Source organism: Streptomyces sp. NPDC046909, from assembly GCF_040644695.1.
Lineage (GTDB): Bacteria > Actinomycetota > Actinomycetes > Streptomycetales > Streptomycetaceae > Streptomyces.
The window spans coordinates 114,936-172,606 of record NZ_JBEYXC010000020.1; the positions used below are offsets into that span (position 1 = coordinate 114,936).

The window sequence follows — 57,671 nt, forward strand, 5'->3', positions numbered from 1 at the left end:
CTTCGGCTTCGGCGGCCTTCGGCTCCGCTTCCACGACGGTCTCGGTCGGTTCGTTCTCCTCGGCAGCACTCACCGGGGCCTCCACGCTCTCGGGCGCCCCGCTGGGCGCGGACACCCGACGCGTGGCACGACGGCGGACCCGGCGCGGGGCCTCTTCCTCGGCAACAGCCTCTTCGACGACGGTCGGCTCAGGCTCGGCCACCGCCTGAGCGGCGGTGTCCTGACCGGCCTCGGCAGCGGGGGCACCGGCGGGCGCGGAGGCACGCCGGGTGGCACGACGCCGGGTACGGGCGGCGGGCGCGGCCTCAGGAGCCTCAGCGGTCTCGGCGACCTCAGGGGTCTCGGCGGTCTCCGTCACCTCGGCGGCAGCCGCCGGTACGACGGTCTCGGCGGCCTCAGTGGCAGCGGGAGCGCCGACGGGCGCGGACGCACGCCGGGTGGCACGACGCCGCGTACGAGCAGCGGGGGCGGCCTCGGGCTCGGGAGCCTCAGCGGCCTGGGCGACCTCAGGGGCCTCGGCGGTCTCCGTCACCTCGGCCGCAGCCGTCTCGGCGACGACCTCGGCGGCAGCGGGGGCACCGGCGGGCGCGGACGCACGCCGGGTGGCACGACGCCGCGTACGACCGGCGGGCGCGGCCTCAGGCGCCTCGACGACCTCTTCGGCTTCGGCGACCGTCGGCTCTTCGAGCGGCTCTTCGACGAGGTCCTCGGCCGGTATGGCCGGCGTCACCTCGTCCGGCGTCTCGGTCGCGGCGGCGACCGGCGAACCCGCCGGCCGGGATGCGGCACGGCGCCGCCGGCGAGGCGGCAGGGTGTCGCTGGGTGTGTTGAGTTCGGAACCCTCGGTGGGTTCGGTCGGCTCGAGCATGCGGGCGTTTCTCCCGTCAGGCTCCCGGGCGCCGCGCCTGGTCCGGCGATGCCGGTGACGTCCGCGGCTCGCGCGATGCGCGGTGCCGCCGTCCGGGGCGCGGGCGCCGCACGGGAGCTCTCTGTGTCCTGTCTCGCCGGTTCCGTACACCCTGTTGGGTACGGCCTGGCGAAAGTCTTCTGGTCGGTGCGCTGCCCGACCCAGGTGGCTCCCGAGTACGAGGGCGGCGCTACGACGTCCGTCCTTTCGCGGGACCTTCCCTACGCCGGCGCCTTCGCGGCGGCAGCGGCCGTGGGGGCCTCAGCTGCCTCGCGGTCGGGCGCGAGCGGGTCGGTCACCGTGCCGGTCTCTTCATCGAACAGCCCCTGCGCCAGCCTGGTCACCGCTGCGGGGACCGGCGGCGCCAGGTCGGCCACGGCGCGGAGACCGGACAGGACGTCGTCGGGTCGAACGGCAGGCGTCACGTGCCGAACAACCAGCCGCAGTATCGCACAGGCCTGGTCGGTCGGCCTATCAGCCTGTGGACTGTGCGTATCGAGTTGTACGACCGCGGAGCGGGCGTCAAAGGTCCGGATGCCGTTCTTGGTCTTCCGCTGGACCTCGACGACGTCGGCGGCATTGAAGGCGGCGACGGCCGTCTCGGCCTCCTCCACCCCCACTCCGTCGAGTCGCAGCTCCCAGACGGAAGCCGTGAGCCGGTCGGCGAGCCCGGAGGTCCGGGCCTCGACCGCGTCGACGATGTCGAGCCCGGCGGGCATCGACTCGTCGAGCAGCATCCTCAGCTTCTCGGGATCACGCGCCGCGGTGAGCGCGATCTCCAGGTACTCCGCCTCACTGCCCGTGCCGGTGGGTGCGGCATTGGCGTACGACACCTTCGGATGCGGCGTGAACCCCGCCGAGTACGCCATCGGCACCTCGGCACGGCGCAGCGCACGCTCGAAGGCGCGCTGGAAGTCACGGTGGCTGGTGAACCGGAGGCGGCCGCGCTTGGTGTAGCGCAGTCGGATGCGCTGCACCGCGGGTGCGGGCGGCGGGCCTTCGGGCTGTCGCTTGCCCAGTGTCGTTCAGTCCTTCGTGAGTGCGGTCGTACTGCTACCAAGAGTACGTGTCTCACGGCCCGACGGTTCCCGCCGGTCCACGGCAACCCTCTCCCGGGGCTCCCCGAACACCATCCGCCGGAAGTCGGCCCGCGCCTGCCGCACGGACTCCCGCGCCGAGGCGAGCGCCTGCCGTGCGGCCCGCCCCACCCCCCGCGCGACCTCGGCGACGGGCCGCAGCACAAGATCCCGTACAACGTGTCCCACCGGCGTGAACAGGGACCGATACACCCAGCGCACCGGCTCCACGAAGATCCACCGGAAGAGCGCCCCGAGGAACCGCCCCACGGCCAGCGAGACATGCCCGGCGATCCGCCAGGCATACCCGAGCGCGTCCCACACCTCCCGCCCGACGACGGCGAGCACCCGCCCGACGGGAACGAGCACCCACCGCCACAGCCCAAGGGCGGGCAGCACGAACAGCACGCGCGCGACCCAGTAGAGACAGAGCCCGATCCCCCGCACCACCCAGAGGAGCCCACGCCCGAGGGGCGCGAGAACCCACTCGTACACCCACACCACAGGCACGACGACACCCCACCGCAGCAGCCACATCACCCCATGCCCGATGGGCGTGAGCACGCGCGCGTAGACCCAGACGAGCGCATGCCCGACAGGAGTCAGCAGATACCGATACACCCACACCGCAGGCAAGACAACGAGGTACTTCCCCAGCCACCCCACCCCCTTGCCGAACGGCACCACCACATACCGCCACAGCCCCACAAACGGCCACACGAACACCGCCCGCCCGACCCACACCAGAGCCCGCCCGAGCGGCCGCAACAAGGTGTCGTTCAAAAACCGCCCCACCACGACGAGCGCGTCCCACACCACCCGCACAGGCACCACAAGCACCAGCACAACAATCCGCACAGGCACACGAATCGCCACAGCGAGACACCCCTCAGGGCTCCCCTGCGACGACCGCACCGCCGACGGCTTCTCCAGGTCCATACCGACGTAGACGCCCCCACCACGACCATCGGATCCCGCCCCCGGATATCGACTTGGCGTCTCTTCGGTTCCGGCGCGGCAGGACACGACAGAGTCCCCGCCCCGGAACTCCGGAACGGGGACTCATCGACTCAACTCACCTCAGTGCACGTGCCCGCCGGCCCCCGCGGGCTGCTTCACCGTCAGCGGCAGCAGCTTCTTGCCCGTCGGGCCGACCTGAATTTCGGTCTGCATGGCCGGGCACACGCCACAGTCAAAGCAAGGCGTCCACCGGCAGTCGTCGACCTCCGTCTCGTCGAGGGCGTCCTGCCAGTCCTCCCAGAGCCAGTCCTTGTCGAGGCCGGAGTCCAGGTGGTCCCAGGGAAGGACCTCCTCGTAGGAGCGCTCGCGGGTGGTGTACCAGTCGACGTCGACGCCGAAGTCGGCGAGGGCCTTGTCGGCGCAGCTCATCCAGCGGTCGTAGGAGAAGTGCTCGCGCCAGCCGTCGAAGCGGCCGCCGTCCTCGTAGACGGCGCGGATGACCGCGCCCACCCGCCGGTCGCCCCTCGACAGCAGGCCTTCGACGATGCCCGGCTTGCCGTCGTGGTAGCGGAAGCCGATCGAGCGGCCGTACTTCTTGTCGCCGCGGATCTTGTCGCGGAGCTTCTCCAGGCGGGCGTCCGTCTCCTCGGCGGAGAGCTGCGGGGCCCACTGGAAGGGGGTGTGGGGCTTCGGGACGAAGCCGCCGATGGAGACCGTGCAGCGGATGTCGTTCTGGCCGGAGACCTTGCGGCCCTCGGCGATCACGTTCATCGCCATGTCGGCGATCTGGAGGACGTCCTCGTCGGTCTCGGTGGGCAGGCCGCACATGAAGTACAGCTTCACCTGGCGCCAGCCGTTGCCGTACGCGGTCGAGACGGTGCGGATCAGGTCCTCCTCCGACACCATCTTGTTGATGACCTTGCGCATGCGCTCCGAGCCGCCCTCCGGCGCGAAGGTCAGACCCGACCTGCGGCCGTTGCGGGTCAGCTCGTTCGCCAGGTCCACGTTGAAGGCGTCCACGCGGGTGGAGGGGAGGGACAGGCCGATCTTGTCCTCCTCGTACCGGTCCGCGAGGCCCTTCGCGATGTCGCCGATCTCCGTGTGGTCCGCGGACGACAGGGACAGGAGGCCTACCTCCTCGAAGCCCGTCGCCTTCAGGCCCTTCTCGACCATCTCGCCGATGCCCGTGATCGAGCGCTCGCGCACCGGGCGGGTGATCATGCCGGCCTGGCAGAAGCGGCAGCCGCGCGTGCAGCCGCGGAAGATCTCCACGGACATGCGCTCATGGACCGTCTCGGCGAGCGGGACGAGGGGCTGCTTGGGGTACGGCCACTCGTCCAGGTCCATGACCGTGTGCTTGGACACACGCCACGGGACGCCCGACTTGTTGGGGACCACGCGGCCGATCCGGCCGTCCGGCAGGTACTCCACGTCGTAGAACGCCGGGATGTACACCGAGCCGGTCTTCGCGAGGCGGAAGAGGACCTCCTCGCGGCCGCCGGGCCGGCCCTCAGCCTTCCAGTCACGGATGATCTTCGTCATGTCGAGGACGGCCTGCTCGCCGTCGCCGATGATCGCCGCGTCGATGAAGTCAGCGATCGGCTCGGGGTTGAAGGCCGCGTGGCCGCCCGCCAGGACGATCGGGTCGTCCAGGCCGCGGTCCTTCGACTCCAGCGGGATGCCCGCCAGGTCCAGGGCGGTGAGCATGTTCGTGTAGCCCAGCTCCGTCGAGAACGACAGGCCGAAGACATCGAAGGCCTTCACCGGGCGGTGGCTGTCCACCGTGAACTGCGGGACGCCGTGCTCCCGCATCAGCGCCTCCAGGTCCGGCCACACGCTGTACGTGCGCTCGGCGAGGACGCCCTCCTGCTCGTTGAGGACCTCGTAGAGGATCATGACGCCCTGGTTGGGCAGCCCGACCTCGTAGGCGTCGGGGTACATCAGCGCCCAGCGGACGTCGGAGGACTCCCACGGCTTGACCGTGGAGTTGAGCTCTCCGCCGACGTACTGGATCGGCTTCTGCACATGCGGGAGCAGAGCTTCGAGCTGCGGGAACACGGACTCGGCGACCGCAGCGACTTCGGCAGGCATCTCGCGAACCTTCGGGTGGGCTGGACAGACAGGGGTGACCATCTAGCGTAACGCGATCGCGGACCACCCCCGTCCCGCCGATCACACCCCCATCGACTTCTTGATCGACGGCCAGGTCACCGGCAGATCCAGCTCGACCAGCTCGGCCCGCCGCTCCTCACGCCCGTACAGCACCCCGTACGTGAACGTGCTCTCCCCCGCCGCATGCGCCTGACCTGCGAGTTCCCGAAGCGCCTCGCGGGTCATCACGCTGTCCTGGTGATCGCCGAGCAGACCTTGCAGCGTCTTCATGGACCGGACGAGATCGATCGCGGGCTCCCCCAGCGCCTTGGACGCCGCCTCCGCCGCGTACCGCGTCCGCTTGCACTTCTTGCGCGCCTCGTGGATCGCGAGGTCCCGGTCGGACCCCGGCGACAGCTCCACCGCCTGCTCCGCCAGCTCCGTCAGTTTCCCGAAGTCCTTCCGTACGGCCTTGGGGATCACCTTCGACGGCCTCCCACCGGCCGCCTTCAACAACGGCGGCTCGGCCACCAGGGCGTCCAGAGCGGCCAGCAGCTCCAGGTACCGCCTTCCGTCCAGTACGGCGATGAGGCGGCGGCGCGATCCGCCGCTCCGGGCGTGCGACCAGGTGCGCAGCCGGGTGCGCACGGGGCCCGCGAGGAGGGGGCGCGGCAGCTCGTCGAGGGCGGCGGTCAGACGTTCCGTCAGGACCTCCTGGTCGCGGTCCACGCCCAGCTCGCCCGCGAGCCACTTCAGTTCCTCGCCGATCGGGTCGGTGACGGCACGGTCCAGGAGCTTCCCGTACGACTTGAAGGCGCTGCGCATCCGCCGGGTGGCGACCCGCATGCGGTGCACGGAGTCGTACACGTCCCGCCGGACGGCCGGGTCGAGTTCGACGATCGCGTCCCGCTGGGCGCGGAGATAGGCGAGGACGTGTTCCCCCGCGGTCTCCGGCGCCCTTCCGCGCGGCTTGCGCCGGTCTTTCAGGCCGCCCGTCTCCGCCAGCGCCCACTCCAGTTTCGACGCCGACAGGGACGGCCGTACGCCCGCCTTGCGCAACCGTTTCTCCACCTTGTCCAGGAAGACGGGGTCGCCCCCGTCGGCGAGTTCGACCTCGATCTCGGTCCACTGGACGGTGCCGGCGGTGCCCCCGGCGAGCCGTTCGGCGTGCACGGCGTCGACGCTGGCCTCGGCGAGGAGGGCGCCCTCGGCGTCGACGAGGTGGCGTACGTCCCGGTCGGAGCGCAGCCGGACCACGGGGACCAGCTCGGCGTCACGGACGCGTGAGCGCACGAGGCCGGCCAGGACGCGCGGGACGGTGTCGGAGAGGGGCGCCTGGATCTCGTCCCGCACCCCGGGCGCGACGGGGAACTTCAGATGCCAGCCGGCGTCGGAGCCGCCGGTGCGGCGGCGCAGGGTGATCGAGGCCCTGGCCAGGCGCTCGTCGGGGGTGTCGTAGTAGGTGGCGTCCAGGTGTGCGACACCTTTGTCGATGACAGCCGCGACCCCGGCGACGCCGGTCAGGTCGGGCAACCCGCTCTCGTCGGACCTGTACTTCCGCTCGATCTCGCGCTTTGTGTCCGCCATGAACTGAATCTAGACGCAGTCGGGGCGGGACGGCAGAGGGCACCGACCGTGAATCCTGGGCAAACCCCCGGAGATCAGGAGGTGAGCAGCGCCCGCATCTCCTCGCTGTCCGGGAACGGCGCGTCCTTCGCCGTCCGGGAGAGGAGATGGATGTGGGCGTCCTCGAACTGGTGGTACGACATCGGCTCGGGCCCCTGCCCGACGATCACGACGTTGTGCTCAAGGCGCCAGCTCACATACCGGGTCTCGTACTTGGGCTGCCGGATGTCGTGGTCCGGCAGGCCGAGCCGGTCGGTGAAGCGCTGGACGACACCGGCGTGGTGCGCGTCGAACTCCGGCCGCCAGGCGCCCTCCTGGCTGGTCCAGCCGGGGACGGCACCCCAGATGTCCTCGTCGAGCAGGCCTCCGTCGACCGAGTAGAGGTAGGCGAAGGGCAGATAGAGCGTGCCGTCGCCGTCGGCGGTGACGAAGTGGCCCTGCGGTGTCACATGGGTGGCCTCGGGGACATCGGGCGTCTCCTCGTACGCCGGCCCCCGCACCGCCTCCGACCAGTCCGGCCAGCCGGCCTCGCGCATCCCCGCCTCGACGGCGTCCGCGTCGGTCAGGTCCAGCTCGGCCAAGGCAAGGATCCGGCTCACCAGTTCCTCGCCGACCGGGCACACGGCGACATACTCGTCCGACATTCCACCCCCCCTGTGGTGACGCTAGGCCGACATCGGCCGCTGCACTCTGATCGACTGCAACAGCCCGACCGCCACCCACACGGCGAACATCGACGACCCTCCGTACGACACGAACGGCAGCGGCAGACCGGTGACGGGCATGATCCCGAGGGTCATGCCGATGTTCTCGAAGGCCTGGAAGGCGAACCAGGCCACGATCCCGGCGGCCACGATCGTGCCGTACAGCTCGGTCGTCTCACGGGCGATCCGGCAGGCCCGCCACAGCACGACCCCGAGCAGCACGATGATCAGGCCCGCGCCGACGAAGCCCAGCTCCTCCCCCGCCACCGTGAAGACGAAGTCGGTCTGCTGTTCCGGCACGAATTGGCCGGTGGTCTGCGAGCCGTGGAACAGGCCCGCGCCGGTCAGTCCGCCCGAACCGATCGCGATCCGGGCCTGGTTGGTGTTGTAGCCGACGCCGGCCGGGTCGAGGCTCGGGTTGGCGAAGGCGGCGAAGCGGGCGATCTGGTAGTCGTCCAGGACGCCGAGCTGCCAGACCGCGATCGCGCCCATCGCCCCCGCGCCGAGCAGGCCGAACACCCAGCGGTTGGAGGCGCCGGAGGCGAGCAGCACCCCCAGCACGATGATGACCATGACCATGACCGACCCGAGGTCGGGCATCAGCATGACGACCAGCATCGGCACGGCGGCCAGACCCAGCGCCTGGAGCACGGTCCGGTGGTCCGGGTACGGCTTGTCGCCGGCGTCCACCCTCGCCGCGAGCAGCATCGCCATGCCCAGGATGATCGTGATCTTCACGAACTCCGAGGGCTGGAGGGAGAAGCCGCCGCCGAGCACGATCCAGGAGTGCGCGCCGTTGACGGTGGAGCCGAGCGGGGTGAGCACCATCAGGATCAGGAACACCGAGGCGCCGTAGAGGATCGGCACGGCGGTGCGCAGCGCGCGGTGGCCGATCCAGACGACGCCGATCATCAGGGCGAACCCGATGCCGGTGTTCATGAGGTGGCGGAGCAGGAAGTAGTACTGGTCGCCCTGGTTGATCTCGGTGCGGTTGCGGGTGGCCGAGAAGACCAGCAGCGAGCCGAGCCCCGACAGGGCGAGGGCCGCGAACAGTATCGGCCAGTCCAGTCGGCGGGCGAGCGAGTCGCGGGCGAACAGCCGTGTCCAGCCCGCCCGTTCGGGCCCGTAGCCGGAGACGGAGAAGCTGTTGCCGGTCATGTGCACATCCTCCGGCTTCCCCTTCGGCGCCGCCGCCTGCGGGTGTTGCGGTTGCCTGTCGCCGGCTTCTCGACGGTGGCCGCCAGCTGGGTCTCGTCCGGCTCGGGGGCGCCTTCCTGGCTGACCCGCTGCTCCTTGGCCGGGTCCTTGCCGACCTTCGGGGACTTGATGGTGCCGTCCGTCCGGACCTTCGGCAGGCTCTTCTGCGGAGTGGGCAGCAGGGCGTTCTTCTTGTCGATCGTGCCGTCGTCGGAGACGCCGTACAGCGCGTCGTAGATGTTGCGCACGGCCGGACCCGAGGCGCCGGAGCCCGTACCACCCTGGGAGATCGTCATGACGACCGCGTAGTCCTTGGTGTACGTGGCGAACCAGGACGTCGTCTGCTTGCCGTAGACCTCCGCCGTACCCGTCTTGGCGTGCATCGGGATCTTGTCCTGCGGCCAGCCGACGTCGGCGAACCGCCAGGCGGCGGTACCGCGGGTGGCGACGCCCGCGAGGGCCTCGTCCATCTCGGCCAGCGTCTTCTTGCTTATGGGCAGCTTGCCGTGCGACTTGGGCTCGATCTCGTCGACGCTCTGGCCGTCGGCGCTGACGATGGCCTTGCCGACGGAGGGGTTGTAGAGGGTGCCGCCGTTGGAGATCGCCGCGTAGATGGTGGCCATCTGGATGGGGGTGACGAGGGTGTCGCCCTGTCCGATGGAGTAGTTGACGGAGTCACCGGCGCGCATCAGGTTGCCTTCGAGGCAGTTCTCGTAGGCGATCTGCTCGGCGTAGGTGCCGCCCTTCTTGCCGTACTTGCACCAGGCGTCCTTGTTGGCCTTCCAGTACGCCTGCTTCCACTGGCGGTCGGGGATGCGGCCGGTGACCTCGTTGGGCAGGTCGATGCCGGTGGTGGCGCCGAGGCCGAACTGGTGGGCGGTCTTGTAGAACCAGTTGTTGGCGTCCTTCTTCGGCTTGAGGCCGCCGTCCTTCTTCCACTCCTCGTGGGAGAGGCGGTAGAAGACGGTGTCGCAGGAGACCTCCAGGGCGCGGCCGAGGCTGATCGGGCCGTATCCCTTGGACTCGAAGTTCTTGAAGACCTGGCCGCCGATCGAGTACGAGCTGGAACACTCGTAGGGGCCGTCGAAGGAGTACCCGGCGTTCACGGCGGCCGCGGTCGGGACCACCTTGAAGATGGAGCCGGGCGCCGACTGGCCCTGAATGGCGCGGTTGAGCAGCGGGTAGTTGGACTCCTTGCCCGTCAGCTTCTTGTAGTCCTTGGCCGAGATGCCGCCGACCCAGGTGTTGGGGTCGTAGGTCGGGTTGGAGGCCATGGCGACGATGCGGCCGGTCTTGGCCTCCATGACGACGACGGCGCCGGAGTCGGCCTTGTAGTTCTCGCCGGTGTTGTCGTCGAACTGCTTGCGGGCTTCCTTCATCGCCTCGTTCAGTTCGTACTCGGCGACGCGCTGGACGCGGGAGTCGATGCTGGTGACGAGGTTGGAGCCGGGCTGGGCCTCGTCGGCCTCGGCCTGGCCGATGACGCGGCCGAGGTTGTCGACCTCGTAGCGGGTGACGCCTGCCTTGCCGCGCAGTTCCTTGTCGTACTCGCGCTCAAGCCCTGAACGGCCGACCTGGTCGGAGCGCAGATAGGGCGAGTCGGTGTCCTGGGCCTTGGTGATCTCCTCGTCGGTGACCGGGGAGAGATAGCCGAGGACCTGGGCGGTGTTGGCCTTGCCGGGGCTCGGGTAGCGGCGCACGGCCTCGGGCTCGGCGGTGATGCCGGGGAAGTCCTCGGCGCGCTCGCGGATCTGGAGGGCCTGCTTGGCGGTGGCCTCGTCGGTGATGGGGATCGGCTGGTAGGGCGAGCCGTTCCAGCAGGGCTGGGGCGTCTCGGCGTCGCACAGCCGGACCTTCTGCATGACCTCCTCGGGCTTCATGCCGAGGACCTTGGCCAGCTTGGTCAGGACGGCCTTGCCGTCGTCCTTCATCTTCAGCAGGTCGGTGCGGGAGGCGGAGACCACGAGCCGTGTCTCGTTGTCCGCGATCGGCACGCCCCGCGCGTCCAGGATCGAGCCGCGCACCGCGGGTTCGACGACCTGCTGGACGTGGTTGCCCGACGCCTCCTTGGCGTACTCGTCGCCCTCGCGGATCTGGAGGTACCACAGGCGCCCGCCGAGGGTGCCGAGGAGGGACAGGACGAGGATCTGGATCACGATGAGCCTGATCTGGACCCGTGGAGTCCGACCGGTCTCGGGGATGTTGGTCACTGCGGCTGCCGCCCCCTCTCAGTGCGCCGTGCGATGTGCGCGTACGAATGATGAACGGCTGACCTGTGAGGCGACGTTCCGGCCCGGCAAACACGTTCGAGTGAACTCGCGCGCCCCGACAGCACCTTGACCCGGCCTCACAGCCACGTGCCCCGCCCTCACAGCCGCTTGACCCCCTTGATGCGACCGACGCGCGCGGTCCGGGTCCGTGCCTTGGTCTTCAGGGAGCCGAGTCCGCCCCGCTGGCCGCCGATCTTCAGCCCGGTCCCGGACGACAGCCATCCGGAGGAGATGTCGGTGGCCTTCTTGGCGGAGGTGTTGGTCTCCGCGAGGGGGTCGTTCTCGGCGCGGCGGGCGAGCGCCATGATGCCGGGGACGACGAAGGGCGCGAGCAGCAGGTCGTACAGCGCGGCCGTGAACAGCAGGCTGCCGAGGCCGACATGGCGGGCGGCGGTGTCGCCGACGAGGGCGCCGACACCGGCGTACAGCAGGGTCGTGCCGACGGCTGCGGCGACCACGACGAGCATCGGGCCGGTGGCGGACTTGAGTCTGCCGTTCTCGGGTTTGGCGAGCCCGGCGAGGTAGCCGATGACGCACAGGACCAGCGCGTAGCGGCCGGCGGCGTGGTCGGCGGGCGGGGCGAGGTCGGCGAGGAGTCCGGCGCCGAAGCCGACGAGGGCGCCGCCGACATGGCCGTACACCATGGCGAGGCCCAGGACGGTCAGCAGCAGGATGTCGGGGACGGCGCCCGGCAGATGAAGCCGGGACAGGACGCTGACCTGGAGGACCAGGGCGACGACGACGAGGGAGGTGGAGAGCAGGATCCGGTTGACGCGCAAGGGGAATCAGCTCCTACTGCTCTTGCTCGATCTGGCCGTCGACAGGGGCGTTCGCGGACGGGGTGACCGTGACGGTCACCGTCGGCGTGGGGGTCGGCTTCGGCTTGGCGGGGAGCACCGTGTCGCGCGGGTCCTTCTTCGGGGCCTCGACGACGACGCCGACGATGTCGAGCTTGGTGAAGCTGACGTACGGCGTGACGTAGAGGGTGCGGGTGAGGTCGCCGCCGGAGGGGTCGACGCGGGAGACCACGCCGACCGGGACGCCCGGCACGAAGGGCTTGTCGGCCTGCGAGCCGAAGGTGACGAGGCGGTCGCCCTTCTTGACGTCGGCCTTGCCGTTGAGGAGTTCGACGCGCAGCGGGCGGTCGCCCTGCCCGGAGGCGAAGCCGAGCTCGTCGCTGGCCTCCATGCGGGTGCCGACGGTGAAGTCGGGGTCGTTGGCGAGGAGTACGGTCGCGGTGTTCGGGCCGACCGTCGTGACGCGGCCGACGAGTCCGTCGCCGTTGAGGACGGTCATGTCGCGCTGGATGCCGTCGTTGGAGCCGACGTCGATGGTGATGGTCCAGGAGAAGCCCTGGGCCGCTCCTATGGCGATGACCTCGGCGCCCTTGATGCCGTACTGGCCCTCGCCCGCGACCTTCAGCATGGAGTTCAGCTGCTTGAGGCGGCTGGCGTTGCGGTCGTCGCTGCCGAGCTTCGCCTTGAGGGCCGCGTTCTCCTTCTCCAGGGCGGCGAGCCGGTCGTGCCGCTCACCCGAGTCACGGATCGCGGAGACCGCGTTGCCGACCGGGTTCACCGCCGCCGAGACGCCGTCCTCGATCGGGCCGAAGACCGTGGCCGCGACCTGACGGGCACCGTCGACCGGTGAGTCCTCCCCGCCGCGGATGTCCACCGTGATCAGTGCGAACGCGATGGCGATCAGCAGCACCAGGAGCAGCCGGCTCTCTCGTGTGTCCCTCACGTGCGGCGGCCGTGCCTTCCTCAATAGGAATGTGCAGTGTTCAGGAATGTGCGGGTGTTCAGATGCGAAGCGCGCGGAAGCTGTATGCGCGAGCTTATGCCTCTATATCAACGATCCGCCGCACGAGAGGAGATCATCTCGTACGGCGGAATCGAAGAGTTACGTCATCTGCGCGGCTGGGCGTCCAGCACCTGCTGGAGCGCCTCGAACTCCTCCACGCACTTGCCGGAGCCGAGCGCCACGCTGTCCAGCGGGTCCTCGGCGATGTGGATCGGCATGCCGGTCTCACGCCGCAGCCGCTCGTCGAGGCCACGCAGCAGGGCGCCGCCGCCGGTCAGAACGATTCCGCGGTCCATGATGTCGCCGGACAGCTCGGGCGGGCACTTGTCGAGGGTCGTCTTGACCGCGTCCACGATCGCGTTGACGGGTTCCTCGATCGCCTTGCGGACTTCGGCGGCCGAGATGACGACGGTCTTGGGCAGCCCGGAGACGAGGTCCCGGCCGCGGATTTCGGTGTGCTCGTCAGCGTCGAGGTCGTACGCCGAACCGATCGTGATCTTGATCTGCTCGGCCGTCCGCTCACCGAGGAGGAGGGAGTACTCCTTCTTGATGTGCTGGATGATCGCGTTGTCCAGTTCGTCGCCCGCGACGCGGATGGACTGGGCGGTGACGATGCCGCCGAGCGAGATGACCGCGACCTCCGTCGTGCCGCCGCCGATGTCCACCACCATGTTGCCCGTGGCCTCGTGGACCGGCAGGCCGGAGCCGATGGCGGCCGCCATGGGCTCCTCGATGATGTGCACCTGGCGGGCGCCGGCCTGGGACGACGCCTCGATGACGGCGCGGCGCTCGACGCCGGTGATGCCCGAGGGCACACAGACGACGACCCGCGGACGAGCCAGATACCGCCGCTTGTGGATCTTCAGGATGAAGTAGCGCAGCATCCGCTCGGTGATCTCGAAGTCGGCGATCACGCCGTCCTTCAGCGGACGTACGGCAACGATGTTGCCGGGGGTCCGCCCGATCATCTTCTTCGCTTCGGCGCCGACCGCGAGGATGCCACCGGTGTTGGTGTTGATCGCGACGACGGACGGCTCGTTGAGTACGATCCCGCGACCCCTGACGTACACCAGCGTGTTGGCGGTCCCGAGGTCGACAGCCATGTCACGGCCGATGAACGACATTGAGTTCCCCATCAGGATTCGTCTGGCCTTCCTGGGAGCTTGAGGGCTTTTCAGGTCGGCGAAGTGGGTGCGGTGACGTGAAGGGTTCCATCGTAGTGGCGCCCGCACGGACACTGCGTAAGGGTCTCCGCCATTGTCAGCAGATGCTGACTGCGTTCGCTCCTGGAGAGGGGCGTTCGGGGGTGCTGGTTCCCTCGATCGCCACGCATATGCCAAGAAAGTCCGGGACCGGGGCCCCGGACTTTCACCGGCGGCACACGGGTTACGCGCGCCCCGGGAAGAAGATCTTCACCTCGCGTTCGGCGGACTCCTCGGAGTCGCTCGCGTGAATCAGGTTCTCGCGGACGATCACGCCGTAGTCACCGCGGATCGAACCGGGGGCGGCGGCGATCGGGTCGGTCGGACCGGCCAGCGCGCGCACACCCTCGATGACCCGCTCGCCCTCGACGATCAGCGCCACGACCGGGCCGGAGGCCATGAACTCCACCAGCGGCTCGTAGAAGGGCTTGCCCTTGTGCTCGCCGTAGTGCTGCTCCAGCGTCTCCTGGTCCAGGGTGCGCAGCTCCAGCGCGGTGATCTGCCAGCCGGCCTTGCGCTCGATCCGGCCGATGATCTCGCCGGTCAGGCCGCGACGGACGGCGTCGGGCTTGAGGAGGACGAGGGTGCGCTGCGTCACGAGGAGGCTCCTTAGTCGAGCGTGTCAAGCTTGGTGCGGGAAGACCGAGGTTACAGGGCGTGTCCGTGCGCTGGTCACGCAGCGTCAGGTGTAGTGGAACCCGACGGGGAGGCCGCCTGCGCGGCGAATCTCGCCTTCGCCTCGTCGATCTTCCGCCCGTAGTGCACCGAGGCCCACCACAGCGCCGCGAAGATCGCCCCCATGAAGAACATCGTCGGTACGACGAACCCGGACGCGATGAGCAGGATCTGGAGGGCCCAGCCCATGGCGACGCCGCCGGGCCGGGTGACCAGGCCGCACAGCACCACGCACAGGAACATCGCGATCCCGCTGACCGTCCACACCGTCGACATGGACAGATCGGGGTCCTTCATGGCGACCAGTCCGGCGAAGCCGATGATGAAGAACTCGCCGATCAGGGTCGAAGCACAGAGCGTACGCACGGGTCAGCCCCTCCCCAGGAGCAGTCGGGCCTCGCCGACGGTGATGACGGAGCCGGTCACGAGCACCCCGCCGCCCGCGAACTCGCCCTCCTCCTCGGAGAGCGTGATCGCGGCCTCCAGGGCGTCCGGCAGCCGCGGCTCGACCTGCACCCGCTCCTCCCCGAACACCTCGACGGCGATCGCGGCCAGCTCGTCGGCGTCCATCGCCCGATGACTGGAGTTCTGGGTGACGACGACCTCGGCGAAGATCGGCTCGAAGGCCTCCAGCAGCCCCCGTACGTTCTTGTCCCCGCTCGCCCCCACGACCCCGATGAGCCGGCTGAAGTCGAAGGCCTCACCGATCGCGTCGGCGGTCGCACGGGCGCCCGCCGGGTTGTGCGCGGCGTCGAGCACAACGGTAGGGGACGTCCGGACGACTTCGAGCCTGCCCGGCGACGAGACGGCCGCGAACGCCTTACGGACGGTGTCGATGTCGAGCGGCTCGGGCCGCTGCGAGCCGACGCCGAAGAAGGCCTCGACGGCGGCGAGCGCCACGGCCGCGTTGTGCGCCTGGTAGGCGCCGTGCAACGGGAGATAGACCTCGTGGTACTCCCCTCCGAGCCCGCGGAGGGTGAGCAGCTGTCCGCCGACGGCGACCTGACGCGCCACGACCCCGAACTCCAGCCCCTCGCGGGCCACGGTCGCGTCCACCTCGACGGCCTTCTTCAGCAGCACCTGCGCGGCGTCGACCGGCTGCTGGGCCAGGATGACGGTCGCGTCCTGCTTGACGATGCCCGCCTTCTCGGTGGCGATCTCGCCGGGCGTCTCACCGAGCCGGTCGGTGTGGTCGAGATCGATGGGCGTGACGACGGCGACGTCACCGTCGATGACATTGGTGGCGTCCCACGTGCCGCCCATCCCGACCTCGACGACGGCGACGTCCACGGGCGCGTCCGCGAAGGCCGCGTACGCCATGCCCGTCAGCACCTCGAAGAAGGACAGCCGGTACTCCTGCTGCGCGTCGACCATCTCGACGTACGGCTTGATGTCCTCGTACGTCTCGATGAACCGCTCGGCGGAGATCGGCGCCCCGTCGAGGCTGATGCGCTCGGTGACGGACTGGACATGGGGGCTGGTGTACCGGCCGGTGCGCAGCTCGAAGGCGCCGAGGAGGGCCTCGATCATGCGGGCGGTGGAGGTCTTGCCGTTCGTCCCCGTGATGTGGATCGAGGGGTACGACCTCTGCGGCTCGCCCAGGACGTCCATCAGCGCGGCGATCCGGGTGACGGACGGCTCCAGCTTGGTCTCGCCCCAGCGGCCGGCGAGTTCCGCCTCGACCTGGCGCAGGGCCTTGTCGACCTCGGGGTCCTCAGGGCGCGTCGGGACGTCTGCGGTCGGGGCGCCACCCTGGGTACGCAGGGTGCGGCTGCCGGCCTCTATGACCGCGAGGTCCGGGTCCCGGTCGGTCTCGGCCGCGATGATCTCGTCGAAGGGGTCGTCGCTCTCACTCACGGGGTCAGTCTACGGAGGGGGACTGACAGGGTGCCTACGGAGTGGGGTGGCTGATGCCGTCAGGCGGGCGCGGGGAACGTTGTGGCTGGTCGCGCAGTTCCCCGCGCCCCTTCAGGGCGCCTACTGCTGAGGCAATCTGTCCAGCTGGGCCTGGATCCTCGTGATGTCCTCGTCCGCCTTTGCCAGGCGGCCTCGGATCTTGTCGACCACGTTGTCCGGGGCCTTCGCGAGGAACGCCTCGTTGCCGAGCTTGGCGTTGGCCTGGGCCTTCTCCTTCTCCGCCGCCGCCAGGTCCTTCGCGAGGCGCTTGCGCTCCGCCGCGACGTCGATGGTGCCGGAGAGGTCGAGGGCGACCTCGGCGCCGGAGACCGGGAGGGTCGCCGTGGCCGTGAAGGACTCGCCCTCGGGCTGGAGACGGAGGAGCTGGCGGATGGCGGCCTCGTGGGGGGCCAGTGCCGTGCCGTCCAGGGTCAGCCGCGCGGGCACCCGCTGGCCGGGCTGGAGGCCCTGGTCGGCGCGGAAGCGGCGGACCTCGGTGATGACCGACTGGAGGGTCTCGATCTCGCGCTCGGCCGCGTCGTCGCGGAAGCCGCTGTCCTTGGGCCAGTCCGCGATGACGACCGACTCGCCGCCCGTGAGGGTGGTCCAGAGGGTCTCCGTGACGAACGGGACGATCGGGTGCAGCAGCTTGAGGGTGACGTCGAGGACCTCGCCCAGGACCCGGCCGGAGACCTTCGCGCCCTCGCCGCCCGCCATGAACGTCGTCTTGGAGAGCTCGACGTACCAGTCGAAGACCTCGTCCCAGGCGAAGTGGTACAGGCCGTCGGCGAGCTTGGCGAACTGGAAGTCGTCGTAGTACGCGTCGACTTCGGCGATCGTCTTGTTGAGGCGGGAGAGGATCCAGCGGTCCGTCGAGGACATCTCGGACGGGTCCGGCAGCGGGCCCTCGACCGTCGCGCCGTTCATCAGCGCGAAGCGGGTGGCGTTCCAGATCTTGTTGGCGAAGTTCCGGGAGGCCTGGACCCAGTCCTCGCCGATCGGGACGTCGGTGCCGGGGTTGGCGCCCTTGGCGAGGGTGAAACGGACGGCGTCGGAGCCGTACTTGTCCATCCAGTCGAGCGGGTCGACGACGTTGCCGAAGGACTTCGACATCTTCTTGCCGCGCTCGTCGCGGACGAGGCCGGTCAGGGCGATGGTCTTGAAGGGGACCTCGCCGTCCATCGCGTAGAGGCCGAACATCATCATCCGGGCGACCCAGAAGAAGATGATGTCGTGGCCGGTCAGCAGGACGTCGGTCGGGTAGAACTTCCGCAGGTCCTCGGTCTGTTCGGGCCAGCCGAGCGTGGAGAACGGCCACAGGCCGGAGGAGAACCAGGTGTCGAGGACGTCGGTGTCCTGACGCCAGCCCTCACCGGTCGGCGGCTCCTCGTCGGGGCCGACGCAGACGACCTCGCCGTCGGGGCCGTACCAGACGGGGATGCGGTGGCCCCACCACAGCTGGCGCGAGATACACCAGTCGTGCATGTTGTCGACCCAGTCGAAGTAGCGCTTCGACATGTCGGCGGGGTGGATCGCGACCCGGCCGTCGCGGACCGCGTCACCGGCGGCCTTCGCCAGCGGGCCGACCTTGACCCACCACTGCATGGACAGCCGCGGCTCGACGGTCGTCTTGCAGCGCGAGCAGTGGCCGACGGAGTGGACGTACGGGCGCTTCTCGGCGACGATCCGGCCCTGCGAGCGCAGCGCGGCGACGATCGCGGAGCGCGCCTCGAAGCGGTCCAGGCCCTGGAAGGGACCGTGGACCGTGATGACGGCCCGCTCGTCCATGACCGTGATCGACTCCAGGCCGTGGCGCTGGCCGATCGCGAAGTCGTTGGGGTCGTGGGCCGGGGTGACCTTGACGGCACCCGTGCCGAACTCGGGGTCGACGTGGGTGTCGGCGACGACGGGGATGGTCCGGTCGGTCAGCGGCAGCTTGATCCGCTTGCCGACGAGGTGCTTGTACCGCTCGTCGTCGGGGTGAACGGCGACGGCGGTGTCACCGAGCATGGTCTCCGCGCGCGTGGTCGCGACGACGAGCGTCTCGTCGCCCTCGCCGTACTTGATGGAGACGAGCTCGCCGTCGTCCTCCTGGTACTCGACCTCGATGTCGGAGATCGCGGTCAGACACCGGGGACACCAGTTGATGATGCGCTCGGCGCGGTAGATCAGCTCGTCTTCGTACAGCTTCTTGAAGATGGTGAGGACGGCCTTCGACAGGCCCTCGTCCATCGTGAAGCGCTCACGGTCCCAGTCGACGCCGTCGCCGAGGCGGCGCATCTGGCCGAGGATCTTGCCGCCGTACTCTTCCTTCCACTGCCAGACGCGCTCGACGAACTCCTCGCGCCCCAGGTCGTGGCGGGACTTGCCCTCCTCGGCGAGCTGCTGCTCGACCTTGTTCTGGGTCGCGATACCGGCGTGGTCCATACCCGGCAGCCACAGCGACTCGTACCCCTGCATGCGCTTACGACGGGTCAGCGCGTCCATGAGGGTGTGCTGGAAGGCGTGCCCCAGGTGGAGGCTTCCGGTGACGTTCGGCGGCGGGATGACGATGGTGTACGCGGGCTTGTCGCTCTTCGCGTCGGCGGCGAAGTAACCCCGTTCTACCCAGCGCTCGTACAGCGTCCCCTCTACCTCGGCCGGCGCGTACTGGGTCGGCAGTTCGGTGTTGGGCGCTGGTGGCTGCTGCTGAGCGTTCTCGGTCACGGGGTCAGTTTAGGGGTGTCCCGGGCGTGTCCCGAAACGGCTTTGTTCTGTAACGGTGAGGCCCCCCGATGCAATGCGCCGCCTGTGCCTGCGCCAGGATGTTCGGAACACATAAGCATCTGGAGGGGAACCCAGTAATGAGCTACAACCAGCCGGGCCCGTACGGCGGGCAGCCCCAGCAGCCCGGTCCGTACGGTCAGCCGGGCCCGTACGGCCAGCAGCCGCCGCAGGCCCCCCAGCCCGGCTACGGCTACCCCCAGCAGCCGGCCCCGCCCCAGCCGGGGTACGGCTACCCGCAGCAGGCCCCGCAGGGCGTGCCGCCGCAGACCCAGCCGTACGGCCAGCCGCCTTACGGCCAGCAGCCGCCCTACGGCCAGGACCCGTACGGCGTGCCGCAGCCGCCGGCGCCGGGCGGCGGCAAGAAGAAGACGGCGATCATCCTCGGCGCGGTGGCTGTCGTGGCCGCGATCGCGGTGGGTGCGTACCTTGTGATCGGCGGAAGTGGCGGCGGGTCGGACATCGCGGACGACGGCACGTACAAGCTGACGGCACCGGCGACGGTCATCGACGACACCTACAAGAAGGGTGACAAAGCCGAGTCCGACACGCTCACCGAGAGCGACATCAAGGACGCGGAGTCGTGGGGCGTCAAGGACCCGAAGGACGTCAGCGCGGAGTACTCCGCGGGGTCGGAATCCGCGCCGAAGGAGCTGATGTTCGCGGGCGTCTACGGCAGCATCGAGGACCCGGAGAAGGTCGTCGACGCGATGTTCGCCAACATGAAGAAGGAAGCCGAGAAGGACAAGGACTCCGGCCAGAAGCTCGTGGGCTCCCCCACGGAACAGAAGCCCTCCGGCTTCGAGAACGGCGTCATGAAGTGCCAGGAGATCGAGTCCACCGAATCCGGCATGACCGTGAAGATGCCCTTCTGCGTCTGGGGTGACCACAGCACGGTCGCCTACGTGCTCTCGTACGACGTGGCCGAGCTGATCACGGGCAAGAGCAAGACCGTGGCGGAGGCCGCCGAGCTGACCGCCAAGCTCCGCAACGACGTCCGCGTCAAGGCCTGACATTCCCGAACTGCGAAGGGGCCCCGGTCGGTTGACCGGGGCCCCTTCGTCTGGCTTGGGTGCGGCGGGGGTTACGCCGTCTTCTGCTCGCCCGGGCCCCGGCCGTTCCGCGCGTCACGCGGGATCAGGGTCGGGTTGACGTTGGAGTGGACGACGTCTGCCGTGATGACGACGCGGGCCACGTCCTTGCGGGACGGGATCTCGTACATGACGCCCTGGAGGACTTCCTCCATGATGGCGCGGAGGCCTCGGGCGCCGGTCTGGCGGAGGATGGCCTGGTCGGCGATGGCCTCCAGGGCCTCGCGCTCGAAGTCCAGCTCCACGCCGTCGAGTTCGAAGAGGCGCTGGTACTGCTTCACCAGGGCGTTGCGGGGCTCGACCAGGATCTGGAGGAGGGCCTCGCGGTCCAGGTTGTGGACCGAGGTGATCACCGGGAGGCGGCCGATGAACTCCGGGATCATGCCGAACTTGACCAGGTCCTCGGGCATGACGTCCTCGAACTGGTCCTTGGCCTCCAGCTCGCGCTTCGAGCGGATCGTCGCGCCGAAGCCGATGCCCTTCGCACCAGCCCGCGATTCGATGAGCTTCTCCAGGCCCGCGAAGGCGCCGCCCACGATGAACAGGACGTTCGTGGTGTCGATCTGGATGAACTCCTGGTGGGGGTGCTTGCGGCCGCCCTGCGGGGGGACCGAGGCCGTCGTGCCCTCCAGGATCTTCAGCAGCGCCTGCTGGACGCCCTCGCCGCTCACATCCCTTGTGATCGAGGGGTTTTCACTCTTGCGCGCGACCTTGTCGATCTCATCGATGTAGATGATGCCCGTCTCGGCCTTCTTGACGTCGTAGTCCGCCGCCTGGATGAGCTTCAGCAGGATGTTCTCGACGTCCTCGCCTACGTAACCCGCCTCCGTCAGCGCCGTCGCGTCCGCGATCGCGAACGGGACGTTCAGCATGCGGGCGAGGGTCTGGGCGAGGAGGGTCTTGCCGGAGCCCGTGGGGCCCAGCAGCAGGATGTTGGACTTCGCCAACTCGATCGCGTCGTCACGGCCGTTGGCGCCGCCGTTCTCGCCGGCCTGGACGCGCTTGTAGTGGTTGTAGACCGCGACGGAGAGGGCCTTCTTCGCCGCCTCCTGGCCCACCACATAGCCCTCGAGGAACTCGTAGATCTCGCGGGGCTTGGGGAGTTCCTCCCAGCGCACCTCGCTCGTCTCGGCGAGTTCTTCCTCGATGATCTCGTTGCAGAGATCGATGCACTCGTCGCAGATGTACACACCAGGCCCTGCGATGAGCTTCTTGACCTGCTTCTGGCTCTTGCCGCAGAACGAGCACTTGAGCAGATCGCCGCCGTCACCGATGCGTGCCACGGTGTGCTTCCCCTTCGCCTGGGAGACGCCTGGACGCTTTCGAATCCAGCGGCTCCTGGTGCTGCCTTAATCCGACGGTACCTTGCCTGGCCCCCCGTTCGGGCCCCCCTTGGCCCGGTTCACTTTGACGTGCAGCGTGTCAAAGCACACGAACCGTGCCAAGGGGCGGCAGACGATACAGCCTCCGACTAGCGGACGGCCGCGTTGTTCATCTTCCGGGTGGAGATGATCTGGTCGATGAGGCCGTACGAGAGCGCCTCCTCGGCCGTGAGGATCTTGTCGCGCTCGATGTCCTCGCGGATCTTCTCGATCGGCGTGGTGGAGTGCTTGGCCAGCATCTCCTCCAGCTGAGCACGCATCCGCAGGATCTCGTTCGCGGCGATCTCCAGGTCGGAGACCTGACCGCGGCCGGTCTCGCTGTACGGCTGGTGGATCAGCACACGGGCGTTCGGGAGCGCCATGCGCTTGCCCGGCGTACCGGCGGCCAGCAGGATCGCGGCGGCCGAGGCCGCCTGGCCCATGCAGACCGTCTGGATGTCGGGCTTCACGAACTGCATCGTGTCGTAGATCGCCGTCAGCGCCGTGAAGGAGCCGCCCGGGCTGTTGATGTAGACCGAGATGTCCCGGTCCGGGTCCATCGACTCCAGGCACAGCAGCTGCGCCATGACGTCGTTGGCGGAGGCGTCGTCGATCTGGACGCCGAGGAAGATCACGCGCTCCTCGAAGAGCTTCGCGTACGGGTCGTACTCGCGAATGCCCTGCGAGGTGCGCTCCACGAAGCGCGGGATGACGTACCGGGACTCCGCCGAGGGGCCCGTGTACTCGGCGCGTGTGCGGTCGTACAGGCCGCTGCCGGGGAAGTCGTTCACTGTCTCTCTCCTAGGGGCTGAGGCGGTCGGCTGGGGGCTTTGCGCGGGGTCTGGGTCTTTCCGGGCCCCTGCGGGGGTTCTCAGGCCCCGGTGCCGCCGCCGCCCGGCATGTTGGCGGCCGTGGTGATGACCTCGTCGATGAGGCCGTACTCCTTGGCCTCGTCGGCGTCGAACCAGCGGTCGCGGTCGGAGGCGCGGGTGATCTCCTCGAACGACTGACCGGTGTGCTGGGAGGTCAGCTCAGCCATGCGCTTCTTGGTGTGCAGAAGCCGCTCGGCGTGGATCTTGATGTCCGAGGCCGAGCCGGCGAGGCCGGCGGACGGCTGGTGGATCAGGATCTCGGCGTTCGGCAGCGCGAAGCGCTTGCCGGGGGTGCCCGCGCTGAGCAGGAACTGGCCCATGGAGGCGGCGAGGCCCATGGCGATGGTCACCACGTCGTTCTTGATGTACTGCATGGTGTCGTAGATCGCCATGCCGGCCGTGATCGAGCCGCCGGGGCTGTTGATGTAGAGGTAGATGTCCTTGTCCGGGTCCGCGGCAAGGAGCAGCAGCTGTGCGGTGATCTTGTTCGCGATGTCGTCGTCGACCGGCTGGCCGAGGAAGATGATCCGCTCGTTGAGCAGCCGGTTGTAGACCTGGTCGCCGAGGCCACCACCGATGGAAGGCTCGCCGGCGGCGGAGGGCATCAGATTCGTCACGTATCCACCTGCTCGTCTTACGACGGCGCCGGGCCGTCTTCACGTTTCCCTGCGTGTTCCCTGCGGGGCTGGAGCCACTTGGGGACTCCACTCCCCTCGTATTCATGGACCCTAACGCGCTGGTCCCTTCGGGGAATCCCGGATACGGGGCTGTTCGCCGGGGGCGTAGCGCCGGGCACCCCCGGCGGGAGGACCACTGGGTAGGCGAACGGGCCCTGGGTCATGAGTGACCCAGGGCCCGTCCTACGACCTGCTCGGTGCCGTGGGCTCAGCCCTCGGTCTTCTCCGGCTCGGCGTCCGTGGCGTCGGCCTCCGTCGCCTCCGCGGCGACCTCGGCGGCCGTCTCGACCTCGTCCTCGTCGTCGAGGTCGATGACCTCGCCGTTGGTGTCCTTGACCGTGGCGGCCTCGACGACGACCGCGAGGGCCTTGCCGCGGGCGACCTCACCGACGAGGAGCGGGACCTGGCCGCCCTCGACGACCGCCTGGGCGAACTGGTCGGGGGACATGCCGGAGGAAGCGGCGCGGCGCATGAGGTGCTCGGTGAGCTCCTCCTGGTTGACGTTCAGCTTCTCGCGCTTGACCAGCTCGTCGAGGACGAACTGGGTCTTGATGCCCTTGACCGCGGCGTCCTTGGTCTCGGTGTCGAACTCTTCCTCGGTCTTGCCCTGGATCTCCAGGTACTTCGCGAGGTCGAGGCCCATCTGGCCGAGCTGGTGGTGCTCCAGGTTGTGCTTGCGGGTGTTGATCTCGTCCTCGAGCAGCTTCTCGGGGACGGGCACCTCGACGAGCTCCAGGAGCTTCTCCAGGACGCGCTCCTGGGCCTGCGTGGCCTGGTCGTACTGCTTCATGTTCTCGAGGCGCTTGCGGCTGTCGGCCTTCAGCTCGTCGAGGGTGTCGAACTCGGAGGCGAGCTGCGCGAACTCGTCGTCCAGCTCGGGCAGTTCGCGGGCGGCGACCTGGGTGACCCTGACGGTGACCTCGGACTCCTTGCCGGCCGCGGAGCCGCCCTTGAGCTCGGAGGTGAAGGTGGCCTCGCCACCGGCCTCCAGGCCCTTCACGGCGTCGTCGATGCCCTCGAGGAGCTCGCCGGAGCCGATGGTGTAGGAGACACCGCTGGCGATGCCGTCCTCCAGCACCTCTCCGTCGACCTTGGCCTCCAGGTCGATCGTGACGACGTCGCCGTCCTCGGCGGCGCGCTCGACGGGAGACGTCGACGCGAAGCGCTCACGGAGCTGCTCCACCGACTTCTCGACGTCCTCGTCCGTCACCTCGACGGCGTCGACCTCGACCTCGATGGAGGAGAAGTCCTCGGGGAGCTCCAGGGACGGGCGGATGTCGACCTCGGCGGTGAAGTTCAGCGTGTCGCCGTCCTTCAGCTCGGTGATGTCGACCTCGGGCTGGCCCAGGACGTCCAGCTCGGCCTCGTTGACCGCTTCGGTGTAGAACTTCGGAAGCGCGTCGTTGACGGCCTCCTCCAGCACAGCACCACGGCCGAACCGCTGGTCGATGACGCGGGCCGGGATCTTGCCCTTGCGGAAGCCCTTCACCGTGACCTGCTGGTTGATCTTCTTGTACGCCGCGTCGAGGCTGTCCTTGAGCTCCTCGAAGGGCACCTCGACAGTGAGCCGAACCCGGGTCGGGTTCAGGGTCTCCACGGCGCTCTTCACGGTTCGGTCTCCTTGTGGCTGACTTCTTGGATTCTGCCGGTGCCAGAACGGCCCCGGCGGATTCGCCGCCCGGAGGACGTCGTCAGGGTCCGACGAGAGACACACGGGCATGCAGCTTGCATAGTAACCGCAGCCGCGACACGCCCCAAAAGGCGATCAAGAAAGGTGGTCGGGGTGGCGGGATTTGAACCCACGGCCTTCCGCTCCCAAAGCGGACGCGCTACCAAGCTGCGCCACACCCCGTCTGGTGCGACACGTAGGGTACATGCCCGCAGGCCGCGGGACCGCCGCATTTACGGGGTGTGCGGCGAGCGGCCCCGACCCGCTACGATGCCTTCTGTGCCGCGGTCACCTGACCTGCGGCGCGTCCTGTGCGGGCGTAGCTCAATGGTAGAGCCCTAGTCTTCCAAACTAGCTACGCGGGTTCGATTCCCGTCGCCCGCTCCATACGGCTCAGGGCCAGGTCAGAGGATCAATCCTCCGCCTGGCCCTGAGGCGTTTTCGCGCGGGTTCCGAGGGGCCGTGGGGTCAGAGGGTCCGTACGTCAATCGTGTACACGGAGCGGAGGCCGTACGGGATGTAGAGGGCGTCGCCGACGAGGGTGAGGGGGGCGCCGGTCGGGGGGCCTTCGACGGCGCCGTCGTCGCGGCCCGGGAGGGTGCCCTCTACCTCGCCGGTGGCGCGGTTCAGGGCGGCTAGACGGCCGCTCGGGGAGGCGACGTAGAGGCGGGTGGCGGAGACGGTCGGGGGGCCGGACTGTTCGACGCCGGAGTTGGCCGCCCAGAGTTGCCGGCCGGTGGCCGGGTCCACCGCGCGGATGCCGCCGTTGGTGAGCGTGAAGTAGAGGGTGCCGCCGGTGAGGGTGGGGGTGGCGGTCGCGGGCTGGGACTTGGCGAGCTTCACGGTCGTGACGATGTGCGTGGCGGTGTTGATCAGGGTCAGGGTGCGGTGGGCGCCGGTCGTCCGCATCAGCACCAGGCGGCCGTCGTGTCCGCCGACGATGTTCATGTCGCCCTTGAGTTTCACGGTCCAGCGGGGTTTGCCGGTGGCCGGGTCGAGCTGGGCGACGGTCGTGTTCTCGATCTCGTCGGAGGTGTATTTGCCGGTGAGCAGGTATGCCTGTCCGGCGACGCTGTGCAGGAGGGCGAGGTACTGCTCCGGGTTGGGCAGGGGGCGCTTCCAGCGGACTTTGCCGTCGTCGGCGTCGAGGAGGGCGTACTGGCTCCCTGTCCTGCCGTACATGGTGACGACGCCCGCGGGGACGGCCGCGGAGGCGCCCTGGTCGCTGCTGGGCTCCGTGCCGTTCTCGCTGTCGGCGGTGACCGTCTTCCAGATGACCTTGCCGGTCTCGGCGTCCACGGCCTGGATCGTGTAGCGGACCGGGGTCGTCGTCGCGTCGGCCACGGGCCGGTCGTCGGCGCCGTAGACGTACACCCGGCCTTTGCGGGTGCCGATGATCGTGCCGCCGCCGGAACTGCTGCTACTGCTGAAGTCGTCGCCGTCGGCGGTCCCGTCGATGGGCAGGGCCCAGGTGTTCCTGCCGTCGGCCAGGGCGAAGCGGGTCGCCATGATCTCGTCGCCCGCGCAGACGAGGGACGTGCCGGAGGAGGTGCAGCGGTTGAAGACGGTGGAGGGGCCGATCGGGTCCTTGTCGAGGCTCGGGTCCTTCGCCTGCCGGTGCCAGGGCTTCCAGCCGGCCGGGAGGCCGCCGGAGGCGGATGAGCCGGCGTCGTCGGTCAGCGCGAGTGTCGTGGTGGCCGCCGCCGCCAACGCCAGGGTGCCTGCCGCGGCGGTCAGCCAGAGGCGCCTGCGGCGGCGGGACTTGCCCGCGTCGCCCGCGTCGACCAAGGTCGGCTGCGCTTCCGCGGGGCGCGGGGCGGGCCAGTCGCCGTCGCGCAGCAGGCGGAGCAACTCGTCCGCCGTGGGGCGGGACTTGGGGTGCTTCTCCAGGCAGAGGCGGATGAAGGGGAGCAACTCGGCGGGGACGTCGTCGAGTTCGGGGGTGCCCTCGACGACGCGGATCGCGGTCTCGTAGGGGCTGGGGCTGTCGAAGGGGCCGCGGCCCGAGGCGGCGTACGCGACCACCGCGCCCAGCGAGAAGATGTCGGCCGCCGGGCCCACGTCCTGGGGTGCGGAGAACTGTTCCGGGGACATGAAGGGCGGGGTGCCCATCACGCGGCCGGTCTGGGTGAGGACGTCGGAGGCGGCGAACTCGGTGGCGCGGGAGATGCCGAAGTCGATGACGCGGGGGCCGTCGTCGGCGAGCATCACGTTGGCCGGTTTCAGGTCGCGGTGGACCACTCCGGCGCGGTGGATGTCGCGGATCGCCTCCGCGAGGCCCGCGGCGAGTTCGCGGAGGCGAGGCAGGGGCAGGGGGCCGTTGTCCTGTATGTGCGCGCCCAGGTTCGCGCCCGGTATGTAGAGCGTGGCCATCCAGGGGCGCGACGCGTCGGCGTCGGCGTCCACGACGGGCGCCGTGAAGGCACCGCTGACCTGGCGGGCGGCGGCCACCTCGCGGCGGAACCGGGCACGGAACTCGTCGTCGTCCGCGTACTGGCCGTGCACCACCTTGACCGCGAGACGGCGGCCGGAGGCGGAGCGGGCGAGGTAGACCACGCCCATTCCGCCGCTGCCCAGACGGTCCTCGATGCGATAACCGCCCACCTCCGCCGGGTCCGAGTCGCGCAGCGCCATCCCCGTACGTCCCCCTGTTGTCCGTCACCGGCCCCCATGACCAGGCTGGTCAGCCTAGCCCGGCGGGGTCAACAGGGTCAGAACTGGATCGAGTTGATGGTCTCCGCTATCGAGTCGAGGAAGCGCTGGATGTCGTCGGCCATGCCGGTCGAGGCGAGGAAGAAGCCGAACAGCACGGCGACGACGGCGGGTCCGGCCTTGAGGGATCCGCCACGGATCAACACCACCAAGATGATCGCCAACAGCAGCACCACTGACAGCGAAATGGCCACAACTGATCACACACCCTCGGTCGGTCCGCTCTCCCGGCCCGGAGGTGCCAGCCCGCGCACCCCCGCCAGGAACCATCGTGCCACCAACCAGGCCGCTCTATGCGGCTGGTGAGGCATCGTTGACCACACCTGTGCCTGATCTGTGCGCCGGCCGTCCGGCCCGACCCTCAACCCGCCTTCAACCCGCCTTGTTTCGTACGGGAATTCGAGGGTGCACCCACACAGGGAATTCGACGAGATCGTTTCGGTCTCCACACATCTTGTTCGCAGGTAATTCGAAGGGCCGCCACAGATGCAGGAATCGGACATTCCGGCAACGTCGCCTGCTGGCCTTATGCCCCATTTAATGGTGATGAATCATGCCAAGAGTGGCCTCAGGAATGGTGTGTTGACCGTCACTTCAAAAAATCGCCGACTTCACGATTTCCGGGGTATCCGAAGCCGATAACCAGGAATGACCTGGCGAGTTTTACGGAAACGCACAGACAACGCTAGGGTGCCTCAGATGTTCCACGCCGCCCAGTCCCCCAAGCCCGTCGGCAAGCAGCGCGACGCGTTCTTCGACAACGCCAAGTACCTGGCGATCGTGCTCGTGGCCATGGGCCATGCCTGGGAGCCGATCAAGGGCGACAGCCGGATCCTGGAGGGCGTGTACACGGTCGTGTACTCGTTCCACATGCCGGCGTTCATCATCATCTCGGGCTTCTTCTCCCGCAGTTTCGACATGCGCCCCGACCGGCTCAGGCGACTGATCACCGGCGTCGCGGTGCCGTACATCGTGTTCGAGACCGCGTACTCGCTCTACCACCGCTACTTCGAGAACACGCCGGGCCATCCCATCAGCCTGCTCGACCCCTGGTATCTGACCTGGTTCCTGTGCGCGCTCTTCGTCTGGCGGATGGCCACGCCCATCCTCAAGATGATCCGCCGGCCGCTCCCCTTCGCGCTCGGCGTCGCCATGCTCGCCTCCGTCACCCCGTCGATCGGCGACGACCTGGACCTCCAGCGGATCCTCCAGTTCCTGCCGTACTTCGTGCTCGGGCTGTGCATGAAGGCCGAGCACTTCCACATGGTGCGCACCCGTGCCGTGCGGATCCTGTCGGTGCCGGTGTTCGCCGCCGCGCTCGCCGTCGGCTGGTGGGCCGTGCCGCGCATGAACACCTCGTGGTTCTACCACCGGGACGCCGCCCAGCAGTTGGGCGCGCCGTGGTGGGCCGGGCCGGTCATGGTGCTCGCGATGTTCGGCTGCTCGCTGCTCCTGACGGCCTGCTTCTTCGCCTGGGTGCCGCGCCGGAACATGTGGTTCACGGCCCTCGGCGCGGGCACGCTGTACGGCTATCTGCTGCACGGCTTCGTCGTGAAGGCCGCCGCCTACGAGGGCTGGTTCGACCACGCCTGGCTGCACCGCCCGCTCGGCGAGATCCTCGTCACCCTCCTCGCGGGCGCCGTCGTCACCCTGCTGTGCACCAAGCCCGTACAGCGGGTCTTCCGGTTCGCGATGGAGCCGAGCATGGAGTGGGCCTTCAGACGGGACGCGGCGGAAGTGGCGCGGGAGCGGCAGCCGCGGGAGCGCCGCGAGAAGGTTCTCGCCTAAGACACTTTCTTGCTTATGTCCGCTTCGGACTTTCGTTCACCCCAGACCGAGAAGCGCGCGCATCCGTGCGTACTTCTCGGTCAGTCGTTTCCGGGTCTCCTCGTCCAGGATGGCCAGGCGCGCCGGGTCTGCGTTGTGTGCCAGGTCCGACTCCTTCACCAACAGCGCGCCGGGAGTGGCGAGGATCCGTCCCGCGTACGCCTCCGGGGGCTCTCCGGACCGTTTGGTGACCGCGAGCACGATGTCCTTCGTACGGCGGCTCAGCGCGGCCTCCTCCAGCCAGTGCGCGGAGAGCGCGTCGTCCTCGACGGCGTCGTGCAGCCAGGCGGCGGCGATCTGGTCGGCGTCGCCGCCCCGCGCGCGTACGCCGTCCGCCACGGCCTGGAGGTGCTCGGCGTAGGGCCGGCCCGCCTTGTCGGTCTGGCCCTCGTGGGCGGCGCGGGCGAGGGTCTCCACCTCGGCCGGGGTCAGGGTGCTCGGTGCCTCTGTCACTCCTCCAGTGTCTCCCCGCGCAGTGCCGCGCGGGCGGGAAGGGTCGCGGCGGCGAGGCCGAGGACGACGACCGTCCCGGCGAGGGAGCCGTAGACCAGCGGCGGGATGTAAGGGCCTTGTCCCGTCAGGCCGTTCATCATCGGGACGAGCGTGGCGAGCGCGATGCCCGTGCCGAGGGCGATGCCCGCGAGGGCGACCAGCAGGGCCTCCCAGCGGATCATGCGCAGTATCTGGCGGCGGGTGGAGCCGATGAGGCGGAGGGTGCCGAGTTCGCGGCGGCGGTCCAGGACCGTCATCACCAGGGTGTTGACGGCGGCGACCGCCGCGAAGCCGCCGAGGACGGCCGCCATGACGTTGTTCGCCCAGGCGTTGAGCTCGCGGTCGACGGACTGGGCGGTGGTGTAGTCGGCGCGGGCCAGCACCGTGCCGAGCTCCCCCAGACCGGTCGCCGCGCCCTTCGTCCACAGCTCGGTGTCGAAGGCGGAGGTGACGTGGGCGGCGAGGTCGGCGCGGGCCATCGTCACCTGGGACAGTCCCATGCCGCGTCCGTACGTCGCCACGATCCGCGGCGCCGCCTTCGTGCCGTCGGGCAGCCGGATGGGGAGGCGGTCGCCGACCTTCGCGTCCGCGGTGCCGGCGAGCGAGGCGTCCACGGCGATCTCGCCGGGTTTCAGGGACAGTCGGCCGTCCATGACGTCCAGGTCCTGTACGGCCGCCAGATCGCGTGCGGAGCCCGTGACGCCCTGCGCGGTGGCGGCTTCCAGGGTGCCGCCGGAGCCGGGGACCAGCACGGAGGTCTTCAACAGGCCGACGGCGGCGGTGACTTCGGGGGTGCGCTCGGCCCGTCGTACGGCGTCGGGGGCGAGGCCGGGGCCGGTCGCGGTGACGATGTGGTCGGCGGTGATCCCGTCGCGCTGCTGCTGTGCGGTGACGTGGTCCTCGCTGGTGTGCAGGAAGAGCAGGACCGAGGAGAAGGCCATGGCGAGCACGATCGGGGTGATCGCGGAGGCCAGACGGCGGGCGTTGGTACGGGAGTTGGCGGCGGCCAGGACGGCGGAGGCGCTCGCTCCGCGCAGCGGGAGGCCGAACAGGGCCGCGCAGGCGCGGGCGACGAGCGGGCCGAGCAGGGCCACGGCCAGCATGAACAGCATGACGATGCCGAGCGCGGTGTTGGCCGCGTCCTCGCCGGTCATCGAGGCGGCCAGGCCCGCGCAGACGAGGCCGCCGACCGCCGCGGCGATGCCGAGCGGGGTGCGGATCCAGCCGACGCGCAGCCGCTCCACGGACGCCTCGGTCAGGGCCTGGCCCGGCTTGATGCGGGAACTGCGGTGGGCGGCCGTGTATCCGGCGACCAGGGCGGTCAGAAGGACGGCGCCGGCGGCGGAGACCAGCGGGATCCAGGAGACGGCGAGGTCGACGTCGCGCGGGAGCGCGCCCCGGTCCCGCAGCTGGCCGAACCACCAGGCGGCGAGGGCGACTCCGGGGACGCAGCCGGCCGCGCCCGCGACGGGGGCGATCAGGAGTGCTTCGGTGGCGATCGTGCGGCGGATCTGGCGCGGGGTGGTGCCGATGGCGCGCAGCAGGGCGAACTCGCGGGCGCGCTGGCCGACGGCGAGGGCGACGGTGCCGGCGGCGGTGAACATGGCGACCATCGTGGCGACGCCCCCGAAGGAGGCACCGAGGGCGATGAGGATCTCCTTGGCCTCGTCGAGGCTGGGGTCGGCGACGGTGCCGCGGCCGTCGCCGGTGTGGACCTTGGCCTTGCCGCCGAGGGCGTGGGCGACCTGTCCGGCGAGGGTGTCGGTGCTGACGCCGGGCTCGGGGAGTACGGCTATCGCGTCGACGCGGCCGGGGTGCCCGGAGAGCCGTACGGCTTCGTCGTCCGCGAACCAGGCGGTGCGTTCGGAATCGCCGAGGGCGCCTTCGGTGGTGCCGGCGACGCGGTAGGTGCGGGTGCCGGTGGGGGTGGTGAGGGTGACCTCGTCGGCCGGGGTGGCGTGGCTGAGGACGACCTCGCCGGGGGCCGGGGCGTGGCCGGTGGCGAGGTGGTCGCCGGTGAAGGTGGTGGAGGACCAGTTGTGGGCGGTGAGGGCCGTGTCGTGGGGGCCCTTCGCCGGGAAGGTGACGTCCGCGACGGCCGTGCGGGCGCCGGGGGCCTCGGCCGCCTTCGCCACCAGGGACGCGTCCAGGCGGGCGCGGTCCGGGAGGGGTTCGCTGTCGGCGCTGTCGCCCTCGCCGTAGTGGGCCCGCTGGTCGGCGGCGGCCACGACGGGGGCGTGCGCGTAGCGGGCGGGCGGGACCTCGGCCCGTATACCCGTCTCCAGGAGGATGCCGCAGGCCGCCACGATCATCGCGGCCATGGCGAGCGCGACGAAGGTGCCGACGAACGCGGAGGGCCGAAAGCGGAGCGCTGCGCGGGCCAGGCCGTTGGGCGTGAACATCGGGGGGTCCTAAGGGTTGAGGCGTGTGTGGTTCGTGGCCGGGTGCGGGTGGGTGGGTGCTGGTCGCGCCCACGCGGCGGAGCCGCATATCGATACAGCCCCGCGCCCCTAGGTGGATTGAGTGCCCGTTCGCCGAGAAGTTGGCCGGCGCCTTCGTCACGCCGCTGCCGGTATGTGGGCCCGTCGCGCCGTCAGGGTCGTCATGTGTGCCGCTATCCGGTCCGGGGTCGTGCGGTCCAGGTGGGCGGCCAGTTCGCCGTCCGCGAGGAACAGGACCCGGTCGGCCCAGGCGGCGGCCGTGGGGTCGTGGGTGACCATGACGACCGTGGCGCCCTGGGTGTCGACCGCGTGGCGCAGGAGGGCGAGGATCTCCGACGCCGTGGTCGTGTCGAGGGCGCCGGTCGGCTCGTCCGCGAAGACGACGTCGGGGCGGGTGACCAGGGCGCGGGCGATCGCGACCCGCTGCTGCTGGCCGCCGGAGAGCTGGCCGGGGCGGCGGCGGGCCTTGTCGGCGAGGCCCACCTGGGCGAGGACCTCGGCGGTGCGGCGGCGGTCGGGGCGGTGGCCGGCGAGGCGGGTCGGGAGGGCCACGTTCTGCTCGACCGTGAGGGACGGGAGCAGGTTGAAGGCCTGGAAGACGAAGCCCAGGCGGGTGCGGCGCAGAGCGGTGAGCCTGTTCTCCTTCATGCCGGTGATCTCCGTGCCGCCGAGGCGGACCGTGCCGGAGGTGGGGCGGTCCAGGCCGGCCGCGCACTGGAGGAACGTGGACTTGCCGGAGCCGGACGGGCCCATGACCGCGGTGAAGGTGCCGGGCGGGAGGGTGAGGTCGATGCCGCGGAGGGCGTGGACGGCGCTGCGGCCGCGGCCGTAACGCCGGTGTACGCCGTGCAGTTCTACGGCCCAGTCGGCGGGCATGGGCGGTCCTTCCGTTCGTTCGCGGGGTGTGTCTCGAACGTACGGATTCGGGGGGTGCCGCGGCCATGTGGGCGGCTGGCGGATACGGGCGGGGGTAAACCCCACCCCCGCCGACCGGTTCCTGGCCTGTTCCTAGAGGTTGGCGGCCTGGGCCGTCGGGCCTTCGCGGCAGATCAGCAGCAGGGCCCGGTCGTCGTTGACGTCCTTCGCCACCGCCTCGATCAGGTGCCAGGCGGCGCCGTGGAAGCCGCCCGCCACATAGCGGTCGGCCTCGCCGGTCAGGCGGTCGATGCCCTCGACGATGTCCCGGTCGGACGTCTCGACCAGGCCGTCCGTGAAGAGCATCAGGACGTCGCCCGGGCGCAGGGAGCCCTTCACCGGGTCGAACTGGGCGCCGTCGTACACGCCGAGGAGGGGGCCTTCCGCGGCCTTCTCCTCCCAGCGGCCGCTGCCCGCGCTGAGCTGGAGGCCCGGCGGGTGGCCGGCGGAGTAGAGCTCGTAGTCGCCGGAGTCGAGGTCCAGGACCAGGTGGATGGAGGTCGCGAAGCCCTCGTCCCAGTCCTGGCGGAGGAGATAGCCGTTGGCGGCCGGGAGGAACGCGTGCGGGGGCAGGCTGCCCAGCAGGCCGCCGAAGGCGCCGGACAGGAGCAGCGCCCGGGAGCCCGCATCCATGCCCTTGCCGGAGACGTCCGTGAGGACGACCTCAAGGGTGCGGCCGCCGTTGGTGCGGGCCGCGACCACGAAGTCGCCGGAGAAGGACTGGCCGCCCGCCGGACGCAGCGCCATCTCGCGGTGCCAGGCCGGGGGCAGCTTGGGGAGCTTGCTCTGGACCCGGATGCGTTCGCGCAGGTCGAAGAGCATGGTGCCGCCGCGCCGCCAGGGCACGCCGACCCGGCTGCGGAACTGGGCGATCAGGAGGCCGAAGAAACCGCAGGCCGCGACGACGAGCACGATGCCCGGGGTGACTCTGGAGGGGCCCTCCGTGTACGGGCCGAGCTGCACCGACTCCACGATCAGTGCCGTCGCCGCCGCCGCGTACAGGCCGAGCAGGCTCGCCGGGCGCAGCAGCAGGCCGCCCGCGACGATCGGGAGGACCAGCGCGGCCGGGGAGCACCACACCGAGTTGGCGAGCGTCGTGGCCGCGATCAGCGGGATCGTGATGAGCAGACCGGCCAGGGCGACCCAGTCCGAACCGTCCCCGCGGAAGTAGTCCACGGCGCTTCTGCGCAGCCCTGTGCGGGCCCGGTGCCACTGCATCTTCAACCGGGCCGTGAACGTCTCGGCTTCCGCGCGCCGCTCTCGTCCTGCTGCCATTAGTTGGGGACCCTATCCATCGGACCAGCTGCTTGGCACGGGAGGTCCCACTTGTCCCCCGTCCGAGGTTCAACTTCACAGTGAACTTCACAGAAAGCCGTCGTGCCGCCGTCACGGAGAAATTCCCTGGCTCGCCCCGCAATGCCCTGGTAGTCATGGTCCATGGCTTCTGACTGGGCGACCGACCTGCGGGTGCTGCGACCGGACGAGTGGGACGAGTGGTACGACACCCTGATCCGCGCCTTCGGCGGGGTGCCGGAGTCGACGGAGGAGCGGGAGCTGTGGAACTCGCTCACCGAGCCGGACCGCTCCATCGGCGCATGGGACGGGGACCGGTGCGTCGGGTCGGCGGGGGTGTTCAGCTTCCGGCTGACGGTACCCGGCGGCGCGGCGGTGCCTGCCGCCGGCGTGACCATGGTCAGCGTGGCCGCGACGCATCGGCGGCGCGGGGTGCTGACGTCGATGATGCGGCGGCAGCTGGACGACGTACGGGAATGGGGATGGCCGCTGGCCGTGCTCACCGCGTCCGAGCCCGCGATCTACGGGCGGTTCGGGTACGGCGGGGCCACCTTCCATCTGCACTCCGAGATCGACACCACACGGGTACGGCTGTCCGTGCCGCCGGGGACGGATGACGTACGGCTGCGGTACGCGGACCCCGTCGCGGCGCTGGACGCGTGCGAGGCGGTGTACGCGCGGCTGGTGCCGCTGCGGCCGGGGATGGTCGTGCGCAATCCCGGGTGGGAGCGGCTCGTGGTGCTCGACCCGGAGAGCGAGCGGGGCGGGGCGTCGCCGATGCAGTGCGTGCTCGCGGAGCGGGACGGGGAGCGGGGCCGGGAGGTCGTCGGGTACGCGCGGTTCGCCGTGAAGCCGGAGTGGGATCTCGGCGGGCCCAAGGGGACCGTGATCGTGCGGGAGGTGCAGGGGCTCGATCCGGCGGCGGACGCGGCGCTGTGGCGGTTCCTGTTCGACATCGACCTCACGTCGACGGTGTCGGTGCGGGGGCGGCCGGTGGACGAGGTGTGGCAGTACCTCGTCTCCGACTTCCGGCGGTGCGCGCCGCGGGTGCGGGACTCGTTGTTCGTACGGCTGGTGGATGTGGGGGCCGCGCTGGAGGCGCGGACCTATCAGGCGCCGGTGGATGTGGTGTTCGAGGTCGCCGACGAGTTCTGTCCCTGGAACGCGGGGCGGTGGCGGCTCTCGGGGGACGCGAAGGGGGCGTCCTGCGAGCGGACCGACGACGCGGCGGATCTCGCCTTGTCCGTACGGGAGTTGGGGGCGGCGTATCTCGGCGGGGTGAGCCTCGTCTCGCTGGCGGCGGCCGGGCGGGTGCGGGAGCTTCGGCGGGGGGCGTTGGGGGAGGCTTCCCTGGCGTTCGGGTCCGCGGTGGCGCCGTGGTTGCCGCACGGGTTCTGACGGTTTCCCGGACTGGTCAGGGTTTCTGGCAGGTCGGGCACCAGAAGAGGTTGCGGGCGGCGAGGTCGGCGGTGCGGATCTCGGCGCCGCAGATGTGGCAGGGCATGGTGGCTCTGCGGTAGACGTACACCTCGCCGCCGTGGTCGTCCTTGCGGGGCGGGCGGCCCATCGCCTCCGGCATGTGTTCCGGGCGGACCGTGTCGATGCGGTTGTTCTTCACGCCCTCGTGCATGAGGTCGACCAGGTCGTGCCAGATCGCGTCCCATTCGGCGGGGGTGATCGTGTTGCCCGTGCGGTACGGGTCGATGCCGTGGCGGAAGAGGACCTCGGCTCGGTAGACGTTGCCCACGCCCGCGATGACCTTCTGGTCCATGAGGAGGGCGGCGATCGTCGTACGGCTTCGGGAGATCCGTCGGTACGCGGCGTCGGGGGCGGCGTCTGCGCGGAGGGGGTCCGGGCCCAGGCGGTCGTGTATCGACTGCTTCTCGGTGGGGGTGATGAGGGCGCAGGTGGTGGGGCCGCGGAGGTCGACGTACGCGGTGGGGTTCGCGAGGCGGAGGCGGACCGTGTCGGTGGGGGGTGGGGTGGGGGTGGGGCCGTCGGTCACCTTGCCGAAGGTGACCTTGCCGAAGAGGCCGAGGTGGATGTGGATCCAGTCGGTGGCGGCTCGGAAGCCGAGGAAGAGGTGTTTGCCGTGGGCTTCGGTGTGGGTGAGTTCCGCGCCGGTGAGGAGGGTGGCGGCTTCGGTGAACTTGCCCTGGGGGCTGGTTACCTGGGGGGTTGTGCCGAGGAAGGCTGCGGCGTAGTCCTGGGCCAGGCGGTGGATCGTGTGCCCCTCCGGCACGGTGGCTCCTCTTTTGTGTTCGGGGGTGCGGGTCTGTGTTCGGGGGTGCGGGTCGGGTTTTCCTCGCCCCCGCCGCCCCTACCCGTCCCATCCTCCAGGGGCGCTGCCCCTTCGACCCCGACCGCCCTGGGGGCTCCGCCCCCAGACCCCCGTCGGCCCCGAAAGGGCCTCGTCCTCAAACGCCGGACGGGCTGAAGTGACCTGAACCGGCAGCGAGAAGCGAAGCCCCCAGCGGGTGGGTGGGGGTTGGGGATGGCAGTCCCCCGGTGGGTGGGGGCCGGGACGGCAGTCCCCCCGGGTGGGTGGGGGCCGGGACGGCAGTCCCCAGCGATCCCTACTGCTGCGGGTGGTGTGCCGGGATCGGGGGGAGGTCGCCCGTCGTCTCGTAGGCGGCCAGCATTTCGATGCGCCGGGTGTGGCGGGCGTCGCCGGAGTACGGGGTGGCGAGGAAGGTTTCGATGAACTTCGTCGCCTCCTCCGTCGAGTGCATGCGCGCGCCCACCGCGACCACGTTGGCGTTGTTGTGCTGGCGGCCCAGGGACGCCGTCTCCTCGCTCCAGGCGAGGGCCGCGCGGACGCCCTTGACCTTGTTCGCGGCGATCTGCTCGCCGTTGCCGGAGCCGCCGATCACGATGCCGAGGGCGTCGGGGTCCGCCGCCGTCTTCTCCGCGGCGCGGAGGCAGAAGGGGGGGTAGTCGTCCTGGGCGTCGTAGATGTGGGGGCCGCAGTCGACCGGGTCGTGGCCGGCCGCCTTGAGCCACTCGACGAGGTGGTTCTTGAGTTCGAAGCCCGCATGGTCGGAGCCGAGATACACGCGCATGGGATGAGTGTGTCACGGCTGTTTCCGGGCAGCAGCCTCGGGTGTCGGGCAGGAAAACAGTGACCCCAGCCACAGAAGCTCAAGAAAACCTCAAGTAACAATCTGGATTCGAAGGTTCATTTATCTATTTGCCTCTGATTCATTGAGGCGATCCCGCTCTCCCCTCCCCCCACGCCCCCCCACAACCGGCACGAAGGAACTTCCGTATGACTGGTCTCCAGGCCGGGCTCAAGAACCGCCATCTGTCCATGATCGCCATTGGTGGTGTCATCGGCGCAGGTCTGTTCGTCGGTTCCAGCTCCGGTATCGCCACCGCAGGCCCCGGCATCCTCCTGTCGTACGCACTCGTCGGCACGCTCGTGGTGCTGGTGATGCGGATGCTCGGTGAGATGTCCGCCGCCAATCCGACCTCAGGCTCGTTCTCGGCCCATGCCGACCGGGCGCTCGGGCGCTGGGCCGGGTTCTCCATCGGCTGGCTGTACTGGTTCTTCTGGGTCGTGGTGCTGGCCGTGGAGGCCACCGCCGGTGCCGTGATCCTCGAAGGGTGGGTCCCCGCCGTCCCGCAGTGGGCGTGGGCCCTCATCGTGATGGTGGTCCTCACCGCCACCAACCTCGTCTCCGTCGGGTCCTACGGCGAGTTCGAGTTCTGGTTCGCCGGGATCAAGGTCGTCGCCATCGCGGCGTTCGTGGTCATCGGCGGGCTCGCCGTCTTCGGGCTGCTGCCCGGCGTCGACTCCGACCAGGCCGGACTCGGCAACCTCACCGAGCACGGCGGCTTCCTCCCCCACGGCGCCGGCGCGATCCTCACCGGCGTCCTGCTCGTCGTGTTCTCCTTCATGGGCAGCGAGATCGCCACGCTGGCCGCCGGCGAGTCCGAGGACCCGCAGCGGGCCGTGACCAAGGCCACCAACAGCATCATCTGGCGAGTCGGCGTCTTCTACCTCGGCTCGATCTTCGTCGTGGTCTCGCTGCTGCCGTGGAACGACCCGTCCATCAAGAAGGACGGCTCCTACGTCGCCGCCCTCGACTCCCTCGGCATCGCGCACGCCGGTCAGATCATGAACGTCATCGTGCTGACCTCGGTGCTGTCCTGTCTCAACTCCGGGCTCTACACGGCCTCCCGCATGGCCTTCTCGCTCGGCCAGCGGGGCGACGCGCCCAAGGCGTTCGCGAAGACCAACGGCCGTGGTGTGCCGCTCACCGCGATCCTCGCCTCTGTCGTCTTCGGGTTCGTCGCGGTCTTCTTCAACTACCTCTCCCCCGACACGATCTTCCTCTTCCTCGTCAACTCCTCCGGTGCGGTCGCCCTGTTCGTCTGGCTGGTGATCTGCTTCTCCCAGCTGCGGATGCGGAAGATCATCCAGGCCGAGGCGCCGGAGAAGCTGGTCGTGAAGATGTGGCTGTACCCGTATCTGACCTGGGCGACGGCCGGGCTGATCGTGTTCGTGCTCGGTTACATGCTGACCGACACGAAGGGGGCGAGCAGCGGGCGTACGACCGTGCTGCTCTCGCTGCTCGTCGCGGCGTTCGTGCTGGGCATCGCCCTCATGAAGGAGCGGCTGGGGCGCGGTCGGGCCGCCGTTGTCCCGGATGAGATCCGCGACGAGAACGTCAAGGTCGGCTGACGCCATCGAGTGACCTGGTGACCGAGTGACCTGGTGACCGAGTGACCTAGTCACCTAAGGGGCCCTGCCGTCCGCGGGGCCCCTTAGGTGTCAGAGGATCGTGAAGCTGTCCGTCACCTTGTTGTACGTCTTCGTCGCCTGGGTCTCGATGGCCGGCTGGTACCAGGTGTTGACCTGGTACGACTTGCCGTCCGCGTTGAAGCCCAGGAGGCGGGCGTGCCACTTGGTGCCCTTCATGGTGAAGGTGTACTCCCAGACGACCGCCGGGTAGTCGCGGAACGTCGTCTCCTCCAGGCGGATCTTCCGGTAGTCCTGGCCCTCGTGGGCGTTCTGCTCCGAGGTCCGCCAGGTCTCCATCAAGTCGCCGCGCGCCAGTGAGGACTTGGCCACGAGTTCCTGTTTGCCGTCCGGGGACGTGTAGTGGACCTCCGCGCCCGTCTTCACGTCCCTGCGCCAGTCCTTCGGCGTCGCCCACGCGAACCCGCCCGCCTCCCGGTGCGCGCCCGGCGGCAGCGACTGCGGCCTCGACGTGCCCTCGACGGTGGGCGACGGGCTGATCTTCACCGAGGCGGACGGCGTGGGCGAGCCGCCGCCCGCCTGATTCCCGCCGGGCGAGCCCGAGTTCATCAGCAGGACGACCGTGACGACCGCGGTCGCGGTGACGGCCGCCGCGCCGACGAGGAGTCCGGTACGGCGGTGAGGGCGCCGCGGGCCCGGCAGCTCGCCTGGGAGCACGCCGGGGAGCACGTCGGGCGGCATCCCGTACGTCGACTCCGGCATCGGGCGCCGCTCGGTCTCCACCTCGGAACGGTCGAGGGAGACCCCGCCCAGTCCTTGCGTCGCCGCGCCGCTGCTCCCGACGGGGGTCTCGGAACGGACCTCCGAACTGGTGGACGAGGCCGCTTCCGTGGAGGCGTTGCCGGGGGCGGAGGTGGGCGTGGCCACGGGGGGCGCGGGGTGGCGGCGGTCCAGGCTTACGCGGCGGGCGGGGGTGGTTGCGCGGGGTGGGGGGTGCTCGTGGCGGGTGGGGGTGCGGGTGGGTTGGGGCGTGGAGTGGGCGGTGTCGGGGGGTGCGGGGTGGTGCGCGTACCCCTCGGGGCCGGCCGCGTCCGGGAGCGCGGGGCGCTGGGTCTGCCCGTGGGGGTCGGCCTTGTCCGGGGTTGCCGGGCGTTGGGTTTCCGCGGGTGCCGTGCGCTGTTGCGGGATCGCGTCGTGTACGGCTTCGGGGTCCGGGTGGGTCTCCGGCTCGGGGCGCCTGGGGTCGCGGGCGAGGGGGACCACTCGGGAGGCGTCCAGGTAGGCGGGGGTGGGGGATTCCCTTGGGGACCAGGGGAGTTGGGGGGTTGCGCGGTCGGAGGTCGGGGGTTGCGGAGTGGGCGTGGAGGGCGTGGGAGGTGCCTCGGGTGTGGAGGGCGCTGACGGCTCGGGGGCGGGGTCGGGCTCGGACCCGGTGGCGAGCTCTCGCGCCGGTTCGGGCTCAGTCACGGCAGGCCGGTCCGTCGGCTCCGACGCAGAAGGCTGATGCGTGGGCTCGGTCGCAGATGGCTGATCCATGGGCTCGGACGCAGAAGGCTGACCCGTCGGCTCCGGCGCGAGAGGGCGGCCCGGGTGTTCCGCCCCGGGTCCGGCGGGGTGTTCCGATCCGGCTTCGGACAACTCCCCAGGACCAGGCCCAGGACCAGGCGGACGCCCGGGCCCGGCCTCGGGTAGCCCCGCAGGACCAGGACCGGACAGACGCCCAGGCCCGGCCTCGGACACCTCCGCAGGACCAGGCACCCACCCCGCCCCAGGACCCGCCAACAGCTCGGGCCCGGCACCAGCCACACCCCCAGGCTCAGGACCGGACAACCGCCCAGGCCCGGCCTCGGGCAGCTCCGCAGGTCCAGGCACCCATCCCGCCCCGGGCTCCGCCGACAGCTCCGGCCCAGCACCAGCCAAGTCCCCGGACAAGTGCCCCGACTCAGGCACCCACCCCGCCTCAGGCGTCCACCCCACCTTCCGCTCCCCCGGACTCTCCGGCCCAGCCCCGGACAGATACTCCGGCTCCTCGGGGGCCACGCGGCTCTCCGGTTCCGCCGGCTGCCCCTGGATCGGCCCTGCCTCCGGCTGACCTGCCTGGGGCGCCTCGGCTGACGTTCCCCCCGGCCCCGGCTCCAGCACCGGCGTTTCCGGCACCCCGTGTTCTCCCCCGGTCACCGACACCGTCGGCGTAGGGGGCGGGAATGCCACCGGGTGGAGGGCGATCTCCAACTCGGGCAGGCCCGGGCGGACTTCCGGTTCCTTTTCCAGCAAGGCCGCCAGGATGTCGCGCAACGGGCCTGCCGCAGAAGGGAGTTCGGGCTCCTCGTAGAGGACGGCGTGGAGGGTGGCGAGGGTGGTGTCGCGGGAGAAGGGGGAGTGGCCGCCCAGGGCCGCGCAGAGGGTCGCGCCGAGGGACCAGATGTCCGATGGGGGGCCCTGCGGGCGGCCGGAGACCCGTTCCGGGGCCATGTAGTCGGGCGAGCCGACCAGCATGCCGACCATCGTCAGGGCCTTCGCGTCCTGGATGGCCGCGATGCCGAAGTCCGTGAGGACGACGCGGTGTCCGTTGCCCTCGACGAGGACGTTGCCCGGCTTGATGTCCCGGTGCAGGACGCCCCGGGCGTGCACCTGACGCAGTGCCGTCACCAGGCCGATGCCGATGCGGGCGGTCTCCTGGGGGCCGAGCGGGCCGTCCTCGACCATCATGCGTTCGAGGGAGCGGCCGGCGACCAACTCCATGACGATCCACAGGCGTTCGCCCTCGTCGACGACGTCGTAGATCCGTACGACGTTGGGGTGGTCGATGCGCGCCGTCGCGCGGGCCTCGCGCAGCGTGCGCTCCCGGCGCGTACGCGCGTCCTCCGCGTCGAGTCCGTCTATGCGCATCTCCTTGACGGCGACCTGCCGGTCGAGCATCTCGTCGGCGGCTCGCCACACCCGCCCCATTCCCCCCTGACCAATGCTTTCGACCAGGCGATAACGTCCCGTCACCAATTTTCCGGGAGCGCCGCCGCTCCTCGCGTTTCCCGCGTTTCCCATGTTCCCCGGCAATCCGTTGCACCCCCTCAACCACGCACCGGTCAACCCCTACTTCAACACAATGGTCACACTTCGCGCCGTACCAGCATAGTGCGGAGAAATCTTGTGGTAGCTCTTCAAGTACTGCGAATTCAGGCGCAGCCAAGGGGGACGAACATGAGTTCTCGTCGTATGACGACGATCGCGGGATCGCTGGTCACGGCATCTTTTTCGGCCGTGCTGATCCTTTCCGCCACCGCCGCCGCGGAGGAAGGGCCCGGAAGCAGCAAGGGGGGAAAGGCCGTTGACGAGGCACCGGCGGGAGTGAAGCTGATCACGCTGCTGCCCGAACAGATCTCGGTCGACAACAGTTCCGAAAAGACCGACATCACCGCCACGGTGAAGAACGAGGGGACCAAGGACAGCGGAAAGATCCAGCTTTTGGTCGTCGGTTTCGACGGCCTCACGGTCAATGACGTTCAAGGGTGCTCCTCGATTGCCGAAAGCGATCTTCCGGAGGGCTCGAACAGCGGTTTCGCCTGCCCGATCGACAATCTCGCGGCCGGTAAGTCGAAGTCGTACGCCGTGGACGCGTCATTCGATCTCGGAAAGACCGGAAAGATCTGTCTGCCGGTGCAGGCCGGTGACGGGAAGAAGACGTTCTGGCAGCAGGGCCCGGTTCCGTTCGGTACGACGAACCCGTCGCCGAACGCCCCGGCCACCCCGCTGCTGCTCGGCACCGACAACAAGCCGGTGGCACCGGGCGGCGACGAACTGCCCAAGACCGGTCCCACCCGCGACATGCTCCCGCTGGGCGCGGCGGGCGCGACCCTGCTGACGGCCGGTGCGGCGGGGCTGTGGTGGGCGACACGGCGGCCCAGCCGCAGGGCCGACTTGACCTGAGCCGGTCTGACCTGAGCCGGCCCAGCCAACGGTGGAGGCATAACCTGACGGAATCTGTCAGGTTATGCCTCCATCCTGCGGTGCATGAACAGTCACGCAGCAGAGGAACTCGCCGGATTCCAGACCGGGTTCGCGGTGCGCCCCGCACAGCTCGTCACCGCCCGCTCCGCCGACGACATCGTCTCCGCCGTCCGTCACGCCGCCGCCGAGCGGCTGTCGATCGCCGTGCAGGCCACCGGACATGGGCTGCCGGGACCGGTGGAGGGCGGCTTGCTCGTCTCCACGAGGCTCATGGACCGGGTGGCCGTCGACCCCGTCGCCCGCACCGCCCGCCTCCAGGCCGGTGTCCGCTGGGGCCAGGTCGTCGAAGCCGCCGCACCCCACGGGCTCGCCCCGCTCAACGGCTCCGCGCCGAGCGTCGGTGCCGTCTCCTACACGCTGGGCGGTGGACTCGGCATCCTCGCGCGGGAGTTCGGGTATGCCGCCGATCATGTGCGGTCCCTGGACGTCGTCACCGGGGACGGTGAACTCCGGCATGTGACCCGGGAGTCCGCGCCCGAGCTGTACTGGGGGCTGCTCGGCGGCGGCCACAGCCTCGGCGTCGTCACCGAGTTGGAGATCGGGCTCGTGGGGGTCGGGAAGGTGTACGGCGGCTCGCTCTCCTTCGACGGGCGGGAGGTCGATGCGGCGGAGGTACTACGGGCGTACGAGGCCTGGACGCGGACCGTGCCGGACGGGCTGACCTCGTCCTTCGCCGCCGTACCGTATCCGGATCTGCCCGGCCTGCCGCCGCAGCTGCGGGGGCGGTACGTCGTCTCCGTGCGGCTCGCCTGGACCGGCGCCGACGGTGAACGGCTCGTCGCCCCGCTGCGGGAGATCGGGCCGGTGCTGTCCGACTCGCTGCGGGAGATGCCGTATGCCGAGAGCCACACCATCCACAGTGATCCGGACTTTCCGCACTCCTACTACGGGGACAGCGCGTTCGTGAGCGAGCTGGACCTCGACGTGGCCGGTGAGGTGCTGCGGGCCACCGGGCCGGGTGCCGGGGCCATGGTCGTCGTACAGGTCAATCATCTGGGTGGGGCGCTCGCCGCGTCCGCGTCCGCGTCGGCGAACTCCGTGCCGTGGCGTGAAGGGCGGTTCCTGGTGCGGCTGTTGGCCATGGGGGAACGGGAGAAGGGCCGGGCGGTTCTCGATCCGGTCTTCGGCCTGCTCGCGCCCGTCACGCTCGGGCGGGCCGTCAACTTCGCGTTCGGGGGCGGGGATCGGACTGCCGGGTTGTACGAGCCCGGGACGCGGCAGAGGCTCGCCGGGCTGAAGTCGCGCTACGACCCGGCGAGCCTGTTTCCCGACTACGTCGGCGAGTTCAGCGCTCCGCGCGGTTGAGGAACTTCCAGGCCGTGGGCAGCAGGCCCATCGCCACGGCCGCCTTGACGGCGTCGCCGATCAGGAACGGGGTGAGGCCGGCCGCGATGGCGGCGGAGGCGGACATGCCGGTGGCGAAGGCGAGGTACGGGACGCCGACGGCGTAGATGATCGCCTCGCCCACGAGCATCGCGCCGGCCGTGCGCAGTACCGAGCGGTCGGCGCCGCGGCGGGCCAGGGCGCCGACGACGGTGGAGGCGAGGATCATGCCGAGGATGTAGCCGAAGGAGGGGGCGCTCGCGCCGGAGGTGGCGCCCGCGAACCACGGCATGCCCGCGACGCCCGCGATCGCGTACAGCGCGAGGGAGAGGAAGCCGCGGCCGGCGCCCAGGCTGGTGCCGACGAGCAGCGCGGCGAAGGTCTGGCCGGTCACCGGCACCGGGGAACCGGGCACCGGCACGGAGATCTGGGCGGCGAGGCCGGTGAGCGCGGCGCCGCCGACGACGAGCGCGATGTCGCGGACTCGGGAGGCCGGGAGCAGGTCGGCGAGGACCTGGCCGGGGCGGGCTACGGGGGCGACGGCGGTGCTCATGGGGACTCCGCGAGGGTATGAACGGCGGGGGACATCGCGACGCTATCCCGGGCCCCGCGCGCCGATCACCGTCAGCCGTCGACAAAGGCTGGAGCTGCGGCTTGGTGGTCTCCATACAAAGGATGCGGGTTACACCCGGTACGGGGTGACCCCGGTCACTGAGGCGGGGACGTTTCACTCACGTGTCGAGTGTGAACGGCGTCTGTAGGGTCCCACCAAATGCGGCTGGGCACTCTGGCCGGATCCGATCGGTGCCCCTACCCTTCGAGCCATGGTCGCCCAGGCTCTCACCCTCACGTCGCGTCGCCATGTCGACCTGCGACGCGTGAGCGCTGCCGCCTGTCGCCGTCCCGGGTGAGGCCGCTCCGGCGTGCCTCGCCCTCCGCGACGGCGCAGTGTCGGACCGCTCCCGAGGATGATCGCCATGCCCACCACCCTTGCCTCCCCTGTCTCCTCCTCTTCCCCCTCCCCTTCCCCCATCGCGCGCGCCTCCGATGCCAACCGGCGGCGGACCAGCGCCAGTGTCGTGCTGCGGTCCGTGCTGGAGCACGGGCCGGTGGCGCGTTCCACCATCGCCCGGCTCACCGGGCTCTCCCCCGCCTCGGTGACCGACTACTGCGCCCGGTTCGCGCGGCTCGGGCTGATCCAGGAGGCCGCCGCGCCCCGGCGGTCGAACGGTGTGGGGCGGCCCCATGTGCCCGTCGACCTGGATTCCTCGCGTTTCGTTGTGGGCGGCGTCCATGTGGCCGTCCCCCACACCACGGTCGCGCTGCTCGATCTGCGGGGGCGGGTGGTGGCCTCGCGGGAGCTCAAGCACGACGGGGTCTTCGAGCCGGGGCGGGTGCTGGCGCGGGCCGCGGACGGGCTGGCGGCGCTGCTCGACGCGGCGCCGGAGTGCCGGCCGCTGGGGGTCGGTTTCGCGGCCGGGGGGTGGGTGGACCGGGAGGCCGGGACGGTCGTCGAGCATCCGCTGCTGGGGTGGCGGGACGTGCCGGTGCGGGAGCTGATCGGGGCGCGCACCGGGCTGCCGGTCCATGTGGACGGGCACGCGCGGGCGTTGGTCAACGCCGAGCGGCTGTTCGGGCGGGCGCGCGGAAGCCGGAGCGTGCTGCATCTGTTCGTGGGGAACGTCGTGGACGCCGCGTTCGCGACGAACGACGAGGTGCATCACGGGCCGCGTTCGCAGGCCGGCGCCATCGCCCATCTGCCGCTCGGGGGCGGCACGGAGACCTGCGGGTGCGGGCGGGTCGGGTGCCTTCAGGTCGAGTTGAGCGAGCGGACGCTGTGCGGACGGGCGCGGGCGGCCGGGGTCATCGCGGGCGTCAACCCGATGCATCTGGTGCGGACCGCGGCGGACGGCGACCCGGAGGCCGTACGGCTCCTTGTGGAGCGGTCGCGGATGACGGGGCGGGCGGCCGGACTGCTGCTCGACATCCTGAACCCGGAGGTCGTCGTGGTCACCGAGGTGGGCGCGATCCATCGGGAGGACTGCCTCTCCGCGCTGCGGGAAGAGGTCGGGGCCGAGCGTTCCGGGTCCGTGATCCCGACGAGTTTCCCGGATTCCGTGCTCGCGGTGGCGGGCGGTGCGGTGGCGCTCGACGTGCTTTACCGGGATCCGCTGACCGTGTCACCTGAGCGGACTTAATTCAGAAACTCCGAATGTTGACAGGGGTTCCGCCCCACCGGGAGCATCGTGTTCATGAGCCCTCACCTGCACTGTCGCGCCTTCTGTTGCTGACACGTCGCCCCGTGTGACCCGCTCATTTCTGCCGCGTGAAATTCCTTCCAGGCATTTTTCTCATGCACCAATTCAGGGAGTCCTCCCATGTCCTTTTCGCGTACGTCCGGCATAGACCGGCGTCTGTTCCTGACCTCCCTCGTGGGCGTCGCGGCCGGTGCCGCCGGCCTGACCGGCTGCGCCGAGTCCAGTGCCGCCACCGGCAGCAAGGGCGCCTCGACCGCCCCGCTCGCCGACAAGGTCCCGGCCGGTACGAGTCTGAAGGTCGCCTCCTTCTCCGGCACCCAGCAACTCCAGTTCAAGCTCGCCAAGTTGGGGGAACTGCCTTTCAAGGTCTCCAGCTGGGTGAACATCGGCGCCGGGCCCGATGTCATCAACGCCTTCCGCGCCAAGTCCCTGGATCTCGCCAACAACGCGGGAATTCCGCCGATCCAGGCCCACTACCAGGGATTCGACGCGAAGATCGTCGCGATCAACATCACGCGCAAGCCCAATTACGTCTTCGCCACCAAGCCCGGCAGCGACATCCGGACCGTCGACGACTTCCGCGGCAAGAAGATCGCGTTCTCGCAGGGGCAGGCCCAAGGCGTCGTACTGCTGCGGGCGTTGAAGAAGGCCGGGCTCGCCTACGACGAGGTGAAGCTGGTCCCGCTGACCAGCAACCAGTTCCTCACCGCCCTCCAGTCGGGCCAGGTGGACATCGCGCCGCTCGGCAACACCCAGTCCCCCGCCTACCTCGCGCAGTACGAGGCCAAGGGCGCCCGGGTCATCACCACGGACGTCGTCGACCTGCTCAACCTGCTGTGGGCGCCGGTCGGCGTGCTGAACGACGAGGCGAAGGCGGCCGCGGTCGCCGCGTACATCCCCTTCTGGGCCAAGGGCCAGGTCTGGGCGTACGAGAACCCCGACATCTGGAACGAGGAGTTCTACGTCAAGACGCAGAACCTGACCCTCGCGCAGGCGCAGGGGATCACGAAGCTCGCCAACAAGCCGCTGTTCTCGCCGAGTTGGGACGAGGCGATCCAGTGGGAGCAGGAGACCGCCGATCTGCTCGCGGAGGGCGGGTTCGTGAAGAAGTTCGACGTGTCCTCGCTCTTCGACCACCGCTTCGAGTCCATCGCCGCGAAGGCCGTAGCAGAGGAGTATCGGAAGTGAGCGCGGCGACGACGACCACGGCGGCGACGGCACCGGTCGTCGCGGAGACTTCGGAGGCGGTACGGCGGAAGCGGCGAGGCCTCTCGCCCGGCCCGCGGCTCCCCGCCACCCGGCTCATCGGGCCCTTGCTGCTCCTCGCGCTCTGGGCGGCGGCCTCGGTGGCGGGCCGGCTGGATCCGGCGGCGATCCCGGCGCCCTGGACGGTCGTCGAGACCGGTGTGCATCTGTGGACCGACGGGACGCTGACCGGGGACATCCTGACCTCGTTGCAGCGGGCCGCGTCCGGGTTCGCGATCGGGCTGGTCGCCGCGGTCGTGCTCGCGCTGGCGGCCGGGCTCAGCCGGGTCGGGGAAGCGCTCATCGACGGGTCGGTCAATCTCAACCGGGCGATCCCGACACTCGGTCTGATCCCGCTGTTCATCCTCTGGCTGGGGATCGGGGAGACGTTCAAGGTCGCCATCATCGCGATCGTCGTCTACATCCCGATCTATCTGAACACCCATGCCGCGCTGTCCGGGATCGACAGCCGGTTCGTCGAACTCGCCGAGGTGCAGGGGCTGAACCGGTTCCAGTTCATCCGGCAGATCGTCCTCCCCGGCGCACTGCCCGGATTCTTCGTGGGACTCCGGCTCGGTGTCACCAACTCCTGGCTCGGGCTGGTCGTCCTTGAGCAGATCAACGCCACCAGCGGACTCGGCTACATGATGTTCCAGGCCCAGAACTACGGCCAGTCGGACGTCATTCTCGTCGGACTCGTCGTGTACGGGGTGTTCGGCCTCGCCTCCGACAGTGCGGTCCGTCTCATCGAACGGAGGGTGCTGTCATGGCGACGCACACTGAGCAGCTGACTCTTTCCCGCCCGGCCGTCCAACTCCGGGGGCTCACACGGTCGTTCGACGGGCGGGTCGTTCTCGACGACGTCGATCTCGACATCCCCGCCGGGCAGTTCGTCGCTCTGCTCGGGCACAGCGGATCCGGCAAGAGCACGCTGCTGCGGGCCATCGCGGGGCTCGACCACGAGGTGGTCGGGAGCGGTCGGATCTCGGCTCCCGAGCGGGTGTCCGTGGTGTTCCAGGACTCACGGCTGCTGCCCTGGCGGCGGGTCCTGGACAACGTACTGCTGGGGACCGACGGGGTGGACAAGGGGCGGGCCGCTCTGGAGGAGGTCGGGCTCAAGGGGCGGGAGCGCGCCTGGCCGAACGAGCTGTCCGGGGGCGAGGCACAACGGGCGGCGCTGGCGCGGTCGTTGGTGCGGGAGCCGGAGCTGTTGCTGGCGGACGAGCCGTTCGGGGCGTTGGACGCGCTGACCCGGATCAGGATGCACGGGCTGCTGCGGGAGTTGTGGGAGCGGCATCGGCCGTCGGTGTTGCTGGTCACGCATGACGTGGACGAGGCGATCGTGCTGGCGGACCGGGTGCTGGTGCTGGAGTCCGGGCGGGTGGGGCTCGATCTGGCGATCGAGCGGGACCATCCGCGGTCGTACCGGGATCCGCTGCTCGGGGAGTACCGGGAGCGGTTGCTGGGCGCCCTGGGCGTGACAGAGGACCACTGATGACAAGAGCCCTGAGTTTCCCGGAGGACCACGCATGACCCGCCAGCTCCACCTCAACGCCTTCCTCATGAACACCGGGCACCACGAAGCCTCCTGGCGGCTTCCCGAGAGTGACCCCCATGCTCATGTCGAGCTCGATCACTATGTGCGGCTCGCCAGAGCCGCCGAGCGCGGCACGTTCGACTCGCTGTTTCTCGCCGACGGTCCCCAGCTGTGGGGCAACGTCGCCCAACGGCCCGCCGGGGCGCTGGAACCGCTGACCCTGCTCACCGCGCTGGCGACCGCGACCGAGCACATCGGGCTCATCGCCACCGCGTCGACGTCGTACAACTCGCCCTACAACCTGGCCCGTAAGTTCGCGTCGCTGGACATCATCAGCGGGGGCCGGGCGGGGTGGAACATCGTCACGACCGCCGGTGCGGAAGCGGCGCGCAACTTCGGGCTCGACGCCGAACCGGCGCACGCGGAGCGCTACGCGCGGGCCGCCGAGTTCGTGGAGGTCGCTCTCAAGCTCTGGGACAGCTGGGAGGACGACGCGATCGTCGGGGACAAGGACGCCGGGGTCTGGGGGGATGACGCCAAGATTCATCCGCCCCGGCATCAAGGGACGTACTTCAGTGTCGAAGGCGCCCTCAACGTGCCTCGCTCTCCCCAGGGTTACCCCCTCCTCGTGCAGGCCGGGTCCAGTGAGGACGGCAAGCGGTTCGCGGCGCGGTACGCGGAGGCCGTGTTCACCGCGCAGCAGACCCTGAAGGACGCCCAGGAGTTCTACTCCGACCTCAAGGCCCGTACGCGGGACGCCGGCCGGGATCCCGAGCACATCAAGGTGCTGCCCGGGATCGTGCCCGTCATCGGGTCGACGGAGGCGGAGGCGCGGGCGGCGGAGCAGCTTCTGGAGGACCACATCGTGCACACGCACGGGGTGGCCAATCTGGAGCGGCTTCTCCAACTGCCCCAGGGCCAGCTTGAGTTGGATGCCGAGTTGCCCGCCGATCTGCCCTCCGAGGACTCCATCGAGGGTGCGAAGAGCCGCTACACGCTCGTCGTCGAGCTCGCCCGGCGCGAACGGCTCACCGTGCGGCAGCTCATCGGGCGGCTCGGCGGCGGGCGCGGGCATCTCACCTTCGCGGGGACGCCCGAGCAGGTGGCCGACGCGATCGAGCGGTGGTTCACGCTCGGGGCCGCCGACGGCTTCAACATCATGCCGGCCGTGCTGCCGTCCGGCCTCGATCTCTTCGTCGACCACGTCGTCCCGATCCTGCGCGCCCGCGGTCTGCTCCGCGCGGAGTACGGGCCGCGCCGCACCACCCTGCGGGAGCGCTACGGCCTTCCCCGCCCCGCCAACCAGTACACCGCCACCGTCGGCCAACTCGTCTGACCCGTCTGACCCGTCTGACCCGTCTGAGAGGACCATCCCATGAGCATCGAGATCACCAAGGTCACCGCCCACATCGGCGCCCGTGTCTCCGGCGTCGACATCGCCAAGCCGCTCGACGAGGAGACGGTCGCCGCCCTCCGTGAGGCGCTCAACGTCCACAAGGCGCTCGTCTTCGACGGGGTCGACCTCGACGACGAGGGGCAGCAGGCCTTCGCCCGCCACTTCGGCGACCTCACCACCGCGCACCCGACGGTGCCCGCGGTCGACGGGGCCGCGAACGTACTGCCCGTCGACAGTGAGCAGGGCAGCGCCAGCCACTGGCACACGGACGTCACCTTCGTCCTCAACCCGCCGCAGGCCAGCACCCTGCGCAGCATCACGCTCCCGCCGTACGGGGGCGAGACGCTGATCACCAACTCCGCGGCGGCGTACTGGAGTCTGCCGGAGCCGCTGCGGCGGCTGGCCGACACGCTGTGGGCCGAGCACACCAACGACTACGACTACGCGGTGCCGGCGGAGGAGATCGACGAGCAGAAGGCCGCCCAGCGCGCCCAGTTCACCTCGATCAAGTACCGGACCGCGCACCCGGTCGTCCGCGTCCACCCGCTGACCGGTGAACGCGGGCTGTTCATCGGCGGGTTCGCGCAGCGCATCGTGGGCCTGTCGGTGACGGAGTCGCGCACGCTGCTGGACCTGCTCCAGTCGTACGTCGTCAAGCCGGAGCACATCCTGCGCCACCGCTGGTCGGAGAACCAGCTCGTGCTCTTCGACAACCGCATCACCCAGCACTACGCCGTCGACAACTACGACCGTCAGGCGCGCCGTCTGCACCGGGTGACCGTCGCAGGTGACATCCCGGTCGGCATCGAGGGCAAGGAGAGCTACTCGGTGGAGGGCGACGCGTCGCACTACACGAGCGTGGCGGCGTAGTTCACCGGCGTGGTGTTCCGGTCACCGTCCGTGCCGGACGTGTCCGGATAGCGGGCGGCCTCTCCCTCTGAGCGGAGAGGCCGCCCGGACTGTGGGCGTTTTTACCCATCTCACGCGGCGAAGATCGTGACGGGCCGGCTGCCGGGCATACCGGAGTGGGTCTGGGTGGGTGCGATCAGCCTGTTCCTGGTGCTGGGCGTCCTGGCGATCGCCGGGGCCCTCCCGGGCACGGACTCCCCCGGCACCTCACCGACTTCCTCCCCAACGGCAGCGAGGGCCTGGCCATCGGCATCCTCGCCTCTGTCTTCGCGTGGCGCATCGCGCTCTTCTACATCGGCTCGATGGCGGTCATCGTCACGCTCGTCCCGTGGGACTCGGCCGCGGTCACCGAGAAGGGCCCGTACGTCGCCGCCCTCGACTCCCTCGGCATCCCCGGCGCGGGCCGGCTGATGAACGTCGTCGTACTGGTGGCGCTCCTCAGCGCCATGAACGCCAACATCTACGGCTCCTCGCGCATCGCCTACTCCCTCGTGGCCCGGGGCCAGGGCCCGAAGCCGCTGGGCCGCATCTCCGGCGGCGTCCCCCGCGTCGCCGTCCTGGCCTCCTCCGTCTTCGGTTTCGCCTGCGTGATCCTGAGCTACTGGCGCCCCGACGACGTCTTCTCCTGCTCCTCAACATGATCGGCGGGGTCATCCTCGTCGTCTGGGCCTTCATCGCCGTCTCCCAACTCCGCCTGCGCCGGCGTGCCGCCGCGAGCTGACACGACCCGGCCTGCTCGACCTGCTCGACCTGCCGAAAGCCCCCTTGTGATCCACACGGGGGCTTTTTGCTGTTAGCTTGTTATTGCAAGCGAGTTGCAACAAGCTCTTGAGGGGACCCGTCATGCCCGTCTACACGCTGCCTGAACTGCCGTACGACTACTCCGCGCTCGCCCCCGTGATCAGCCCCGAGATCATCGAGCTGCACCACGACAAGCACCACGCGGCGTATGTGAAGGGTGCGAACGACACGCTGGAGCAGCTGGCGGAGGCGCGGGACAAGGAGCAGTGGGGGTCGATCAACGGGCTGGAGAAGAACCTGGCGTTCCATCTGTCCGGGCACATCCTGCACAGCATCTATTGGTCCAACATGGCGGGGGACGGCGGCGGTGAGCCCCTTGCCGTGGACGGAGTGGGCGACCTCGCGGATGCCATCACCGGGTCGTTCGGCTCCTTCGCCGGATTCAAGGCCCAGCTCACCAAGGCGGCTGCCACGACCCAGGGTTCGGGGTGGGGTGTGCTCGCCTATGAGCCGCTCAGCGGGCTGCTGATCGTCGAGCAGGTCTACGACCACCAGGGCAACGTCGGGCAGGGGTCCACCCCCATCCTCGTCTTCGACGCCTGGGAGCACGCCTTCTATCTCCAGTACAGGAACCAGAAGGTCGACTTCATCGAGGCGATGTGGGCGGTCGTCAACTGGCAGGACGTGGCCCGGCGTTACGCGGCCGCGAAGTCCCGGGCGGATGTTCTGCTGCTCGCGCCGTGAGGTACGTATGAGTCGTCCTGCCTCGTGATCGTCTTCTCACCCTTCACGCGGCAGGCGGAATGACGGAGGCCCCCGCGAGGACGTGACTCGCGGGGGCCTTCCAGTTGTTGGAGGGGCGCATGTCAGGGCTTGCGGCCCAGGCCGCCGTGCTGGCCGATCGGCTCCGGGCGCCCGGCGCCGTCCTCCGGGCGCCACAGCGGGACGGAGACGACGCCCGGGTCCACCAGCTCCAGGCCCTCGAAGAACGCGGCGATCTGGTCGACCGGGCGCAGGAAGTACGGGACGGCGCCGGTCTCGTTGTAGGCGTCCTGGGCCTGTTCGTAGACGGGGTCGGTGCCTCGGGAGCCGTCGTTGACCGAGAGGTAGCTGCCCGAGGGAAGCCCGGCGAGGAGGCGGGTGACCAGGTCGCGGGCCTGGTCGTAGTCGGCCACGTGGCCGAGGATGCCGCTGAGGATCAGGGCCGTCGGCCGGGTGAGGTCGAGCGTCCTCGACGCCGCCTCCAGGACGCCCTCGGGGTCGTACAGGCTCAGATCCTCGTACGCCGTCACGCCCTCCGGGGTCGAGGTGAGCAGGGCGCGGGCGTGGGCCAGGACGAGGGGGTCGTTGTCGACGTAGACGATCCTCGACTCGGGGGCGCCACGCTGGGCGACCTCATGGGTGTTGTCGACGGTGGGCAGGCCGGTGCCGACGTCCAGGAACTGGCGTACGTCCGTCTCCCGCACCAGGTACCGGATGCTGCGGCCGAGGAAGGCGCGGCTGCTGCGGGCGATGGTGACGATGCCGGGGAAGACGGCGGTGTAGGCGTCCCCGGCCGCCTCGTCCACCGGGTAGTTGTCCTTGCCGCCCAGCCAGTAGTTCCAGATGCGGGCCGAGTGGGGTACCGAGGTGTCGATCTCCGTCATGCGCCCATGGTGCTACGGCTCGCCCTGCTCGCAGGGCACATTGAGGGAGAGAAGTGCGGCGGAATCGGGGGCGGCCATGTGGAGTTCGGTGACCGCCGCGTTGCGCAGTCGCGGGAAGACGCGGCGGTAGTCGCTCAGGGGGATGTGCAGGAGTGCGCACAGCACCAGACGGAACAGGGTGTTGTGGGCCACGACGAGGACACGTTCGCCCGGGTGCGCGGCGGCGATCCGGTGCAGGGCCGCCGCCCCGCGCTCCGCCGCTTCGACCGGGTTCTCCGCGCCGGGGAACGGGTGCGCCACCGGGTCCGCGCGGAACGCCTCCGCCGCCTCCGGGTTCTCCTTCGCGAACTCCGCGAGGGTACGGCCCTCCACCACCCCGAAGTCGCATTCCCGCAGGCCGGGTTCGCGGTACGGGGTGAGGCCGAGGGCCTCGCAGGCGGGCTCGGCGGTGATGACGGCCCGGGAGACCGGGGACGTCCAGATCGCGTCGACGGGATGCGCCGCCGCCCAGCGGCCGAGCGCCCGCGCCTGTGCGAGGCCCGTCTCCGTGAGGGCCACGTCGCTGACGCCCGCGTAACGGTTCTCGGCATGCCAGACGGTCTGCCCGTGGCGGGCGAGGAGGAGGGTGGTGGCGGAGGTACCGGTGGCGCTCATGAGTCCGCAGTATCCAGGCTCAGCCGGCTGAGCGCGTGCGCCGCGACCGGGCCCGGCAGCCAGCCCCGGGTCGTGAGTTCGTCGACCAGCCGGGCGTACGGCTCCGCGAACACCGCCGTACGGTCGGGGCGCGGGGCCATGACCGTACGGATACGAACCATGCGCTCGGCTACGTCCGGCAGCGCCTCCCCGGTCACCCCGTGGGCCGCCAACGCGGCCATCCCCAGGGCCGGTTCGGTCTGTTCCGGCACCCGGGCCGGGCGGCCGAGGACATCGGCGCGGAGCTGGTTCCAGTACGGGCTGCGGGCGCCGCCGCCGGTGAAGGTGAGGGGGCCGTCGAGGGGGGCGCCGAGGTGGTGGAGGTAGTCCAGGCAGAGGCGTTCGGCGAAGGCGACGCCCTGGAGGAGGGCGGCCCACAGGTCGGCCTCGCCGGCGGGTTCGCCGAGGACCAGGGCGGTGGCCTGCGGGGCGAGGAAGGGAAACCGTTCGCCGGGTGAGACGAGGGGGTAGGTGATCGCGCCCGCCGGTTCGTGCGCGGCGGCCTGTTCGTCCATTGCCGCCGGGTCCGCCCCCGCGAAGGCCGCCGTGAGGACACCCGCGCCCACACTGGAGGCGCCGCCGGGCAGCCAACTCCCGTCCGGGGCACGGTGGTTGTAGACCACGCCGGTGGGGTCGTGGACGGGGGCCGCGGTGGCGCCCTTGAGGACCAGGGTCGTGCCGAGAACGGAGTTCCAGGAGCCCTCGCGCAGGGCGCCGGACGCGAGCTGGGCCGCGCAGCCGTCCGTCATCCCGGCGATCACGGTGGTCCCGGCGGGGATGCCGGTGGCCTCGGCGGCGGCCGCGCAGACCTCACCGAGCTGGGTGCCGGGGCGTACGACGTCCGGCAGTTCCAGGGCGCCGGGGAGGTCCGGCCAGGCCTCGGCCGCCACGTCGTACCCCGTCTTGAGGGCGTGGCTGGAGTCGGTGGGGACGGGGTGGCCGACCAGACGGGCCGTGATGAGGTCGGGCTGGTGGGTGACGGTGCCGTGACCGTGGGTCCGGCCGTGGGTGCGGGCCAGCCACAGGGCCTTCGGCAGCCCCCAGGTGTGCTGCACCGCGAACCCCGCCGACCGCAGCCGCTCGGCCTCGGCCCACGCCCGCCCGTCGTCGTACATCAGCGCGGGGCCGAGGGGCCGGCCTGCGGGGTCCGTCAGCAGGACGGTCCCGGAGGTACCGCACACCGCGAGCCCGGCGAGGCGTACGTCTTCGGCGGAGGTCAGCGCGGCCCGGGACGCCGTACACACCGCGTCCCACCACTCCCCCGGCTCCTGCTCGTGCCGCGGCCCGTCGCGCCGCCCCTCCAGCGGGGCCGTACCGCCGCCCAGGACCCGGCCGTCACCGGACACCGCCAGCGCGCGGACGCTCTGCGTACCGAGGTCGATCCCGAGCCACGCCTCCTGTGCCATCCCGGCCTCCCGCACATCGCACACCGTGAACTTCTCACTCTGCACCGAGATTTACCCGTGCGCGAGGGATTGACGGCCTTCTTCGGCCGTTACACCCTCTGTTATCGAGTCGACTCGACGTGTCAGCGCCGTCGAAGAGACCGTCCAGGACGACGGACAGGGAAGCGATGAGCACCGGCAGCGACACACCGCAGGGACCCGCGGCCCGCCAGGCGGCCATGGCGGAACGGGTCCTGGCCGACGGCTCGGCGACCGCGGCGGAGCTCGCCGAGCGGTTCGGGGTGAGCCTGATGACCATCCACCGGGACCTCGACGAGCTCGAACGGCAGGGAATCGTCAGGAAGTTCAGGGGCGGGGTGACCGCGCAGCCGTCGGGGGTCTTCGAGTCGAACGTGCAGTACCGGCTGAAGGCGATGCGGGCGGAGAAGGCGGCGATCGCCGAGCACGCGCTCAAGCTGATCGAGCCCGGCATGGCCATCATGCTCGACGACTCCACCACCGCCCTGGAGATAGCCCGCGGACTCCGCCTCGGCGAGATCACCCCGCTGACCGTCGTCACCAACTTCCTCGAAGCGCTCAACCTCCTCTCCGACCAGCGCGGCATCCACCTGATGGCGCTCGGCGGCGACTACGACCCCCTGCACTCCTCCTTCCTCGGCGTCTCCTGCGTCGAGGCGATCCAGTCCCTCCGTGTCGACGTCTGCTTCGCGTCCACGTCGGCCGTGCACGGGGGTTACGCCTACCACCAGGAACAGCACATCGTGTCGGTGAAGCGGGCGATGCTCGACGCGGCCGCCCGCGACGTCCTGCTGATCGACCACACCAAGCTCGCCCGGACCGCCCTGCACCGGGTCGCCCCGCTCTCCCGCTTCGACCTGGTGCTGGTCGACGACGGGGCACCGGCGGACGCGCTGCGGGACCTGGACGAGCACAAGGTCCGTTACGAGGTCTGTACGACGAACACGACGAACACGGCGAACACGGCGAACACGACGAGGGGTGGCGATGAGCGAGACCCTGCGGATCACGGCGGCGGGCGACCACTTCGTGCTGCCGGGCCTGATCGCCCGCGCGGTGGCCGAGGAGGTCGGTGAACACCCGCTGGTGGTAAGGGAACTGGAGCTCGGCTGGCCGCTGGAGCCGTTCGGTCCGGTCGCCGAGGTCACGGAGGCGAGCGATGCCGAGGAGGCGATGATCGAGGCGCTGGCCGGTGCGGAGGTGCTGGTCACACAGATGGGCCCGGTCACCGAACGCGTCCTGGCGGCCTCCCCGAACCTCCGTCTGGTCGTC

At 70.1% G+C, this 57,671-nt stretch carries 48 protein-coding genes, 2 tRNA genes and 1 pseudogene (2 of these 51 cut by a window edge); 18 read left to right on the forward strand and 33 right to left on the reverse strand.

What is annotated here, in order from left to right; all coding sequences use genetic code 11:
* From ABZ928_RS44865 to ABZ928_RS44935, 15 genes are all read right to left on the reverse strand, one after another.
* On the reverse strand, positions 1-868 hold the start of the coding sequence (locus ABZ928_RS44865) for an Rne/Rng family ribonuclease (protein WP_361532900.1). 3,131 nt of this gene lie to the left of the window's left edge; only the first 868 of its 3,999 coding nucleotides appear in the window; it begins with the start codon at positions 866-868; its stop codon lies beyond the left edge, outside the window.
* Positions 869-1,128: 260 nt separating this feature from the next.
* On the reverse strand, positions 1,129-1,884 hold the full coding sequence (locus ABZ928_RS44870) for a TIGR03936 family radical SAM-associated protein (RefSeq protein ID WP_361532903.1): 756 nt from the start codon (positions 1,882-1,884) through the stop codon (positions 1,129-1,131).
* 48 nt (positions 1,885-1,932) lie between these two features.
* Positions 1,933-2,922 (reverse strand): hypothetical protein, encoded by a 990-nt coding sequence (locus ABZ928_RS44875; protein ID WP_361532906.1) that lies wholly within the window; start codon positions 2,920-2,922, stop codon positions 1,933-1,935.
* Positions 2,923-3,063: 141 nt separating this feature from the next.
* The gene (locus ABZ928_RS44880; protein WP_361532909.1) at positions 3,064-5,034 is read right to left on the reverse strand and encodes a TIGR03960 family B12-binding radical SAM protein; all 1,971 of its coding nucleotides are present in this window, start codon (positions 5,032-5,034) and stop codon (positions 3,064-3,066) included.
* An 81-nt stretch (positions 5,035-5,115) separates the two neighbouring features.
* On the reverse strand, positions 5,116-6,621 hold the full coding sequence (locus ABZ928_RS44885; protein ID WP_361532912.1) for a CYTH and CHAD domain-containing protein: 1,506 nt from the start codon (positions 6,619-6,621) through the stop codon (positions 5,116-5,118).
* A gap of 74 nt (positions 6,622-6,695) precedes the next feature.
* Positions 6,696-7,304, reverse strand: coding sequence for a hypothetical protein (locus ABZ928_RS44890; RefSeq protein ID WP_361532915.1), 609 nt, complete (start codon positions 7,302-7,304; stop codon positions 6,696-6,698).
* A 21-nt stretch (positions 7,305-7,325) separates the two neighbouring features.
* Positions 7,326-8,522: a rod shape-determining protein RodA gene (rodA, locus tag ABZ928_RS44895; RefSeq protein ID WP_361532918.1), complete on the reverse strand. Its 1,197-nt coding sequence runs from the start codon at positions 8,520-8,522 to the stop codon at positions 7,326-7,328.
* Positions 8,519-10,771 carry a penicillin-binding protein 2 gene (mrdA, locus tag ABZ928_RS44900; protein WP_361532921.1) on the reverse strand — a complete coding sequence of 751 codons (2,253 nt, stop codon included), beginning with the start codon at positions 10,769-10,771 and terminating at the stop codon, positions 8,519-8,521. Before mrdA ends, rodA begins: the two co-directional genes overlap by 4 nt.
* A 158-nt stretch (positions 10,772-10,929) precedes the next feature.
* A complete protein-coding gene (mreD, locus tag ABZ928_RS44905) occupies positions 10,930-11,610 on the reverse strand; it encodes a rod shape-determining protein MreD (RefSeq protein ID WP_361532924.1) in 681 nt (226 codons plus the stop codon).
* Positions 11,611-11,623: 13 nt separating this feature from the next.
* Positions 11,624-12,571: a rod shape-determining protein MreC gene (gene mreC / locus ABZ928_RS44910; RefSeq protein ID WP_361532927.1), complete on the reverse strand. Its 948-nt coding sequence runs from the start codon at positions 12,569-12,571 to the stop codon at positions 11,624-11,626.
* Between the two features lie 164 nt (positions 12,572-12,735).
* Positions 12,736-13,755, reverse strand: coding sequence for a rod shape-determining protein (locus ABZ928_RS44915; RefSeq protein WP_004931372.1), 1,020 nt, complete (start codon positions 13,753-13,755; stop codon positions 12,736-12,738).
* A 262-nt stretch (positions 13,756-14,017) separates the two neighbouring features.
* Positions 14,018-14,431 (reverse strand): nucleoside-diphosphate kinase, encoded by a 414-nt coding sequence (ndk, locus tag ABZ928_RS44920; protein WP_361532931.1) that lies wholly within the window; start codon positions 14,429-14,431, stop codon positions 14,018-14,020.
* A 74-nt stretch (positions 14,432-14,505) separates the two neighbouring features.
* A complete protein-coding gene (locus ABZ928_RS44925; protein ID WP_361532934.1) occupies positions 14,506-14,874 on the reverse strand; it encodes a DUF4233 domain-containing protein in 369 nt (122 codons plus the stop codon).
* Between the two features lie 3 nt (positions 14,875-14,877).
* On the reverse strand, positions 14,878-16,365 hold the full coding sequence (locus ABZ928_RS44930; RefSeq protein WP_361532937.1) for a folylpolyglutamate synthase/dihydrofolate synthase family protein: 1,488 nt from the start codon (positions 16,363-16,365) through the stop codon (positions 14,878-14,880).
* A gap of 120 nt (positions 16,366-16,485) precedes the next feature.
* Positions 16,486-19,110 carry a valine--tRNA ligase gene (locus ABZ928_RS44935; RefSeq protein WP_361532940.1) on the reverse strand — a complete coding sequence of 875 codons (2,625 nt, stop codon included), beginning with the start codon at positions 19,108-19,110 and terminating at the stop codon, positions 16,486-16,488.
* Between the two features lie 137 nt (positions 19,111-19,247).
* Between ABZ928_RS44935 and ABZ928_RS44940 the strand changes: the two genes are divergently transcribed.
* Positions 19,248-20,180, forward strand: coding sequence for a hypothetical protein (locus ABZ928_RS44940; protein WP_361532943.1), 933 nt, complete (start codon positions 19,248-19,250; stop codon positions 20,178-20,180).
* Between the two features lie 71 nt (positions 20,181-20,251).
* Here the strand turns inward: ABZ928_RS44940 and clpX are convergent, their stop codons facing one another.
* From clpX to ABZ928_RS44965, 5 genes are all read right to left on the reverse strand, one after another.
* A complete protein-coding gene (clpX, locus tag ABZ928_RS44945) occupies positions 20,252-21,541 on the reverse strand; it encodes an ATP-dependent Clp protease ATP-binding subunit ClpX (protein ID WP_361532946.1) in 1,290 nt (429 codons plus the stop codon).
* A gap of 188 nt (positions 21,542-21,729) precedes the next feature.
* Positions 21,730-22,410 (reverse strand): ATP-dependent Clp protease proteolytic subunit, encoded by a 681-nt coding sequence (locus ABZ928_RS44950; RefSeq protein ID WP_289920139.1) that lies wholly within the window; start codon positions 22,408-22,410, stop codon positions 21,730-21,732.
* Positions 22,411-22,490: 80 nt separating this feature from the next.
* Positions 22,491-23,096, reverse strand: a complete 606-nt coding sequence (locus tag ABZ928_RS44955; protein WP_030601513.1) for an ATP-dependent Clp protease proteolytic subunit — start codon at positions 23,094-23,096, stop codon at positions 22,491-22,493.
* A 280-nt stretch (positions 23,097-23,376) separates the two neighbouring features.
* On the reverse strand, positions 23,377-24,777 hold the full coding sequence (gene tig / locus ABZ928_RS44960) for a trigger factor (RefSeq protein WP_361532949.1): 1,401 nt from the start codon (positions 24,775-24,777) through the stop codon (positions 23,377-23,379).
* 166 nt (positions 24,778-24,943) lie between these two features.
* Positions 24,944-25,020 (reverse strand) — tRNA-Pro (locus tag ABZ928_RS44965).
* Between the two features lie 130 nt (positions 25,021-25,150).
* Between ABZ928_RS44965 and ABZ928_RS44970 the strand changes: the two genes are divergently transcribed.
* Positions 25,151-25,224: transfer RNA gene (locus tag ABZ928_RS44970), tRNA-Gly, on the forward strand.
* 81 nt (positions 25,225-25,305) lie between these two features.
* Here ABZ928_RS44970 and ABZ928_RS44975 read toward each other — a convergent pair.
* Both ABZ928_RS44975 and ABZ928_RS44980 read right to left on the reverse strand, forming a co-directional pair.
* Positions 25,306-27,471 (reverse strand): serine/threonine-protein kinase, encoded by a 2,166-nt coding sequence (locus ABZ928_RS44975; RefSeq protein ID WP_361532952.1) that lies wholly within the window; start codon positions 27,469-27,471, stop codon positions 25,306-25,308.
* A 77-nt stretch (positions 27,472-27,548) separates the two neighbouring features.
* On the reverse strand, positions 27,549-27,743 hold the full coding sequence (locus ABZ928_RS44980) for a hypothetical protein (protein ID WP_150949237.1): 195 nt from the start codon (positions 27,741-27,743) through the stop codon (positions 27,549-27,551).
* Positions 27,744-28,248: 505 nt separating this feature from the next.
* Between ABZ928_RS44980 and ABZ928_RS44985 the strand changes: the two genes are divergently transcribed.
* Positions 28,249-29,337, forward strand: coding sequence for an acyltransferase family protein (locus ABZ928_RS44985; RefSeq protein ID WP_361532956.1), 1,089 nt, complete (start codon positions 28,249-28,251; stop codon positions 29,335-29,337).
* 36 nt (positions 29,338-29,373) lie between these two features.
* Here ABZ928_RS44985 and ABZ928_RS44990 read toward each other — a convergent pair whose 3' ends face one another.
* The 4 genes from ABZ928_RS44990 to ABZ928_RS45005 form a co-directional block, all read right to left on the reverse strand.
* Positions 29,374-29,829, reverse strand: a complete 456-nt coding sequence (locus ABZ928_RS44990) for an HD domain-containing protein (protein WP_361532959.1) — start codon at positions 29,827-29,829, stop codon at positions 29,374-29,376.
* Positions 29,826-32,270 (reverse strand): FtsX-like permease family protein, encoded by a 2,445-nt coding sequence (locus ABZ928_RS44995; protein ID WP_361532962.1) that lies wholly within the window; start codon positions 32,268-32,270, stop codon positions 29,826-29,828. Before ABZ928_RS44995 ends, ABZ928_RS44990 begins: the two co-directional genes overlap by 4 nt.
* Before the next feature lie 156 nt (positions 32,271-32,426).
* Positions 32,427-33,185 carry an ABC transporter ATP-binding protein gene (locus ABZ928_RS45000; RefSeq protein WP_361532965.1) on the reverse strand — a complete coding sequence of 253 codons (759 nt, stop codon included), beginning with the start codon at positions 33,183-33,185 and terminating at the stop codon, positions 32,427-32,429.
* Between the two features lie 132 nt (positions 33,186-33,317).
* Positions 33,318-34,499, reverse strand: coding sequence for a PP2C family protein-serine/threonine phosphatase (locus ABZ928_RS45005; protein ID WP_361532968.1), 1,182 nt, complete (start codon positions 34,497-34,499; stop codon positions 33,318-33,320).
* A 162-nt stretch (positions 34,500-34,661) separates the two neighbouring features.
* Between ABZ928_RS45005 and ABZ928_RS45010 the strand changes: the two genes are divergently transcribed.
* Positions 34,662-35,915, forward strand: coding sequence for a GNAT family N-acetyltransferase (locus tag ABZ928_RS45010; protein WP_361532971.1), 1,254 nt, complete (start codon positions 34,662-34,664; stop codon positions 35,913-35,915).
* Between the two features lie 16 nt (positions 35,916-35,931).
* Here ABZ928_RS45010 and ABZ928_RS45015 read toward each other — a convergent pair whose 3' ends face one another.
* Positions 35,932-36,759, reverse strand: a complete 828-nt coding sequence (locus tag ABZ928_RS45015) for a DNA-formamidopyrimidine glycosylase family protein (RefSeq protein ID WP_361532974.1) — start codon at positions 36,757-36,759, stop codon at positions 35,932-35,934.
* Between the two features lie 334 nt (positions 36,760-37,093).
* The gene (locus ABZ928_RS45020) at positions 37,094-37,579 is read right to left on the reverse strand and encodes a ribose-5-phosphate isomerase (protein WP_361532977.1); all 486 of its coding nucleotides are present in this window, start codon (positions 37,577-37,579) and stop codon (positions 37,094-37,096) included.
* 206 nt (positions 37,580-37,785) lie between these two features.
* On the opposite strand from ABZ928_RS45020, the gene ABZ928_RS45025 reads away from it, so the two are divergent.
* A complete protein-coding gene (locus tag ABZ928_RS45025) occupies positions 37,786-39,204 on the forward strand; it encodes an amino acid permease (protein WP_361532980.1) in 1,419 nt (472 codons plus the stop codon).
* A 90-nt stretch (positions 39,205-39,294) separates the two neighbouring features.
* Here ABZ928_RS45025 and ABZ928_RS45030 read toward each other — a convergent pair whose 3' ends face one another.
* Positions 39,295-42,264, reverse strand: a complete 2,970-nt coding sequence (locus tag ABZ928_RS45030) for a protein kinase (RefSeq protein WP_361532983.1) — start codon at positions 42,262-42,264, stop codon at positions 39,295-39,297.
* Between the two features lie 156 nt (positions 42,265-42,420).
* Between ABZ928_RS45030 and ABZ928_RS45035 the strand changes: the two genes are divergently transcribed.
* On the forward strand, positions 42,421-43,146 hold the full coding sequence (locus tag ABZ928_RS45035; RefSeq protein WP_361533084.1) for an LPXTG cell wall anchor domain-containing protein: 726 nt from the start codon (positions 42,421-42,423) through the stop codon (positions 43,144-43,146).
* 84 nt (positions 43,147-43,230) lie between these two features.
* Positions 43,231-44,532, forward strand: coding sequence for an FAD-dependent oxidoreductase (locus tag ABZ928_RS45040; RefSeq protein WP_361532986.1), 1,302 nt, complete (start codon positions 43,231-43,233; stop codon positions 44,530-44,532).
* Here the strand turns inward: ABZ928_RS45040 and ABZ928_RS45045 are convergent.
* Entirely contained in the window at positions 44,513-45,103 is a 591-nt protein-coding gene (locus tag ABZ928_RS45045; protein ID WP_361532989.1) for a biotin transporter BioY, read from the reverse strand. The two genes, ABZ928_RS45040 and ABZ928_RS45045, sit on opposite strands and share 20 nt — an antisense overlap.
* A gap of 271 nt (positions 45,104-45,374) precedes the next feature.
* Here ABZ928_RS45045 and ABZ928_RS45050 point away from each other — a divergent pair, with 271 nt between their 5' ends.
* The 9 genes and pseudogenes from ABZ928_RS45050 (at position 45,375) to ABZ928_RS45090 (ending at position 53,380) form a co-directional block, all read left to right on the forward strand.
* On the forward strand, positions 45,375-45,461 hold the full coding sequence (locus tag ABZ928_RS45050; RefSeq protein ID WP_353694792.1) for a putative leader peptide: 87 nt from the start codon (positions 45,375-45,377) through the stop codon (positions 45,459-45,461).
* A gap of 66 nt (positions 45,462-45,527) precedes the next feature.
* Positions 45,528-46,748: an ROK family protein gene (locus ABZ928_RS45055; protein ID WP_361532992.1), complete on the forward strand. Its 1,221-nt coding sequence runs from the start codon at positions 45,528-45,530 to the stop codon at positions 46,746-46,748.
* A 180-nt stretch (positions 46,749-46,928) separates the two neighbouring features.
* A complete protein-coding gene (locus ABZ928_RS45060) occupies positions 46,929-47,996 on the forward strand; it encodes an ABC transporter substrate-binding protein (protein ID WP_361532995.1) in 1,068 nt (355 codons plus the stop codon).
* Positions 47,993-48,844, forward strand: coding sequence for an ABC transporter permease (locus ABZ928_RS45065; protein ID WP_361532998.1), 852 nt, complete (start codon positions 47,993-47,995; stop codon positions 48,842-48,844). Before ABZ928_RS45060 ends, ABZ928_RS45065 begins: the two co-directional genes overlap by 4 nt.
* Positions 48,820-49,548, forward strand: a complete 729-nt coding sequence (locus ABZ928_RS45070; protein ID WP_361533001.1) for an ABC transporter ATP-binding protein — start codon at positions 48,820-48,822, stop codon at positions 49,546-49,548. Before ABZ928_RS45065 ends, ABZ928_RS45070 begins: the two co-directional genes overlap by 25 nt.
* Before the next feature lie 34 nt (positions 49,549-49,582).
* Positions 49,583-50,926, forward strand: a complete 1,344-nt coding sequence (locus ABZ928_RS45075; protein WP_361533004.1) for an LLM class flavin-dependent oxidoreductase — start codon at positions 49,583-49,585, stop codon at positions 50,924-50,926.
* A 39-nt stretch (positions 50,927-50,965) separates the two neighbouring features.
* Positions 50,966-51,856 (forward strand): TauD/TfdA family dioxygenase, encoded by an 891-nt coding sequence (locus ABZ928_RS45080; RefSeq protein ID WP_361533007.1) that lies wholly within the window; start codon positions 50,966-50,968, stop codon positions 51,854-51,856.
* Positions 51,857-51,970: 114 nt separating this feature from the next.
* A pseudogene (locus ABZ928_RS45085) lies at positions 51,971-52,601 on the forward strand (amino acid transporter); the annotation flags it as partial.
* A gap of 137 nt (positions 52,602-52,738) precedes the next feature.
* Entirely contained in the window at positions 52,739-53,380 is a 642-nt protein-coding gene (locus ABZ928_RS45090; RefSeq protein ID WP_361533010.1) for a superoxide dismutase, read from the forward strand.
* Between the two features lie 122 nt (positions 53,381-53,502).
* Here ABZ928_RS45090 and ABZ928_RS45095 read toward each other — a convergent pair whose 3' ends face one another.
* Genes ABZ928_RS45095 through ABZ928_RS45105 form a run of 3 tightly spaced genes read right to left on the reverse strand, consistent with a single transcriptional unit; the run spans position 53,503 to position 56,381 of the window.
* Entirely contained in the window at positions 53,503-54,282 is a 780-nt protein-coding gene (locus ABZ928_RS45095) for an SAM-dependent methyltransferase (RefSeq protein ID WP_361533013.1), read from the reverse strand.
* 12 nt (positions 54,283-54,294) lie between these two features.
* Entirely contained in the window at positions 54,295-54,936 is a 642-nt protein-coding gene (locus ABZ928_RS45100; protein WP_361533016.1) for a histidine phosphatase family protein, read from the reverse strand.
* On the reverse strand, positions 54,933-56,381 hold the full coding sequence (locus ABZ928_RS45105) for an FGGY-family carbohydrate kinase (protein WP_361533088.1): 1,449 nt from the start codon (positions 56,379-56,381) through the stop codon (positions 54,933-54,935). Before ABZ928_RS45105 ends, ABZ928_RS45100 begins: the two co-directional genes overlap by 4 nt.
* 167 nt (positions 56,382-56,548) lie before the next feature.
* Between ABZ928_RS45105 and ABZ928_RS45110 the strand changes: the two genes are divergently transcribed.
* Entirely contained in the window at positions 56,549-57,475 is a 927-nt protein-coding gene (locus ABZ928_RS45110; RefSeq protein ID WP_361533019.1) for a DeoR/GlpR family DNA-binding transcription regulator, read from the forward strand.
* Positions 57,387-57,671 carry the start of a 2-hydroxyacid dehydrogenase gene (locus ABZ928_RS45115; protein WP_361533022.1) on the forward strand. The gene runs 747 nt beyond the window's last position, so the window shows 285 of its 1,032 coding nt (coding positions 1-285); its start codon is at positions 57,387-57,389; the stop codon falls past the right edge of the window. Before ABZ928_RS45110 ends, ABZ928_RS45115 begins: the two co-directional genes overlap by 89 nt.

Bases quoted from the DNA above. Each gene is read 5' to 3' on its own strand.
- ABZ928_RS44875 (WP_361532906.1), bottom strand. From the start codon at position 2,922: ATGGACCTGGAGAAGCCGTCGGCGGTGCGGTCGTCGCAGGGGAGCCCT.
- ABZ928_RS44880 (WP_361532909.1), bottom strand. From the start codon at position 5,034: ATGCCTGCCGAAGTCGCTGCGGTCGCCGAGTCCGTGTTCCCGCAGCTC.
- ABZ928_RS44885 (WP_361532912.1), bottom strand. From the start codon at position 6,621: ATGGCGGACACAAAGCGCGAGATCGAGCGGAAGTACAGGTCCGACGAG.
- ABZ928_RS44890 (WP_361532915.1), bottom strand. From the start codon at position 7,304: ATGTCGGACGAGTATGTCGCCGTGTGCCCGGTCGGCGAGGAACTGGTG.
- rodA (WP_361532918.1), bottom strand. From the start codon at position 8,522: ATGACCGGCAACAGCTTCTCCGTCTCCGGCTACGGGCCCGAACGGGCG.
- ABZ928_RS44915 (WP_004931372.1), bottom strand. From the start codon at position 13,755: ATGTCGTTCATCGGCCGTGACATGGCTGTCGACCTCGGGACCGCCAAC.
- ABZ928_RS44940 (WP_361532943.1), top strand. From the start codon at position 19,248: ATGAGCTACAACCAGCCGGGCCCGTACGGCGGGCAGCCCCAGCAGCCC.
- ABZ928_RS44955 (WP_030601513.1), bottom strand. From the start codon at position 23,096: ATGCCCTCCGCCGCCGGCGAGCCTTCCATCGGTGGTGGCCTCGGCGAC.
- ABZ928_RS44975 (WP_361532952.1), bottom strand. From the start codon at position 27,471: ATGGCGCTGCGCGACTCGGACCCGGCGGAGGTGGGCGGTTATCGCATC.
- ABZ928_RS44985 (WP_361532956.1), top strand. From the start codon at position 28,249: ATGTTCCACGCCGCCCAGTCCCCCAAGCCCGTCGGCAAGCAGCGCGAC.
- ABZ928_RS44995 (WP_361532962.1), bottom strand. From the start codon at position 32,270: ATGTTCACGCCCAACGGCCTGGCCCGCGCAGCGCTCCGCTTTCGGCCC.
- ABZ928_RS45000 (WP_361532965.1), bottom strand. From the start codon at position 33,185: ATGCCCGCCGACTGGGCCGTAGAACTGCACGGCGTACACCGGCGTTAC.
- ABZ928_RS45005 (WP_361532968.1), bottom strand. From the start codon at position 34,499: ATGGCAGCAGGACGAGAGCGGCGCGCGGAAGCCGAGACGTTCACGGCC.
- ABZ928_RS45010 (WP_361532971.1), top strand. From the start codon at position 34,662: ATGGCTTCTGACTGGGCGACCGACCTGCGGGTGCTGCGACCGGACGAG.
- ABZ928_RS45020 (WP_361532977.1), bottom strand. From the start codon at position 37,579: ATGCGCGTGTATCTCGGCTCCGACCATGCGGGCTTCGAACTCAAGAAC.
- ABZ928_RS45025 (WP_361532980.1), top strand. From the start codon at position 37,786: ATGACTGGTCTCCAGGCCGGGCTCAAGAACCGCCATCTGTCCATGATC.
- ABZ928_RS45030 (WP_361532983.1), bottom strand. From the start codon at position 42,264: ATGGGAAACGCGGGAAACGCGAGGAGCGGCGGCGCTCCCGGAAAATTG.
- ABZ928_RS45035 (WP_361533084.1), top strand. From the start codon at position 42,421: ATGAGTTCTCGTCGTATGACGACGATCGCGGGATCGCTGGTCACGGCA.
- ABZ928_RS45040 (WP_361532986.1), top strand. From the start codon at position 43,231: ATGAACAGTCACGCAGCAGAGGAACTCGCCGGATTCCAGACCGGGTTC.
- ABZ928_RS45045 (WP_361532989.1), bottom strand. From the start codon at position 45,103: ATGAGCACCGCCGTCGCCCCCGTAGCCCGCCCCGGCCAGGTCCTCGCC.
- ABZ928_RS45050 (WP_353694792.1), top strand. From the start codon at position 45,375: ATGGTCGCCCAGGCTCTCACCCTCACGTCGCGTCGCCATGTCGACCTG.
- ABZ928_RS45055 (WP_361532992.1), top strand. From the start codon at position 45,528: ATGCCCACCACCCTTGCCTCCCCTGTCTCCTCCTCTTCCCCCTCCCCT.
- ABZ928_RS45060 (WP_361532995.1), top strand. From the start codon at position 46,929: ATGTCCTTTTCGCGTACGTCCGGCATAGACCGGCGTCTGTTCCTGACC.
- ABZ928_RS45070 (WP_361533001.1), top strand. From the start codon at position 48,820: ATGGCGACGCACACTGAGCAGCTGACTCTTTCCCGCCCGGCCGTCCAA.
- ABZ928_RS45075 (WP_361533004.1), top strand. From the start codon at position 49,583: ATGACCCGCCAGCTCCACCTCAACGCCTTCCTCATGAACACCGGGCAC.
- ABZ928_RS45080 (WP_361533007.1), top strand. From the start codon at position 50,966: ATGAGCATCGAGATCACCAAGGTCACCGCCCACATCGGCGCCCGTGTC.
- ABZ928_RS45090 (WP_361533010.1), top strand. From the start codon at position 52,739: ATGCCCGTCTACACGCTGCCTGAACTGCCGTACGACTACTCCGCGCTC.
- ABZ928_RS45095 (WP_361533013.1), bottom strand. From the start codon at position 54,282: ATGACGGAGATCGACACCTCGGTACCCCACTCGGCCCGCATCTGGAAC.
- ABZ928_RS45100 (WP_361533016.1), bottom strand. From the start codon at position 54,936: ATGAGCGCCACCGGTACCTCCGCCACCACCCTCCTCCTCGCCCGCCAC.
- ABZ928_RS45105 (WP_361533088.1), bottom strand. From the start codon at position 56,381: ATGGCACAGGAGGCGTGGCTCGGGATCGACCTCGGTACGCAGAGCGTC.
- ABZ928_RS45110 (WP_361533019.1), top strand. From the start codon at position 56,549: ATGAGCACCGGCAGCGACACACCGCAGGGACCCGCGGCCCGCCAGGCG.